Here is a 56929-nt window from a genome sequence, read left to right as displayed (position 1 = left end):
ACACAAAGTCGTACGGCTGCAGGGGCAGGTTCAGCCGCACCGGCAGGTAGTTCTGCTCGTCGAGGCTGATCAGGTTCTGGGCCTGGTAGGCGGCCACGGTCAGGTCCAGGGCACGGGCGACGATGGGCTGCAACCCTTCGGCGTCCGTCACGTTGTACTGCCGGGCCAGTTGCGCGTAGTGCTCGGGGTCCGAAGGATCGAGGTGGATATAGCTCTGGAACTTCTCGTAGAGGTTGCGGGCGCGTTTCAGGTCGTCCTGACTCAGCCGGGTCCCCAGCACGTCCTGGGCCGCCCGGTTGAGCATGCCCGCCGCCTTGTGCTGATCCACCCTGATCCCGCGTTTGCGCCGGTTGAGCACCCGCATCCCGAACCCGTTCAGGGTCGCCGTCTCCACGTCGTCGATCCCCGCCCCGGTGAGCTTTACCTCCAGCTCGTGCCGGATGCTGCGGTTGAAGGCGAGCATCGCGATTCGCGCCCGGGGGCTACCGCGCTTGATGACCCTGACACTCTCCAGCAGGGTGGTGCTCTTGCCACTTCCGGCGACGGCGATGACCAGACCATGCCCCTCCCCGGACTCCAGGAAGTCGAAGATGCGCTGCTGATACTCGGAAGGGACGAACACCCGCCGCGGTTTCGGGGCAGGCTTCTCGTCCACCCGTTTGACGTGAGCGGTGAGGTGAAGCCGGGTGTCCTCGGCGGCCAGCACGTTGGCCTCCTCACGCGTCCAGAGGAGGTGTGACGAGACCGGCAGGACGGCGGCCAGGGAGAGCGTGCCCTGCCCGGTCAGGCGCTCGACCACCTCCGCGACGACCCGGGCGCAGCCGTCCGGGTTCTCCACCGCCTGCTGCTCGGAGAAGCGGATCACCGGCCAGCCGGCCGCGAGAAAGGCCTCATCCCGGGCCTCGTCCCCGCTGCGGTAGGTCTGCGCCCCCTCGTCGAACTCCACGAAGTGGATCGGCAGCTTGTGCCCCAGGCCGTACGGCTCGTCGAGTTCGATGTCGAGCCGCAGGCGGTGGGCGGGATCGAAGTACAGGAAGTCGGGGTGGTAGGTCTTCTGACCGCTCGCCAGCAGGCGGCGGCGCAGGATGCGGCCCTGGAAGTGCCGCTGGAGGTGCTCGAACAGGTGCATCTCCGCGAGACCGGCCAGGGCGAAGCTCTCCCCGACCCCCTCCACGGCCGAGCTTTCCAGCAGGGCGGCCACCTTCCGCCGCCGGTGGGCGTGCAGGACTTCGGGGGTGAGCTTGGCGCGCTCGGCCGCCTCGAACTCGGCCCGGGCCGATCGGTGCTGACGCACGGCGGCCTCGTACCGGGCCCTGGCGGCCTGACGTTCCGGGGCGGTGAGGGTGTCCGCCTGCCCCCTGAGCCTGAGCAGGCCGTAGAAGGTGGACAGGAGACTCTTGCCGGGGGAGAGGTCCGGGGGGAAGGCGTCCTCGGTCGGCGGGGGGACATCGAACGCGGGGAGGTCCGGACTGGAGGCGAGCGCCTGCTGGAGACGTGGTGGAAGCAGGACGACGGGGTAGGTGGGGCGGGGAGTCACCGGACACCGCTGGGCTGGAACATGCGCCCAGTATTGCGGTGAAGGCCCCCCACCGGGACCACTTTTCAGGAGGCTTGCGCCGAATGTCCCGTGGATGGAGCCGCCACGACCGGGGCGTAAACGGCGGGAGGCAAAGTCGCCCGGTCAGACGGTTCCGGCAAAGCAGAAGACGGTTGAAGCCGAACCTGTCCCGCTTCAGTTTCCGGTGACGGCCCGGATGCGCTGCCCGACCGTGGGCGTCACCGTGCCGAGCCCCTGGATGTACTCGAGCACGACCTGCGCGTCGGGCTCCCGGGTGGTGCCCTGCCCGTCGGCGAACATGGTGTACTCGTCCCCGCCGCTGTTGGTGAAGTCGCTCAGGGCCAGGGTGTGGGTCGTGGCGTCCTTTTGAATCGGCGTGCCGCCGTCCAGGGTGACGCGGACGACGCGCGACCCCACCGGCCGGCTCACGTCGTACGTGAACGAGAAGCCCGACACCTGCAGGAAGCGCCCGCTGGCGGCGGGGAGGGCCGAGACGCTGTTCTCCAGCGCGGCGTAGAGCTGCGTGCCCGTGACGGTGCGGGTCACGACGGTGTTCCCGAAGGGCAGCACCGAGTACACGTCCCCCGCCACCAGGTCGTAGGGCGGCCCCGGCTGGTACCCGGGCGCGGGGCGGCGCAGGCTCTTGTCCTGCGGCGCGTAGCTGGAGGGCAGCGGGCTGCGGATGCTGCCGCCGTTCTGGATGGCGAGCTGGGTGCCGTAGCGGGCCCGGAAGGCGTCCGCGATCAGGTCGCCCAGCGCGACCTCCTGCAACCGCTCGACGTTGCCCCCACGCGGGAACACGTCGGTGGCCACCCCGACTCGGCGGTCGAGCTGCTGGGCGAGCTGGGCGCGGTAGGGGACGAGCACCTGCTCGACGGCGGGGTCGGGCGTGACGGCGTCCACGCGCGGCTCGACGAAGGTGTTCACCCGGTCCGTCACCCGGCGGCTCGCGAGGTCGTAGGTGAGGTTCACCTTCGCGTAGCTCGCGCCCTTGCTGAGGTTCTCCACGACCAGGGCGTCCCCCACGAAGCCGCTGAACTTCTCGTTGGTGTGGTCCCCGAAGATCACGTCGAAGCCGCGCACGCTCTTGGCAAAATCGATCAGGGGCCCGGTCGCCGCCCGCGAGGCGTCCTGACCAGTTACCCCCAGGTGCGCGATCGCCACGAAGACCTGGGCGCCCTGGGTGAGCGCGGCCGCCCGCGCCCGGGTCGCCGCGGCCACGGGGTCCGTGACCACCAGGGTGCCCAGCGCACCCGGCGCGACCAGGGTGGGCGCCTCCGGGTTGGTCAGCCCGACCACGGCGACCTTTACCCCGCCGACGGTGAAGATCTTGTACGGGGCCACGTTCCTTAGGTTCGCGTCCAGATTCTCCAGGTTCGCGGAGAGGTACGAGAACTTGGCCCGGTCGATGAGCCCCTGGAGGAAGGCCGTGCCCCGGTCGAAGTTGTGGTTGCCGAAGGTGTCCGCGTCGAAGCCCATCGCGTTCATGGCCTCCACGGCGGGCACCTCACCGAAGAAGCCCGACAGGGGCGGGGACGCCCCGTAGGCATCGCCGCCGGTGAGGGTGAGGGTGTTGGGGTTGCTCGCGCGATCCTGCTTGAAGTACGCGCTGAGCACGGCCGCGCCGCCCACCTGGTAGGCACCTGTGCCGCTGCCCACGCTCAGGGGGTCGAGTTGCGCGTGCCAGTCCGACACGTCGAGGAACTGGAGGGTGACGGGCGGCCCCGGGGGCACGGGGTCGGGGGAGCAGGCCACGAGCGCGAGGGTCAGGGCGGCGAGCGGCAGGGTCCTGATCAGCATCGGTTCTCCTTCTCCCGGGGTGAGGGGGCCGCACCCGTCGTGAACGTGACCTCACCCCCTGGTAGCGGCGGGACGAGGACCTGGGCCGCCGGGCGTGCCTTGAGTGTAGGCACCGGGGGTCAGCGGATGGTGAAGCGGGGCCGCCGGGAGGAGTCCCTGGGCCGGGGTGGGCCGCACGCGCACGCGGCGAGGCGGCGGGGGCTCCGGACGAGTCAGGGGGTGTCCTTCGCCTGCCGGATCAGGGTTTGCAGCTGGGCGCTGCTGAGCGGGCCGAGGTGCCGGGCGACGATGCGGCCCCGCGCGTTCACGGCCAGGGTGGTGGGGAAACCGCTGACCCGCAGCGTCCCGGTGACCGCCTCCCCACCCAGCCAGGTGGCGCCCGCGGGTGCGTAGGCGCCCAGGAACGCCCCCACCCGCCCCGCGGGTTCACCGACGTTCAGCAGCACCACGGGTTCCCCCGCCCGGACCGCCCGCATCAGGAGCGGCATCTCCGCCCGGCAGGGCGGGCACCAGGTGGCCCACAGGTTCACCACGCCCGGGCGGGGCAGCGGGGCCGGGCGGGAGACCGTGCCCCCCGCGAGGCGCGGGAAGCGCGCCTCCGGGAACGTCTGCACGGCGGGGGTGGGTCGGAGCAGCAGGGGCAGCACGCCCGCCAGAACGGTGACGAGCAGCGGGAGGGCCAGCCGGTCGGGCAGCCGCCGGCGGGGCCACCAGAGGGCCAGCAGCCCCGCCGCGAGGCCCGGCCCCCACGCCCAGCCGCCCCGCCGGACGTCCAGCAGTTCGAGCACCCCCGCGCCCAGGGGCTGGCCCAGGTTCCCGAAGAGGCCGGGCAGGGTCGCCCAGAGGCGGGCGGTGACCAGGGCCACGGCCGCGGCCAGGCCCGCCCCCCGGAAGCGGGCCAGGGAGGACCACGCCAGCAGGCCGAGCACCAGCGTGAGCTGCGACCAGCCCAGCACCAGCGAACCGATCTTCAGGGCATCGGGCCCGATGTTCACGGGCGTTCCCGGAGGCGAAAGGGTGGACGGCCGGGGCCGACCCGACTGGGTGGCCGGTGATGGCGTGTCCCCGGCGGGCTGGCGGCGGCTCCGGGGACCCAGGTGATCAGGGGGACCGGGCGGCGCCTCGTCGGGTCGTCGCGGATCGTCAAGGTGTTCCTCCTGGGATGTGCGAAGGGCATCGGCCCGCCGATTGTCCTGCCGTCGTGTAAAGATCGTGTAATCCTCCCCGGGAGCGGCGCGGAGCTGGTGCCCTCCTTGTGCCGCAGCGACTCCAGCACGCCACCTGATGGCCGCATCTTCGGGCGTGAACTCGCGGTTCGGCCACGCCGTGCTGGCGCCGCCGTGGGCCCACGGCGGCGCGGGTCTGCTGGTTCTTCTCCTCAAGATGCCCAGCCTACTTTCTTACATTCGGATATACGAATTTACTGCCAGCATGACCCCATGCACCAGCATCCCGTTCCGTCTCCGCCCCACCCCGAAGACCTGGCGCGGGTCAGCGAGGTCTTCAAGGCCTTGTCCGAACCCACCCGGGCTCAGCTCGTGTTGCTGCTCCCGGGCGGCCAGCGCAGCGTCATGAGGCTGGTCAAGGCATTGGGCCAGCCACAGAGCACGGTCAGTCGCCACCTCGCCCTGCTCCGGGGGGCCGACCTGGTCAGGACCCGCCGAGAGGGTCCCAGCGTGCACCACCGCCTGGCTGACACCCACGTCGCACAGCTCGTGCGGGAGGCCTTCAGCCACGCCCAGCACGACCGCCTGGGTCTCCCGGATCATCCCGCCGCCGAGACGGTGAAGGAGCATGTCCGGTGAACGCCCTCGCCACCTTCGCGGCCCTGAGAAATCCCCTCTTCGCCCGCTTGTATTTCGCCCAGACTGTAAGTCAGATCGGGGACGCCCTGACCTGGGTGGGCCTGGCCCTCCTCGCCGCCCAGCTCGCGGGTCCCGCCCAGGCCCCCGCCGTGCTGGCGGTCGCCCTGACGCTGCGGGTCACGGCCTTCGTGCTGTTCAGTCCTCTCGCGGGCGTGATCGCGGACCGGGTGAACCGCCGCACCCTGCTTGCCATGTGCCACTTCGGGCGGTGGTCGTCATCGGCTTGATGTTCTTCGTGGGCACCGTGTGGCAGGTGTACATCCTGATGTTCCTGCTCAACGCCCTAACGGCCTTTTTTACTCCGACCAACCCGGCCACCGTCCCGCTGGTGATGGGCCGGGACGACGCCAGACCCGCTTTTGCCCTGTCCAGTGCCACCACCGAGTTGCTGGGCATCGTGGGTCCTGGGCTGGCCGGAGTGCTTGCCGCCGTGCTGGGCGCCCGCGCCCTCTTTGGGGTGACGCCAGCAGTGGCGCGGAAATGAACGCTCAGCCTCCAGCAACTCCCCCTCCTCCGGCCGGCCGGGGTCGGTGAAGGGCCGCAGGGCGCCGTGCGCGAGCGCGGGCGACAGCCCGAAGTGGAAGCGCCCCAACACATTGACGTGCTCAAACAGCCGTGGCGACAGCCGCGCCACATCCTCCGGGAACACCGTCACCCCTGACGCCCCGCAGGTGGTTCAGGTCGCAAGCGCCTGGGGCACCGGCCCATCCAGACGACCCTGCGCTCCGCCGAGGTCAGTGACCAGATCGCCGACGCGGAGGTGCCTGCTTGGCGCCGACGACGTTGAAGCCCTGCGCCGCCTCCGAGATGAGCCGTGCCGCCCGGTGACACCCTTACCGGCTGGCGTGGACCTCTTCACCCTGGCTCCGCCCGGCTTCCAAGGCGCGCTGGGGATGCAGCACCCGGGTCAGGGCGACCACCCAGGCCAGCGAGAACAGCGCCCCCGCCGTCACGTCGCTGGGGTAATGCACGCCGATGTACACCCGCGACCACATCATCCCCAGCACGTACAGCACCCCCAACACCAGGGCCAGCCAGTGCCAGCGGGTCCGCCACAGGACGACCACCACCGTGGCGGCCAGGGCGGCGGCAAACATCGCGTGCCCGCTGGGAAAGGAACTGTCGTTCTCGGGCAGGGCGGGTGTCCACAGGCTTGGGCGGGGCCGCTCGAAGAGCTGCTTCATCACGAAGTTCAGCCCGGCAACGCCCCCCAGCGAGAGCAGCGCGAACCACGCCAGGCGGTGCCGCAGCCGGTACAGCACCACGAACAACACCAGGGCAATGGGAATCATCCCCCGCGCGCTGCCCAGCAGCGAGAAGGTCACGGCCACCCCGTTCTGAAACGCGCTGGCGTGCCCGTGAATCCACAGCATCAGCGGCACCTCGAAGGGGATGGGTTCTTTCTGGAGGAGCTGCTCGGCGATCTCCCCGAAGCCCCACAAGGGCAGCAATACCAGCGCGAACAGCAGCAGCAGGGTGCGCCAGTGCGTCCTGAGCAGGTGATCCAGGCGGTCCAGGTGCCGGTGGTGGTGTCCGCGGGTCATGGTCGCGTCAGGGTAGAACAAGAATTGCAATAGGAGAAGAAACAGGTGTTACACTTCCCCGCATGGAAGGCTGGTTGCTGATCTACCGGGTGCCCAAGGAGCCCTCGACCGCGCGGGTGACGATCTGGCGGCGCACCAAACAACTGGGGGCGCTGTACCTCCAGCAGTCGGTGTGCTTCCTGCCCGACCGGGAGGGGAACCGGCAAGCCCTGGACGCCGTGGCGGGGGAAGTCCGCTCCTTTGGCGGCGAGGCGCATGTCCTGCACGTCGTGAGCGAGGGGGAGGAGGCGCGGCGGCTCACCCGCCGGGTGCAGGAGGAACGCGCCGCCGAGTACGCCGAGTTCCACGAGCAGGTGGGGGTGCTGCGCGCGGAACTCGACAAGGAAACGCGGGCGGGGAAGTTCACCTTCGCCGAGTTGGAGGACATGGAGAGCGCCCTGGAACGCCTGCGGGCCTGGCTGGGGCGGGTGGAGGCCCGGGACGTGGAGAACAGCGAGGGCTACCGGGACGCGGCCCGCGCCCTGGCGGGCGTGACCGAGGAGGTCGGCGCGTTCGCCGGGCAGGTATACCAGCGCGAGGCGGGCGCCCTGCGCGGGCAGGGCGGGGAGGACGAGGCGTGACGGCCGAGCCCAAGGCGGCGTTGCCCCACGCCCAGGACCCCGGGCTCACCCTCCGGGACCTGGCCGCCTCGCCCGAGCGCGGACTGAGCGAGGCCGCCGCGCGGGAACGCCTCGCTCAGTTCGGCCCCAACGTCCGTGTGCGCCCCCGACAGGTCACCTTCCTCAGGGTCGCCCTGGAAGAGATCACCGAGCCGATGATCCTGCTGCTGCTCGCCGTCGGCATGGTGTACGCCCTGTGGGGCGACCCCCGGGACGCCCTCGCCATCCTGGGCATCATCGCGGCGATCCTCGCCATCGAGCTGACCATCGAGTTCCGCGCGAAAAAGGCCGTTGCCGCCCTGGGAACGCTGGTGCCCACCCGGACGACCGTGCTGCGGGGTGGGCAGGAGACCAGCATCGACACCGCCGACCTCGTGCCGGGGGACGTGGTGCTGCTGCGCTCCGGGGAACGGGTCCCGGCGGACCTGCGGCTGCTGGAAGGCTCCTCGCTCGCCCTCGACGAGTCCGCCCTGACCGGGGAGTCCGTTCCGGTGGAAAAGGACGCCCACGCCGTTCTGCCCGCGGACGCCCCGCTCGCCGAGCGTTCCAACATGCTTTACGCCGGGACCGTGATCACCCGGGGAAGTGGCCGGGCCGTGGTGGTCGCCACCGGCACACAGACGGAAATCGGGCGCATCACCGGGCTGGTGGACGCGGCCCGCGAGCCCAAGACGCCCCTCCAGAAGGCGATGAAGGCCCTCAGCGGCACCCTGGTCAAGGTGGCCCTCGCGTTCAGCATCGGGATTCCCCTGCTGGGCGTCCTGCTGGGGCAGCCGGTCAAACCCATGCTGCTGACCGGGATGACCCTGGCGTTCGCCACCATCCCCGAGGAGATGCCCATCATCATCACCCTGGTGCTGGGCTTCGGGGCGCTCACCCTGGCCCGCCAGCGCGCCCTGGTCAAACGCCTTCAGGCCGCCGAGGCGCTGGGGGCCGTCACCGTGCTGGCGACCGACAAGACGGGCACCCTCACCCAGAACGTCATGACTGTCCGGCAGCTCGCGCCCGCCTCCAGGGTCAGCGAGTGGGAACTGCGCCTGGCCGCCGGGCTCGCCACCGAGCGAGGGTCTGACGATCCCACGGATCAGGCGGTGCTTCGGGAAGTGGAGGCCCAGCCGGGCACCTGGACTCCCCTGCGGGCCTTTCCATTCACCGCCGAGACGCGGGCGGTGACGGTCGTGCAACGGCAGGGCGAGGTCGCGGTGGCCTACACCAAGGGTGCCCTGGAAAGCCTGCTGAATTGGGCGGCACCGGGAACCGACCGGGCGCACTGGCAACAGACCGCCGGGGACATGGGCGCCCAGGGGCTGCGCGTGCTCGCCGTCGGCCGCAAGCCGGTGGACACGCAGCCCCTCGACCACACGGGCGCCACGCGGGGCCTCACCCTGCTCGGGCTGATCGGCCTGAGTGATCCGCCTCGCCCGGAGGCGGGGACCGCTGTTCAGGAAGCGCGCGAGGCCGGAATCCGGGTCATCATGATCACCGGCGATCACCCCGTCACGGCGGCGGCCATCGCCCGCGAGGTGGGCCTGCCGGAGTCGCGGGTCGTCACGGGGGCGGAACTCGACACGCTGACCCCGCAGGGCTGGGAGGACGCCGCCCGCATCGCCACGGTGTTCGCCCGAGTGACGCCGGAACACAAGCTGCGTCTGGTCGAGCGGCTGCAAGGCCAGGGGGAGATCGTCGCCATGACCGGGGACGGGGTGAACGACGCCCCCGCCCTCAAGCAGGCCAACGTCGGCGTGGCGATGGGTGGGCGGGGCTCGGATGTGGCCCGCGAGGCGGCGGCCGTCGTCCTGACCGACAACAACTTCGCCACCCTGGTCTCCGCGGTGCGGGAAGGGCGGCGGCTGTACGACAACCTCCGCAAGGGGACCCGCTACTACCTCGCCATCAAGGTCGCCTTGATCCTCGCGGCGCTGGTGACGGTGCTGCTGGGCCTGCCGGTGATCTTCGCGCCCATCCAGATCATCGTGCTGGAACTGTTCATGGACGTGAACGCCGCCCTGGGCTTTGCCACCGAAAAGGCCGAGCCGGACGTGATGAAGCGCCCGCCCCGTGATCCGCAAGAGCCCTTCCTCGACGCGCCCCTGGTGCGGGGCCTCTTGCTGGGCGGGCTGTGCCTGTTCGCGGTGGTGCTGGCGAACTACCTGCGGGTGACGTTCCTGGTGCCGGGCGCGACGGCCGCCCTCGCGCAGACCGAGGCGTTCCTGACCTGGCTGCTCGGCCACGCGACCCTCGCCTTCGTGATGCGGGGTGAGCGGGGGCGGGTTCCCCTGAAGAACTTCTTTGCGAACCGGGTCATCACGCTCTGGACTCTGGCGGTGGTCGTCACCTGTGCCCTCGCGGTCAGCGTGCCCGGGGTACAGCGGGTGCTCAAGACCGTGCCCATTCCCTCTTCCGACTGGGCCTGGGTGATCGGTCTGGCGCTGCTTGGCGCGCTGGCCTTCTCCCTGCTCGGCATCCTGATCCGGCCCGGACGCACCGCTCACGCGCGGGCACTGGGCACCCCATGAAGCACGCGGACCTCCAGCTTGAGCAGGACCTCGCCTTTCAGTACCGCTCCTGGACCTGGCAACGGCTGGGGTGGGTCGTGATGGCGCTCCTGGTCGTGGCGGCGTTCCTCGGGCTGTTCGGGGACGGGCCACTGAGCGAAGGCCAGCGTACGGCCGGTGGGGAGGTGACGCTGGCTTACCAGCGGTTTGCCCGGGTGGAGAACCAGTCACCCCTGCGCCTGGTCGTTCAGGTGCCGGGCCGGGAGGTGAAGATCACCCTCTCACGGGATTACGCGGACGACGTGCAGGTGCAGACCGTGACGCCGCAGCCCGACGCGATGACCTCCAGCCCGGACGGGCTGAGCCTGACCTTCCAACCGGAGCGCCCGGGACCGCTGCCGATCACGCTGTTCGTGGAGCCCGAGCGGCCCGGCGTGGGCCGCGGCAAGCTGAGCGTGGACGGGGCGCAGGTCGTCTTCCGCCAGTGGATCTGGCCGTAAGGAGTGGTATGAATCCTGCCCTGAATGCCCTCGCCATCTACGGATTCCTGCTGCTCGTCTTCCGCGTCGCGGGTAGGCGCACCCTGGGACAGATCACCACCTTCGACCTGGTGCTGCTCCTCGTGATCAGCGAGTCGGTGCAAAACGCCCTCGTCCGCAACGACTACTCGCTGACCAACGCCTTCGTTCTCATCCTGACCCTGGTCACGCTGGACGTCGGATTGTCGCTGTTTACCCGCCGCTTCAAGAGCGCGGACCGGGTGCTGGAAGGGATGCCGCTCGTCATCGTGGAACGGGGCGAGTGCCTGACCGACCTGATGCGCCGCGCCCGGGTGGACCGGGAGGACGTGCTGGCCGCCGCACGCAAGCTGCATGGCCTCAGCCGCCTGGACCAGATCGAGTTCGCGGTGCTGGAGCGCAGCGGCGAGCTGTCCATCATCCCCACGAAAGGCAACGCATGACCGGGTGGATCACGGCCCTGGTGGACGCACTGGGGTATCCCGGCATCGTCCTGGTGATGTTCCTGGAGAACATCTTTCCCCCCCTGCCCTCCGAGCTGATCATGCCGCTCGCGGGCTTCAGCGCGTCCCGGGGAACGCTCCGCCTGCCCGGCGTGATCCTCGCCGGGACGCTGGGCTCGGTGCTGGGCGCGCTGCCCCTGTACTGGATCGGGTTCGCCCTGGGCAAACCCCGGCTGGTCCGTCTTGCACAGAGGTACGAACGGCTGCTTATGGTGCGCCCTGCGGACGTGGAGCGGGCGGACACCTGGTTCGCGCGGCGCGGCCCCCTGACGGTGCTGCTGCTGCGCCTCGTGCCGGGGGTGCGCTCGCTGATCTCCATCCCGGCGGGCCTCGCCCGGATGCCGCTGCCGCTCTTCCTGCTGCTCACCACCCTGGGCACGGCCGTCTGGACGGCGCTGCTGACGCTGGCCGGATACCTGCTGGGCGAGAACTACGCGGCGGTGGAGCGGGTCGTCGGCCCGCTGGGACCCGTCGTGCTGGGCACGCTGGTGCTGGCGGTCCTGGTGTTCATCGTCGTGCGCTGGCGGGCCGAGCGGCGGGCGGCGCGGTGAACGGGGCGCGGCCAGCCACCCGGCTGGGGCGGCCATGACGGCGGGGGACGGGGTGACGCTGATCGTGAATGTCCGCTCGCGGCGCGGACGCGAGGCGTTCACGGGGGTGGTGGCGCGGCTGGGGGACGCGGGAGTGGCCGTGACCCCCTGGGCCGTCGAGAGCCCGGAGGAGGCCGAGGCGGTGCTGCGCGCCGAGGTCGCCCGGGGGGCGCCGCTGGTGATCGTCGGCGGGGGCGACGGCACCCTCTCGCACGCCGCCGGAATCCTGACCCGGACGGGGACGGCCCTGGGCGTCCTCCCGCTGGGGAGCGGCAACACCTTCGCGCGCAGCGTCGGCGTGCCGCTCGACCTGGCGGGGGCGGTGCAGGTCATCGCCGCCGGGCACCGCGCCGAGGTGGACGTGGGCCTGGTGAACGGTCGGGTCTTTCTCAACAGCGTGGCCCTGGGCCTGTCGGCGGGAATCGCCCGCACCCTGACGCCCGACCTCAAGCGCCGCCTGGGGCTCCTCGCCTGGCCGGTGGTGGGCGCGAAGGTGTTGTGGCGTCACCGGCCGCTCCTCCTCGACGTGACGGGCGAGACAGAGCACCTGCGGCTGAGGACCCACCAACTGCTGGTGGCGAACGGGCGGTACGTCGCGGGGCCGCTGCGGGCCGCGCCGGGGGCGTCGGTGGCCGACCGGCGGCTCGACGTGCTGGCCTTCGGGGACGGGCGGCTCGTGAGCCTGCTGCGGGTGGGCCTGGGCTGGGCGGCGGGCGGACGGGCGCAGCAGTTCACGGCGCGGCAGGTGACGGTCAGGAGTCGCGGGGGACCCACCTGGGTCAGCGTGGACGGCGAGGTGCGGCGGGCGGGCAAGTTGACCCTGGCGGTCAGGCCACGCGCCCTGACCGTGCTCGTTCCGGGCGACTTCGACGCGCGCCGGGTCTGAGCGGGGGCGAACATGGAGGGTCCGGTTGTGGTGAAGTGCGGCGGCACAAAGTTCCGGGGGGAGTACTGCCGGGCGGGTCCCGGGACGGCGGTGGTCTCCCTGGTGTTCGACGACTGGTATCCCGCGATGGGCGACGTGGTGCGGCTGCTGGACGGGACGGTGGAGCGGCGGGCCACCGTCTACAGCGTGCGGGTGGTGCCCCGGGAGCAGCGGGTGGAGGTGCATCTGGACTTCACCCGCTAGCGGCCCCCATGCCCAGGTTCGACGCGGGTGAGCATTTGGGGTGTGCTTGAGCGGGGGCCCCGGTGCCGGTCAGGGGTCTTGGGTTCGGAAGGGGTCAGCCTGGGCGAAGGCACGGCTCTGGGCTTAGCGTTCATTTTCGCGCCACTGCTGGCGTCACCCCTCTTTGCCCTGGACGCCCCGTCCCTTCTGCTGGCGGGGGGCTGATCCTGATGCTGCCCGCTCTGCGCGCGGAGCAGGGGACGGTGGAACGCAGCAAGCTTGCGGACATGCGAGACGACACACAACGTCTCTGGCGCGACCCGCCCGTGCGCTTCGCCCTGCTGATGGAACTGGTGGCCGCCATCGCCGGGGCCCTGATCCTGACGGTGACCATCACTCGTGTCGAAGGCGGCCTGAACCTGGGCGAGGCGCAGTACGGCTGGGTGATGGCGGCCTACGGGCTGGGCGCGACGCTCGCCTCCCTGGCAGTAGGGGCGGTGGGGCGACGCGTCCCCCTGCCCCGCTTCATCACCCTGGGAGCCCTGGTGACCTCCCTCGCCATGCTGCCCGGCGACTTGCTGCCCCTTGGCGGCCTGGTGCTCTTCTGGCTGCTGGCGGGGGTGGGGCAGAACTGGGTGAACCTGCCCACCGAGACCCTGCTGGCCGAGCGGACCGAGGCCGCGGCGCAGGGCCGGGTGTACGGAGCGCACTTCGCGTGGAGCCACCTGTGGTGGGCCTTCGCCTATCCGGTGGCGGGCTTCCTGGGCACCCACTTGGCCGGCCGGGCCTTCCTGCTGGGCGGACTGCTCGCGCTGCTGGTGCTGGTGAGCGTCTGGCTCCTGCACCGGGGACAGCGGGGAGGAGCCCGGCTGGGCCAAGCCGAGGTCTAGGGAGAGGTGACCTCATGGAAGGGCTCGTGCGTCACCCGCTCGGGAAAGCGGCGCAGGGTGTTCGCCAGGGTGAGCCCCTGCGAGCGGTGGCAGCCCATGGCCCGCAGTTTCTGGGTGAGGAACGCCGACACATCGTGAACGCGGTTCGGCGGCAGGTACAGGGGAGAAGGGGGGTCCAACCACTCCCGGTTCAGGGCGTAGTACCAGAGCGTGGGCCGGGTTCCGGCTGGCCGCTCGTCCCAGACGGTCTTCACCGCCTGATGCGTCGCCACATGGTCCGCGTGACCGTTGAGGCCATCGGGTGGAAAGGTCAGGACGATCTCCGGCTGATGTCGGCCGAGGGCGCCACGCACCACGTCCGTCACTTCAGGCAGGTGGGCCGTTACCTCTCCATCCGGGTAGTGGTGCTGCTCGTGGACGCTGCCCGGATGCGTCAGCAGTCCCAGGGCATGCAGACAGGCCCCCAGCTCCGCGCGCCTGAGTTCCGCGAGTTCCTGCCGGGTCCCGCACAAGCCCAGGGTTTTTCCCGCCTCGCCCAGCGTAAGGGTGACCACGCCGCACGCTTCGTCCCGGGCCAGGAACGACAGGAGGGTGCCGCCGGAGCCGAAGGTCTCGTCGTCCGGGTGGGGCACGACCACCAGCAACTTCAGGTGGGCCATGCGGGGAAGGATAGCTGCCCTGGTCCGCCTGCGACCCGAACACCCTTAAGCGGCGGGGTGCCCTGCGACCGATAGCGCTTTCACCGCGATGAGCGTGTCCAATCAAGGCTTCAGGCGGACCGAAACCAGTCTGACGACGCACACGGCGCCGCTGTGCCGCCGGGCCCTACAGGCTCTTCTTGAAGAACTCCACCGACCGCCTGAGGGCCACCTGCAAGTTCCGGCTGAGGTTGTGATCGTCCCCGGGATAGGTGAAGAACGTGTACGGCTGCCCCGCGGCCTTCAGGCCCGCCGCCAGCGCCTGGGAGAGGCTGAGGGGGACGTGGGTGTCCCCGGTGCCGTGGTGAAGCTGGAGGGGCCGGCCCTTGAGGTCGGCGAGAAAGGCGTTCGGGGAGATCGCCCGGTAGAGGGCCGGGTTGCGCTGGGGTGTCCCGTAGCTCGTGAGCAGGCGGGCCCGGGGATCATTGGCCCCCGAACCGCTTCCCCAGCGGGGCAGGTCCCGGAAGATCACGTCGTACGGCCCGACGACGCCCGCCCAGATGTTGCCCGCCTTGATCTGGGGGTTGATGGTCATGGCGCGCAGGGTGATGTGCCCGCCCATCGAGTGCCCCCACATGCCGATCCGCTTTGGGTTCACGCCCTCCAACTTCTGGAGGGAGGAAAAGGCGTTGAGCACGTCGACGGTGTACTCCGGCGACCAGTAGGCCGCCGCCGCGGGCTCACCCTGGGAGCTGCCGTGGCCCCGGTAGTCGGGCTTCAGGACGACGAACCCGGCGCGGGCAAAGGCGTCGACGTAGGCGACGTACCGCTCGGTGGTCCGGTACTGCCGGGGAGGGATGTACCCGTGGTTGAACACGATGGCGGGCCACCCCCCCTTGGGCGGCGTGCCGTTCGGAACAGTGAGCAGGGCGCCCAAGCGCAGCCCGTCCGAGAGGTAGGACACCACGCGCCGTTCATACCCCGCGCCCGGGCGGAGCGTCTGGCGGGTGGTGAGGGCGCTGCCGGGGTAGGCGCGCGCCCGCATCCGCTCGATGGAAAGGGGAGCGTTCTCCGTCTGGGTGAGCCGGGCCTGGGCGGCCGGGGCCGCACTCAGGCCGGCGAGCAGCAGGGCGAGGCGCAAGGGGTGGGGCATGGTCAGTCACCTTTCGCGGGGGCGAGGGGGGGCGGCGAGGAGGGGCCGGACAGGCTCTCCCGGTGGCGCGGCGGGTCGCCGTACCCTACCCGGCCCTTGTTCAGGTCGTGTAAAGCCAGTCCTGGACACGGGCCTTCCGGGCGGCGCTCCTGGGGCTCGCCCCGGCCCCGGCGGGTCAACGGCCAAAGACCCACCGCGCCACCCGCGTCCCGGCCAGGAGGCGGGCCACGGCGAGCGGCACGGCCAGGGCCACGGCCCCGTACGCCGCGAGCACGAGCACGAACCGGGCCGGGTCTCCCGGAAACCCCCGGCGTTCCAGGAACAGCAGGACGGCCGGGTGCAGCAGGTACACCTGCAGGCTCACCGTGCCCAGGGAGGTGAGCACCCTCACCAGCCGGGCCGGGGCCCGGGTGAGGACCTGGGCGAGCCCCAGGAGGGCCAGCGAGGCGGCCGTCGTGTAGGACCAGTTGGCGAGGCTGTACGCCGCGGAACTCACCGGGACCCTCTGGAGCAGGGCCACGGACAGGGGCACGTACCAGGCGAAGGTGAGGAGCGTGGCCGCGACGATCCAGAGGCGCCAGCGGTGCCAGAAGCGCCCGAAGGGGACGTCACTCGACCCGAAGGCCATGCCCAGCCCGAGCACCGGCAGGTACCACAGGACCATCGTGGCCGGGAAGCGGAAGTGGAGCACGCCCGAACGGTTGAGCAGGTACACGAGCAGTTGCAGCGCGACGGCACCGACCAGCACCCACCGGAAGCGCGGCCTCCGGCGGAAGAGGGGCAGCAGGAGGGGCAGGATCAGGGAGAACTGCAGGGCGATCAGGAGGAAGTACAGGTGAAAGTACCCTTTCCCGTACTGGAGCCAGACCCGCCAGCGGTCCGGGTCCCCGAGGACCGCCGGCGGGTCCTGGGCCGTGAACACCCGGAAGCCGACGTAGGCAGCGGTCCAGAAGAGGTACGGCACCAGCACCTTCTGGACGCGCGACCGGACATAGGCGCCGAGGTGGAAGCGGCGCAGGGCGGACCGGGTGAGGACCAGGGCCGTGAGGAACAGGAACGCCGGCACCACGAAGTGCGTGCCGCGGTTGAGGACCATCAGGCCCCCGCCGAGCAGCGAGCCCGCCGCCGCGTGACGGATCGCCAGACCCGTCAGGTGGTGCAGCACCACCGCGAGGATGGTCACGCCGCGGTACACGTCGAGTTCGACCATCCGGGCGGGGCGCGTGTCCGGCGCGGTCGTCGCCCCGGTCGACGTCTCGCCCGGGCTTGCCTGCCCGGGCACCTGCGGCGGATCGCCAGGCTCGCCGGTCGCGGGGGTGGTCAAGGGGTCCACGTCACCTCACTCGCCGCGCGGCCGGATGCTGGCTCCGCGGCGTTCTGAGGCCGGGCCGGGGTTCCAGGGAACGGGGGGTTCATTCCTCCTCCTGTCCCCCGGGTGGGGGACTACAGCAAGGCCTGGAGGTCGCGCACCAGCTCGCCCTCGTCGAGGCGGCCGTGCACGACCCGCCGGATGCGGCCGCGCCGGTCGATGAAGACCGTGGTGGGCAGCGTGGCCCGGTACGCGTGCGTGGCGACGTCGCCGGGGTCACGCCCCGTGAGCACGCCGAAGAGGAACTGCGCGTCGTACCGGGCCAGTTCGTCGGGAGTCACGTGGGCGTGCAGGCTCAGCACCGCCAGGTCACGGTCCACGTACTGGTACTGGTACAGGCGCAACAACCGGTCGTTTGCCCGGCAGACCGTGCAGTGGACGTCCCCGAACAGCACGATGACCACCTTGCCCCGCAGGTCGGAGAGGCGGACGGTCTCCCCGTCCACCGTGTGCAGGACGAAGTTGGGGGCTGGCTGGCCGATGCCGGCCACCGGCCCGCCGCCACCCGCGAGGGCGGCGCCGAGGAGGGTCAGGACGGTGAGGCAGATGGCGGTACGGCTTCTCATGTCTCCTCCGGAACAGCAGGTGAACGGTCCAGCCTGGTTGTACCGCCCGGACATGAGGGCGGGGCGGCCACCCGTTCCCCCGGAGCGGCCAGCGTCCCACCGGAGAGGGCACGCGGCGGGAGCGAGCCGGGGCCGTTGCGGCGTCCCGCCGGGGCCGTCCTCGTCCCCTGCCCTGGACCTTCGCCCACCTCGCCGTGACGCGCTCCTACGCCCCGAGCGCGCGGCTGGCGAGTTGCTCGAAATGCAGCAGTTCCTTGCTTCTCGGGTAGGCCCTCAGGGCCCGCCGGGCCAGGTTCAGCGTCTTGCGGTGCTCACCCGCCCGGGTCCACGCCTCGAGGGCCTCCTGCCGGTACAGGAGGTACAGGGTCGGCACGCCGAGCGCCACCGCCCGGTCGAAGTTCCCGGAGGCCGCCGCGACATTCCCCAGCCGGAGGTTCGCCTTGGCCAGCCCCCACCAGGCATAGGGATCGTTCGGGCGCGCCCTGACATCCTGCTCCCCGTGGAGTCTGGCGTGCCGCCAGTTGGCCGCCACGCCGAAGTCCTCGCCCAGGGCCGCCCGCACCTGCGCCTCCTTTCCGGGCGGATACGCGACCAGGTACTCGCCGTTGTAGTACCGCCACAGGTCCTGCATCTCTGCCGTGGTGAGGCTCAGCGAGGGGCCCCGGATGGGGTCGCTCACCAGGAAGCGTCCCCGGCTGTAGCCGTACACGGTGCGGAAGTGCGCCACGTTGCTGCCCGCGCGCAGGCGCTGCTGCACCACCACCGGAAAGCCGCGGGAGACCAGTTCGCGCAGCACCTCGGCGTCCCCCGCGTAGCGGATCACGCTGCGCAGCCCGGAGCGGCCCAGGTAGGCGGCGAGTTCCAGGCTGGTGACCTGCGGGTCGCCGGGGTAGTCCTTCATGGCATTCGCGGCCCCCGCCTGGCTGACCCGGGTGCCGTAGTACCCCAGGACCGTCAGCGCCGTCACCGGGGCACAGTTGTCCGGGCCCTGGTACTCATGGCGGATGTTCTTCAGGGTGACGCTCGCGGGCAGGGCGGACGCCGACCCGGCAAGCGCGCACAGAGCCAGCGAAAACAGAGGAAGCGGTCGCATCGGCATGGCCTATCTTGCCGGGGGCCTGTAAAAAACCTGTAAAGAACGCGTTGGGCGAGCAGGGCCCGCGCTTGAGCCTGGCCTGAGTTGAGACAACTGCGGGCCGGGCTTCCCGCGCCGCTCCCACAGGTGAGCATCGTCTTGCGCCGCTTTCTTTCCGAAGCGAGGTGGAGGGCGGAGATCAAGGTCGCGGACCCGACCTCAGCCTGTTCATAGGTATCCCTCAAGACGAACGTTGTGGAAGCGGTGCCTGGAGTGGCCCTCCACACCACCCAGCGGGACGGTGACCTGGGGCGTTCCGGGTGAGCTGGCGACGGCCGGAATCCTCCACCGGGGGGTTATTCGACAGCTATCGTGGAGGACGTGACCCTGCCCGCCGCGCCCCAAGCCCTCGCACCCCTGCCCACCCGGCTCTCTCAGCCGGTCGGGCGGGTCCCCAATCCCCCCGTCCATACGCGCCTGCAGGAGCTGCCGTACCGCGAGTTGAGTTGGCAGGACTTTGAACGGCTCTGTCTACGCCTCGCCCAGCGGGACGCTTCGGTGGAGGGCTGCCGCCTGTACGGCGAGCAGGGCGACGCGCAGGCGGGCATTGACCTGTACGCCCGTGAGCTCGACGGCGAAACGTACGTGGTGTACCAGTGCAAACGCGTCGAGGACTTCGGCCCCGCAAGGATCAAGGCGGCCGTCGAGAAGTTCCTGGAGGAGGACGGGTTCGTGGGGCGCGACCGCACCTCCGCCTTCGTGCTGTGCACGATGGAAAGCCTGCGGGGGAAGCAGCGGGACGACATGTTCCGCGAACAGCAGGGGGTGCTGGAGGCCCACCACATCCAGCTCCTCCGCTGGGACGCGGACGAACTCAACCGCCTGCTCAAGCAGATGCCCGAAGTCGTGGATGACTTCTTCGGTCGCCCCTGGGTCGAAGCCTTTTGCGGCGCGGACGCGGCGCGGGCCCTGGAGGATCGTCTCGACGCGCCCAACTTCTTCCAGCTACGCCAGGGGCTCCGGTCGTTCTACGCGTCCGTGTTCGAGCAACATGACTCCGGCGTAGCCCTGACCGACGCTACCCGTGTCCGCGCGCCCTCGCTCCGCGAACGGTTCATCCTGCCGGACATTCTCGACGCGCCGCCGGAAAGTCTTCCGGTCGGACAGCCGACCAGCCCTGAAGAAGACCCCGAGGCCGACCACGAACACGAAACGCGGCGTCGACGCCGTCGGGAGGTCCGCACCGCTCGTCCCTCTTCCGACACCCGACGGCGGGGACTGGAGGGCTGGCTGACCGAGCACGACGCCCAGGTGATCCTCGGCGGTCCCGGCTCCGGGAAAAGCACGTTGCTGCGTTTTTTGACCCTCGATCTGCTCGATGACGCGCCGGAATTGGCACAGGTGGCGAGCAAGTGGGGTCAGCACCTCCCCGTATGGGTGCCTTTCGCCTTCTGGACACGCGTGATCTCGTTCGAAGGCGAGAACACCGTGTCCCTGCACGAGGTGATGCGGCAGTGGTTGCGCGCCTTCAATGCCCAGGACCTCGCGCCACTCATCGACCGGGCCCTGGACGACGGGCGCCTGCTCCTCGTCGTCGACGGCCTGGACGAGTACGTGCGTTCGGACTACGGCGAGCTCGCGCTCGACCGACTGCGCGTGTTCGTGCAGCAACGCGGGGTGCCGGTGCTGCTCGCCAGCCGCCCGGACGGGTACAAACTGTTCAAGGCCAAGCTGAGTGGCTGGGTGGACGGTCACGTCGCTGACCTCTCGGAGGCGCAGCAGCGCCGCCTGGCCGGGACCTGGTTCGCCCACCAGCTGCGAAACTCGGACGAGGCCCTGGGTGATGACGCGGTCGCGCGGCGCGCGGCGGCGGAAGTGGAGGGCTTTTTCGAGGAGCTGCGCGACTCGCCGGACCTCGCGCACCTGGCGGCCGTGCCGCTCCTGCTGTGCCTGCTGGTCGCGCTGCGCCGCGCGGAGGTCGCCTTGCCGCGCAGCCGCTTTCGGGTGTACGAGGAAGTCGTCAAGCACCTCCTGGAGGCGCACCCCCGGCGGCGGCGGCGAGCCGCGGCGATGGGCGACGACGACAGCCACCTCTCCCCGGCGGAAACGCGGCAGGCGTTCGAGCGCCTCGCGTATGAGATGCACTGTGCCTACCCCGAGGGCGTGATTCCCATCGACGCCGCCAGCGAGGTGGTCGCCGCGTACCTGCAAGACGATGAGGTGGGCTTGGGCCTCGGGCGGCGTGAGGCCAGCACGTCCGCCGCGCGCCTGGTCGCCGTCGGTGAGACCAACTCGGGGCTGCTGGTGGGGCGGTCCCCGCACGAGGCGGGCTTCTTCCACCGTTCGCTGCAGGAGTTTCTGGCCGCCGGGTACCTCTCACGGCTGGACGACCAGCTGGAGGTCGTCCGGGCGCGCCGCTTCGAAGCCCAGTGGCGTGAAGTCTTGCTGGGCACGCTGCACTTCACGCGACCGCCGCAGCAGGTGCGGCAACTGATGGACGTGCTGCGTGCCCCGGGCGGCGCCGTCGCGCAGCGGCAGCACCTGGCCCAGCTCCTGGCGGAGGCCGCATTCGGGGAATTCCCGGTTCCACCGGCGCTCGCGCAGGAGGTCGCGCGCGACACGCTCGCGGCCATCGAGCGCGAGACGTGGGCACCGCAGCGTGAACGGCTCCTGGGCCACGCGCTCGACGGTCTGCACTCCGCCAAGGTGCGCGAGCTGGTGCACGAGCGGCTTCGCCGTTGGTTCCCGGAGCGCCTGCGGTACCGCTCGGGCGCCATCGAGGTCATGGGGACCTGGCCCCCGGAGGAGGACACCATTGCCCTGCTCTTCCGGGGCCTATACGAAGAGGAGGCCCCGGAGCGTGCCGCCGCCGCCAGGGCCCTGGCCGCCCTGGGCAGTCAGCAGCCTGAACTCTTCGAGCGTCTCGAGCGGGTCGTGCAGCAGGCACACTCGGTCGAAGCCCAAGGAGGTGCCCTTCACGCGCTCGTGCTCGCGTCGCCCGCGGACTCGGAGCTTTCGGAACTGCTTGACCACCACGCCGCCTCGCCCCATCCCGAACACCGTCTCCTCGCCTATCTCGGCCTGGCCAAACAAGGTCGACTCACCGACCCGTACCTGGACGACGCGTTGTCCTTTTTGAACCACACGAGCGGCGTGCCCTACGAACTCCGTGATCTGGTGGTTGACGTTCTGGTGCAGGGGTGGCCGGGTCACCCGCGGGTCCGTGACGTCTGTATGCCCGCCAGGCCCCGGGCCGGGGTGGACAACGACTCGGCGTGGAAGGTGCTGCTGCGCGGCTTCTCTGCTGATCCTCAAGTGGTTGATGCCGTCGCCGGGGAGATTCGCGGCGAGCAACATCCGTTCCTGGGCACGCACGACGCGTGGCCACTGCTGCTCCACCACTTCCGCGATGTCCCCGCGATTGTGCAGGCCATCGACGCTCGCCTGGAAAGCGGCGATCTGGAAGATCGCGACTTGTTTTTCGCGTCCCTGATTGGCCGAACCGCCCCTGCCCAGGCGAAGTTGCTCGCCGGTCTCGACAGCGGGTTCCCGCATTGGTCGGCCCAGGCCTTGCTGGAGGGTTGGGGCATGGACGACCCGGAGGTGGCCTCCCGACTCCTGCCGCTGGTTCATGGTCCTGACGATGTGGCGGCCAGTATTGGCTTCCTCATTCCCGGCATCCTGCGCGACGCCGGCGCCTCACGTCGGCGGCTCCTGGCCCTGCTGCGCGACCCGGCGTGCGCCCGACCTGATTTCGTGTTGAACGGACTGGCCAAGGTGGGCGTGGGCGAAGACGGTCAGGCCATTCTGGATGCCGCCCTCACGCACTTGAATCAGCAGCAGAGCCTCGCCCACAACGGTTTCCATCACGCGTTACGGCTCTTCTCCCAAGAACCGCGCATGCTGGAGTACGCCCGGCAAGTTCTGGACAGAGGTGCGGAGGGGGCAGGTGACGTCGCCTATCACCTGCGGCACGACGCTTCCATTCGGCAGGTCGTGCGGGACAGGTCCATGCCACTTGATCCCGCCTCACGGCTGGTGATCGCCTCCAAGCTCCAGCAACGCTGGGGGGACGCACAAGAGGTGCTGAACCTGCTGGAGGCGCACCACGAAGAAGGCGATCCAGAAACGCGCGTGCAGTGCGCCATCAGCCTGGCGCTTCGCGCCCGGGCGGAAGGGCGCGACCTGGAGCCCGTCATCGAGCAACTCACCAGGCACGCGAGCACCCCGGGCATCTCGTTTCGAACTCACGCGCAGGCGGGCATTGCCGGGTTGCTTACCCTTGGCGCACTCGACGCGGTGACCGTCAAGGTTCATGGGCGAAAACTCCCGGAGTGGATCCGTCCGGTGTTAGAAGCGGCGTTTGATGTCTCTGGACGTTTCGTGGCCGTGGTCGTGCAGCATTGGGAGGATGTCGAAAGGGCAACCGGACAAGACCTCCTTGGAGTTCAGGAAAAACACGACGGCCGTCTCCTGCGAGTGCTCGCGGCATACGCGGACGAGTCTCCCGTGGCCAGGCGGAAGGTGCTGGAGGTCGTCGAACAACACCGTGCGGTGGGAAACTCCTCAGCAGTATTGCGGTTCCTCGGGCGTGTGGTGCCGGGCAGCGGACTCCTCTTGGAGGCCTGTCTGGATGCTCTTGAGGACGCAGATGCCCACCGCGACACCACGCTTGCCGCGGCCCAGCTGCTGGGCCAGCACTTCAGAGGCAACGCCTCTGTGTTGGACCGGCTCACCACGGCGTTCGGCGATGACCCCCCTCGGGAAAGCGTCCTGATGGCCCTGACGGAGGGTTGGCCGGACAGCCCTGTCGTTCACCGCGCCTACGACTGGTACGCGTCCAGCAAGGCGGAAGCGTCCTACCGGCTCACTTTCCGTTTGATGGGCCTGCACGCCACACCCGAGAACTTGATCGAGGCGCTCAAAGGCACGTTCGAGCACTGCACGGCCGTTCCCACGATCGCCTCTGAAAGTATGACACCGCCGCTGATCCGGCGCTTGCGAAACGACCCAGCGTTCGCCGTGGCTTTGGCCGCCTGGTTGACGACGGACCGTGATCCGTCGGCCGTCGCCACGGTACCGCGACTCTTGGCCCGTGCTGGCAGGTTATCGGAGGAGCTGCGGGAGTGGTGCGCCGCAGAGATCGAACGTCTTTGCAGAGAGGACACCATCGCGCCGTTGGGCATCGACCTGCTTGCCGGGCGCGTGCGACCCGTCCTGCACAGCCTCCTGGACGCGACTTGAGACCTTCACCTACGCTCGCACAGGTTCGCGCGAGCGGCCGGACGTGAACTTGGGGTGATCCCACCGGGGAGATGGTGAAGCTGGCTTCTCCACGCCCGAAGCGAAAGGGGAAGGGCCGCCGCGCAGGACTCCGGGAGGGTCGCAGCGGTGGCAGACGCGAAGTGACCGGGGGTCAGCGCAGGGCCGAGGGGCCCGGCGGCAGGGCCAGCGGGTCGACGGCCACGCCCGCGACGTATACCCGGTAGTCCACGTGCGGCCCGGTACTGCGGCCAGTGCTGCCGACCCTGGCGATGAGTTGCCCGCCCCGGACCTGTTCCCCGACCTGCGCCACGTTCGCGCTGTTGTGGCTGTAGCGCGTCCGCCAGCCTCCCTCGTGTTCGAGCAGCACGGTCCAGCCCCACCCCGAGCGGGCGTCGAAGCGCGACTCCACCACCACACCCGCGGCGACTGCGTGGATCGCCGTCCCCTGCGGCGCGGCCAGGTCGACCCCCGGGTGCGCCGGGGAAAAGGAACTCGTCAGCCGGGCACCGCTCACCGGCAGTCCCTGGGGAGGTGCGGGGAAGGCGGGCGGGGGGGCCGGCCATACTGGCTCCTCGGGAGAAGGGGAAACCACCGGGACGTCCTGCGCGGGTGAGTCAGTCGAGGTCACCCTGAGCACCCCGCTGGTAGGTGGAGTCGCGGGTGAGGCGGCCAGGGGCAAAGGCAGGCGGGACGCGGCCACCGACGCCCCATCAGCCGGGGTTGAGCCCACCGGCACCACCAGGACGCGCCCGACCATCAGCGGACGCTCCGGCTCCACCCCCGGGTTGAGGGCGAGCAGGCCCGAGAGGCTTAGCCCGTGGCGGCGGGCGATGGCCGAGAGGGTGTCCCCGCGCCGCACCGTCCAGGTGCTGGTGGCGACATCCGGCGATGAGGGGGTCACCGGGGGAACGGCTGGGCTGGGAGGGGCTGGCGCGGGCGAGGGGACCACCGGGAGCGGCCCCGGGGCACCGGGCGGAAGCGCCACGGTGAGGCCCGGGCGCAGGTCCGCTGGCCCCAGGCCCGGGTTGGCGAGCAGCAGGTCCAGGGGCGTGACGCCGTGACGGGCGGCCAGGACGGGCAGGGTGTCGCCCGGCAGGACGGTCACGTTCACGGCGGCGGCGGAGACGGCGCAGGCCAGCAGCAGGGTTAGGAGGGGACGGCGCATCGGTACGGCGCAGCTTGCCAGACCGGGTGTCGGACTGTCCACGGCCCGGCCCAGAGGTGGCCCGCGTCTCCCCGTCCTCAGGGCCCGGGATCCGGCCGAACGGCGTGCAGGGACAGCAGGGCCGACGTGACGTCCCGGAAGATCGGCGCCGCCAGTTGCGACCCCTGGTACTCGCGCTTCGCCCCGCGCACCATCACCGCGACCGTGAAGCGCGGCTGACCAGCCGGTACAAAGCCGCCAAAGGTGCTGGAGAACACCTCACCGCTGTAGCGCCCATCCACGGCCACCTGCGCCGTCCCGGTTTTCCCGCCGACATGGTACCCGGGCAGCTCGGCCTTCGCCCTGATGCCCTCGTCGATCACCCCGTGCAGCATCTCCCGCATGCTCGCGGCGGTCGCCCGGCTCAGGACGGCCCGGCTTCCGGTGGGGGCGCCGACGACCAGGCGGGGCGCCACGTACCGCCCGCCGTTCGCCAGCACGTTGAAGGCCGCCGCGAGCTGCAGGGTGGTCACCGTCAGGCCCTGCCCAAAGGCCATGGTGGCCTGCGACAGCGCGCCCCAGTCCTCCGGGTCCCGCAGCAGGCCGTCCCCGGTGGGGAGCCCCAGCCGCACCGGCCGCCCGAAGCCGTACGCGCTGAAGTAGCGGTGCAGCACCTCGGGCGGGACATCCTCCACCAGACGCGTCATGCCGACGTTGCTGGAATAGCGCAGGATCTGCCGGGTCCTGAGCTGACCCGGGTGGGGAACGATGTCGTTGATGGTCGCGCCCGCGTACCGGCGCCACATCGGCGTGTCGTAGACCGTGTCGGGCGTGGTGCGGCCCTCGTTCAGCAGCGCGGCGACGGTGAGGGCCTTGACGACGCTGCCCGGCTCGTACTCGTCCAGCGCCGCGCGGTTGCGCCAGCGGTCGGGGGGAACCTGCGGCCACCGGTTGAGGTCGAAGCCGGGCACGGACGCCATCGCCGTCAGGTTCCCTGTCCGGGTCTCCATCACGACCGCCGACGCGAACTGGGCGTCGGTGCGCCTCACGGCGTCCTCCAGGACCCGTTCCACCGCCGCCTGCACGCGCGTGTCCAGCGTGAGGGTCAGCGCCTCACCGCGCCCCAGCCGGCCATCGTAGGCGCGCTCGGCACCCTCCAGACCGCCAGACGCCCCCACGAAGCCCACGATGGGCGCGGCGAGGGACCCGTGGGGGTACCGGCGGGCTTGCAGGGGCCCGCCCGCCAGGATCCGGCCGTCGGCGCTCAGGAGGGGCCCGCGGGCCGTCACCACCGGACGGGCTGGCGCAGCGTTGGGCGGTGCGGCCAGTTTGGCGAGCGCGACGGCCAGGATCATGAAGGACACCAGGGCGAGGAACGCGATGACGCTCGCCCGGCGGGAGAGCTGGTAATCGCTCGCGCGAAAAAAGGAGTGGGGCACGGCAGGAACGTCTTTCTTCGGGGATGAACGGGGCCCCAGGAGAGGCCCGCGGCCAGGGTCAGGGGGCGGAGGGGGCCGCGCCCCCCATGCCGGGCATGCTCTGCTGATCCATCCCCGGCATGGAGGGCATCCCGGGGTTCATGGCCGGATTGCCGGTGAGGCCCCGGTCCGACATGGAGCCCGCCAGCCAGGCCGCCCCCAGAACTGCGGCCAGCACGAGGAGGGCGCCCAACCAGAAGCTGGACCTCCCGCGGCGGGGCGGCGGGGGCGTCACCGGGACCCCCGGCGGGAAGAAGGGCGAGCGGGAGAGCCAGTGGATGTGGGCATGGGGGAAAGCCTCCGCCGGCAGCTTAGGCAGGGTGTGTTAGGTCCGTGTAAAGGTCCTTTACCGCACCTGAACACGGCTCCCGTAGCCTGCGGCGCGTGAACGACCACCTGGCCTTCCGCGCCTGGCGGGCCCGCCTGAATGCCCCGCCGCTGCCCGCCTGGCTGGGCGACGCGCTCGCCGGGGCCGTGCTGGGCCTGCTGGGGTTGCCGTCGCCCCTGGCCGTGCTGGCGCCGCTGCCGCTGGCCTTCCTGCACCGCCGGCTGGCCCGCAGCCCCGACGGGCGGGCGGCCTTCCGGACCGCCCTCGTATTCGCCCTGGCCTTCTTCACGCTGCACCTCGCCTGGCTGCCCGCCAGCCTGGGGGAGGTGCTGGGTCCCCTGGGGGGACTGCTCACCGTCCTGGTCCTGCCCGCCGCGGCCCTGACCTGGGCGGTGCCCCTGGCGCTCACCCGAGGCGTGTTCGGGGCCCGCACCCTGGCCGCCCTGCCGTTCGCGTGGGTGCTCCTCGAGCTGCTCCGGACCCGGGGACCGCTGGCGTTTCCCTGGGGCAACCCCGGGTACGCCCTGACGGGCACGCCCCTGGCCCAGCTCGCGAGCGTGGGCGGCGTGGCGCTGCTGACGCTGCTCGTCACCCTCACGGCGAGCGTCCTCGCGGGCTTGGGGAGCAGTCGGCGTCCGGCGCTGCTGGCGCTGTTCGCCCTCTGGAGCGCCGCGTGGCTGTGGGGGCGGTGGGTGACGCCCGCTCCCGCGCCCACCCCCCGCACGGCCGTGCTCGTGCAGGGGGCCATCGACCCGCGGCTCAAGGCCCGGGGGCGTACCCTGGACGAGCTGGGGGTCTACCTCGACCTGACGCGGGGCGCCCTGCGCTCGGGAGCGGCGGACCTGGTGGTGTGGCCCGAGACGGCCAGCCCGCTGCCCGCCTCCGACCCGGGGGTGCTGCCCGCCCTGCGGGGGCTGGGGGTGCCCCTGCTGGTGGGCGCTCCGGGCGACGTGCCGGGCCAGGCGCGCAACAGCGCCTACGGGGTGGACGGGGGGGTCACGGGCCGACAGGACAAACGCGTTCTGGTGCCGTTCGGGGAGAGCCTGCCCTTCTCAAGGGTGCTGGGCTTCCTCTACACGCCGGTGCTCCGGAGTCTGGGAATGGCCGGGTTGACCAGCCTGACGCCCGGGAGGCTGCTGAACGTGCTGCCCCTGCGGGACCTGCGGGCGGGCGTCAGCATCTGTTACGAGTCGGTGTTCGGGCCGCTGAGCCGGCAGGCCGTGCGGGCGGGGGCGAACCTGCTCGTCGTGCTCTCCAACGACGCGTGGTTCGGCCGGGGAGCGGGGGCGGAGCAGCACTTCCAGATGGGCCGCCTGCGCGCCATCGAGACGCGGCGGTTCCTGCTGCGGGCCGGAAACGACGGGGTGAGCGCCGTCGTGGACCCCTGGGGCCGGGTCCCGTTCCGCGCACCCCGGGGACAGCGGGGCGCCTACCGGGTCGCCTTCGGCGTCTCTTCGGTCCGCACGCCCTCCGTCCGGTACGGCGACTGGGTGAGTTGGGGGAGCGGGGTGGCGCTGCTGGCATTGCTCCCCCTACCGACCCGGAGACGTGGGGGGCGTCCGGGCGGGCCGGAGGCAGGGGCACCCTAAGGCGCCAACGGGGTGGAGGCCCGCCGCCAGAGCCGGAACCCACCGACCGGCACGCCGGCCCCCGCCGCCATCAGCGGATCCCGGCCCGCCCGGAATCAGCCTGCCCCAGGCCGGGTGGACTCACGCGCGCCGGGGGAACACCAGTTCCGCGCGCAGGCCGCCTTCAGCACGGTTCGCCAACTCCAGGCCGCCTCCATGGGCCTCCACAATGACCTGGACCAGGGCCAGCCCCAACCCTGCGCCGCCGAGGTTCTGCGTCCCCTGCCCCCGCTGGAAGGGCTGCGTCAGACGCGGCATTTCTTCCTGCGGAATCCCTGGACCCACGTCCTGCACGGTCAGGCGGGCGACCTCGTCGTCGGCCCCGCAGGAGACGTGGACCGCCGAACCCGGCGGGCCGTACTGGATGGCGTTCTGGATCAGGTTCCCTGCCGCCAGCACCAGCGCGCCCAGGTCCCCCGTGGTGGAGGCGTCGTTCAGCGTCACCTCCAGGGACATGTGTTTCTTCTGGGCGTCCGTGGCGTGGAGTTCGGTCGCCATCAGCGTGACGTCCGCCAGGTTCACCACGTGGCCCCCGGGAGGTCGGGTGGCCCGGGCCAGCTCCATCAGCCGGTGGGTGAGGGCGCTCATGTCCTCGCTGACGTCCCGCACCTGGGCGAGGGCCTCGCGGTACGCCTCGGGGGAGCGCTCCCGCTCCAGGGCCAGCGAGGCCGTGGCGCGGATGACGCTGATGGGGGTGCGCAGCTCGTGGGCGCTGGCATGCGCGAAGAGCCGCTCGCGGGTCAGGAGCGCGTCCAGTTTGCCCAGCATGTCGTTGATGGTGCGGGTCAGCCGGGCCAGTTCGTCCGAGCCGGGGGCGACGGGCACCCGCTCGCCCGGCTGGCCGCTGCGGGCAATCCGGGCGGCGAGGTCCGAGACCTGATCGACCGGCCGCAGCGCGCGGTCAGCGAGGAGGTAGCCGACCAGGAGCGCCAGCAGCAGCAGCAGGGGCACGCCCAGCAACTCCAGGCGCAGAATCTGCCCCAGGGCCGCCCGCACCCCCGCGTCCGACTGCGAGGTCTGAATCCAGCCCCCGGCCGTCTTCAACACGAAGACGCGCTCCGCACCGACCTGAAACGTTCCCGCCCCGGGAATGAAGCCCACCCGGGACGGCCCCCAGTCCACTTCCTGGCCCCCGGCGCCATACACCGTCATGCGGACGGGTTGCTGGCGATTAATGGCGTCCAGGGCGGGATTTTCCTTATGCGGCGACTTCCGGTCGGCGCTCAGGCTCATCTCGGCCTGCTTCTGCGCGTACACCCGCAGGGCGTCGTCCAGCCCGGCGTAGAGTGTGTGGCGGAACGCGGCGTAGCTCAGGGCGCCCGCGATCATGAGCAGGAGGCCCAGCAGGGCGGCGTAGGTCAGCGTGAGCCGCCAGCGGAAGGTCAAGGCCCCACCTCGCCGAGGCGGTCGCCGTGCCCGCGCACGGTGAGGATCATGCCCTCCCCCAGCTTGCGGCGCAGGTTCCCCACATCCACGTCCACCACCCGGCTCTCCACCTCCGGCTGGGCCGGGTGGAGGGCGAAGCCTTCGAGCAGCTCGAACCCTCTGGGCGTGAGGGGGACCGTTCGGACCTGTCACTCGGCGCCTCAGCACATGCACCTGGCAGCCGCCCGGCGGCGGGGCAGCGTTGCCGGGCGGCCCCGCCGAGCAGAGGACCAGGGCCGAGAGGCGCGCGCGCAACTCGCGGAAATCGAAGGGCAGGCTCAGGTGGTCGTCCCCGCCGATGTCCGATGCCGTCAGCCGGGAATTCACATCGGTCCGTGTGGTCGGGACGAGGATCGGGGTGGCGTCCCCCTCCTCCCGCAGTGGCCGGACGACCCCGAAGCCCGCGTCCTGTTCTCCCCCCCGGCATCACGTTCAGGATGAGGGCGTCGAACTCGCCCGCGGCAGCCGAGGTGTGGCCCTCACCCGCCGACGTGACCTCCTGCACGCCGTGCCCGGGTTCCTGCAAGCCCGCCGCCACCGGTGCCCGCAGCCGCTGGTCGTCTTCGGGGAGCAGCAGGCGCATGGCGGCAGTGTAGGGGGCGAGTGTAAGGAAACGGCAAAAGCGCGGGGGAGCAGCCGTCCTCGACACCCCGGCGGTGATGCCTCCCACGCGGCCCCCGGGGGCCGCTACAGTCACGCAAGATGACCCTTTGTCCAGAATGGAGCGCCCCATGACCCTCCCGGATTCGCTGCGGGCCCAGACCGTGCTGGCCGACCTGCAGACCATCGTCGCGCTGGCGGAGAATGACACCGGGCTGCGGGTGGTCAGCGTCACGGTGGACCTGTTGGCGGTGACGTCACGCTCCGGGGGTGCGGGCGTGCCGGAGCCGGTCACGAAACTGGTGCCCAAGGACTTTCTCACCGGGGACATGACCCGCGCCGACACGCAGCGCCTGACCTTCGTCCTCAAACGCCGGGGGGCCGCGCCTCACTTCGACGCGCTGCCCGCCCATCTCAAAGAGGCCACCCGCATCGTCCGGACGGGCCTGCAAGCCCTGGCCGGGCTGGAGGCGTCCTTCGAGGCCAGCGCGAAGATCGAATTCAGGTTCGAGCTGACGAGCGAGGGCAAGTTCAACTTCATCCTCAAGGTGGGGGCCAAGAGCGTCGACACCCATACCGTGACGCTGGAGGTCACGCCCACGGCATGACGTCCGCACCCATCGTGACCCTCTTCCCACTGCTCGTGCCTCCCCGGCACCCGCGTCTGGAGGCGCTGGGGGAGGCGCACCGGGTGCTCGCGCGCGTGCCCGACCCCGTGCCCGCGGTGCCCGCCATCGGGGTGCGCACCGAGCCGCTGAGCGACGAGAACGGCGTGTTCGAGGCCGGGGCCGCGCACCTCGGCGCCCGGGTGGCGGACGCCAAACTCTTTCCCGGGCTGACCCTGCTGCACGAGGTGGGCCACGCCCTCGACTACTGCGTCCTCGGGGCCGAGCAGGGCTGGGCGAGCGAGGGCGCGAACCGGACCCCGGCCCAGGCCGGGGCGTGGACCGCCTTCGACACCGCCGTCCAGCAGTCCACCACGTGGCAGCTCCTGCAGGCCGCACGTCGCGAGGACCTCGACACCGAACTCCTGGCGGCGTACCTGCTCAAACCCAAGGAGATCTTCGCCCGCGCCTTCGCCCAGTACGCCGTGAGCGGCGCGCCGGAGTCCCCGCTGAACATGGACATCACCCGGCTGGCCGGGCGGCGGCCCCCACAGCAATGGCCTGAGGACGACTTTGCTATGCTGAACCACGCTCTCCAGAGGGTGCTGCGGGCGTATGGAGGTGTCACGTGACCGAAACCTTGACCCTTGACCAGGCCTTCCACACGCTGGAGGAGAAGCTGGAGACCTCCGGCGTTCAGGAGACCACCGCCCGCCGGTACGCCCAGGAGTTCGTGGAGGAGTTGCAGGCGGGGCGGTCCCTGAGCTTCGCGGACGTCGGTGAGCTGCGGTGGCAGGGCGACCACGTCGTCCTCGTGAAGGACTTAGAAAGCCACCAGGCGGTCGCCGAACGGCAGCCTTTCCGAGACGTGAGCGCCAGCGAGTCCTCGGTGCCCTCCCAGGCACTCACGGTTCGGCGGGAGGCCAGCGTGCGCCGCCTGATGGAGGGCGGATACTCACGGGACGAGGCGCTGACGGCGCTGAGGACGGCCGAGAAGTACCTCGACCGCTGAGGGTGGGGGCCACGGTCAGGCCCGACGCACCGCCCAGGTGAAGGTGCTGCCCTGTCCGGGCGCCGAGCGCACGCTCAGGTCCCCCCCCATCGCCCGGGCGAGTCCACGGGCGATGGTCAGGCCTACCCCGCTTCCCTCTCCCGGGGTCCGGGCCGGGTCCGCCCGGAAGAAGCGCTCGAACACCCGGTCGAGGTGCTCGGGCGCGATGCCGCTGCCCGTGTCCGTGACCGAGACATAGACGTGGGCTCCCTCCGTCTGGGCGGACACCCGGACCGTTCCGCCCGGCGGGGTGTGCCGCAGGGCGTTGCGCAGCAGGTTGGCGAGGATCTGCTGCGCCCGCTCGGGGTCTGCCCGGATCGTCAGGGGACCCGGGGGCAGGTCCACCTGAAACGCGATCCCGCGGTCCTCGAAGGCCAGCGCGAAGCGGTCCTGGGCCTGTGACAAGAGTTCGGCCAGGGGGATGTCCCCCACCTTCAGCTCCACCCGACCGGCCTCCACCCGGCTCACGAGGCTGAGGTCCTGCACCAGCCGCTCCATGCCCGCCACCTCCCGCGCGATGGCCTCCAGGGCCTGTCCGGCGGGCAGGACGCCGTCCTGGGCCGCCTCGGCGTAGCCGCGCACGGCGCTGACCGGGGTGCGCAGCTCGTGGGCGACGTTGCCGATCAGCTCGACCCGCGTCTGCTCGACCCGTTCCAGGGTCCCCGCCATGCGGTTGAAGCTGCGCGCGAGGTCGGCGAGTTCGTCCTGCCCGGCCTCCGGCAGCCGCCGCGCGTACTCCCCGCTGGCGATGGCGCCGCTGCCCGACTGCAGGGCGCGCACCGACGCGGTGACCCGCCGGGCGGAGGCCCAGGCGATCCCGGTGGCGACCAGCAGGGCCAGCGGCAGGGCCGCGAGCAGGGCGCGCGTCAGGGTGCCGCGCATCCCCCCGGTGAGGTCCCCGCGCAGCCGCCCCCCCTCCGGGCCGATCAGCCGGATCATCTCGTCCACGTGGTGCCCGATAAAGGGCTGGGCGGCCACCTCGGCCGCCAGGAGCAGCACGGCGGCCGTCACCGCGACACACATCAGGTGGTTGAGCAGCAGGCGGGGAAACAGGCGCATGTCAGTCCTCCCGGAACCGGTAGCCCAGCCCGCGCACCGTCTCGATGAAGGTGGGCGCGTCCGCGTCGTCCCCCAGCTTGCGGCGCACGGCGGTGATGTGCACGTCCACCACCCGGGTCACGCCCGGGAAGTCCGGACCCCACACCCGCTCCATCAGCCGCTCGCGCGACCAGACCAGGCCGGGGTGCTGCGCCAGGGTGGCGAGCAGGTCGAACTCGGTGCGCGAGAGGGCCAGCGGCTGGCCGTGCAGCGTGGCGGCGCGGCTCCTGAGGTTCATCGTCAGCGGACCAGCCTGGATGTGGTCCTGCACCCCGACGCGGCGCAGCAGGGCGCGGACGCGCGCCACCACCTCGCGGGGGCTGAAGGGCTTGACGACGTAGTCGTCCGCCCCGGCGTTCAGGCCCCTGAGGCGGTCCTCCTCCTCGCCCCGGGCGGTCAGGAGCAGGACCGGCAACTGGGGATGCTCCCGCCGGGCGTGGGCGGTGAGTTCCACGCCGGTCATGCCGGGCAGCATCCAGTCCAGGATGGCGACGTCGGCGCGGGCGAGCCGGGGCAGCGCCGCCAGCCCGTCGTCCTCGGTCTCCACGCTGTGGCCCTCCGCCACCAGGTAGGCCGTGAGCACCTCCAGGATCGCCGGATCGTCGTCCACGATCAGCACCGTGGCCATAGGTTCCCCTGGTTCCCGGGCGCCTTCACCGGGTGCCCGAGTAGCCGCCGGTGCAGGCGGCCCCGCGCTCGGGTGTGGTCGGACCCTGCTCGTAGCGGTCGAGGAAGGCCCGGATGCGGGCGTCGCCGACCCCGTCCACCGGGAGCTGCGCGCCCCACGCGGTCAAGACCACCGGCGCGGTCTGCTGCCCGTTCGGGGAGACGAGGACGTGCGTGCGGCCCTGGGCCAGACCCGCCAGGGTTCGGACGTCCTCCGGGGAAAGGGTCGGCCCGTACGTGATCCACACCGCGCCGTGTTCCAGGCTGTGCACGACGTACTCGTTGTACAGCGCCGACGTGTACACGCCGCAGTTCTGCCAGGACGGGTTGTGGGGCCCCCCGGCGGGCGGCGTCTGCGCGTACACCAGCCGGCCCTCGCGGTGATCCCCCGCCTGGAAGGTGAACTTCTGCACCCCGGCGAGGTCCCGTGAGGAGCAGGCCGCGAGCAGGGCGGGCAGGACCAGCCCCAGGACCCGGCGCGAACGATCACGGGCGGGCGGGGAAGAGGTGGTCCGGTTCATGGGCGCTCCACTGGGGTGGGCTCGGCTGCGGGGGAAGAGGGGCCGACCAAGCGGCCAGCCGGTCGCGTGTCCGGTCGGTTGCGAAGCCGCAGCAGCATCACGATGCTGACCAGGATGAGCGGAATGCTGATCAGGTGGGTGTCGGTCCACAGGCCGATGCCGGGTGCGTTGGGCCCCTGGTTGAGGTACGACTTGAGGGTCAGCGGATTGAGGCGGAAGGTCTCCTCCAGCCCGGCGCGCAGGATCGAGTACCACAGCCAGAACTGCCAGAAGGCCCACCCCGCCTTGCGTGAGCGCAGCCAGAAGTAGGCGGCGACTGAGAGGATGATCCCGATGAAGACCCCGTAGAGCTGGGTGAAGTGGACGGGGGCCGTCATCACCAGTTGCCCGCCGATCTCCTGGCAGTAGCGCGAGAGGTCCAAGTCGGGGTTGGGGTTGCGCACGCACATGCCGTCGTGAAAGGCGCGCGCCCCGTTGGGCCAGCGGTAGCCGATGGGCCAGCCCGTGACCCGTCCCACCGTGTCGGTGCCGTTCATGATGTTGCCAATGCGCCCGCCGATGATGCCGAAGGCCACACCGGGTACGAACAGGTCCGCGTACTCGTAGAAGTTGAGCTTGTAGCGCCGGGTGTAGTAGATCAGCACCAGAATCCCGCCGATCAGCCCGCCGTGGATGGAGATGCCTCCGGCCCTCAGGTTGACGATGTCCAGCAGTACGCGCGGGAAGGGGATGCCCGCGAACTGGTCCCAGGAGGTTGCCACGAACACGATCCGGGCGCCTACCAGCCCCCAGATGATCATCCACAGGATCATGTCGTTGAAGAGGTTCACGTTCAGGCCACGGTCTCGGGCCATGCGGGTGCCCACCCACACGCCCGCCACGATGCCGAGCGTGATCAGCACGCCGTACCAGGCAATCTTGAAACTGCCGATTTGAAGGAATACCGGGTCCACGCCACCTCCACGGCCGGGACAACCCACCCCAGCCTGTTCTGAAGCTACGCAGAACCTGTAAAGCTCGTGTAAAGCTGGGGGCAGGAGGCGCACCCTGGCCGCCGGGTGCTGGCCGGACCCCTCCTGAACGGGGAGGCGGCCACGCCCGAACAGGGGTTCAGCCCCACCTTCAGGTTTCACTCACCTGGACGCGTTTTACACGAACTTTACACACCCACTCTAGCCTGTGGCCATGAAGCGCAACCCTCTTCTGATCGCCGGCACGGCCGCCCTGCTCACTGGACTCGCCCTCGCCCAGGGCAGCATGGGCGGGATGGACCACAGCCAGATGTCCGGCAACACCATGTCCGGGATGACCATGCAGATGGACATGAGCGGCCTGGAGAAGCTCCAGGGCAAGGCGTTTGACCGCGCGTTCCTCAGCATGATGATTCCGCACCATCAGATGGCCGTGGACATGTCGCGGGCGGTGCTGCCGCTGAGCAAGGACACGACGGTGAAGACCTGGGCGAACACCATCATCAAGGACCAGAACCGTGAGATCGCCCAGATGAACACGTGGCTCAAGACTTACGGGGGCAGCGACGCCCGCATGGCCAACATGATGAAGAGCAGCATGAGCGGCATGGCCGACGCGGTGAAAAAGGCCAGGAATCCCGACGTGGCGTTCGTGCAGGGCATGCTGCCCCACCACTCCTCGGCCATCGACATGGCGCAGATGGCGCTGGAGAAGAGCAGCGACGCCCGGGTCCTCAAGCTGGCCCGCGACATCGTCACCGCGCAGGCCGGGGAGATGTACAGCTTCCGCCAGTGGCTGATCAAGCGCGGCGCTTAACGTCCCTCACCCCAGACCTGGCCCCGAGCGGGGCCAGGTTCTTTTCCGCCAACCGGTCGGCGCGCCCCCGGCCCGTCTTTACGCCATCTTTACAATTATGGGGCAAGCTGCCGGGCGTTCATGACTGCCAAGTTTCTTCTGACCCTCACCCTGACGTGGCTCGGCCTCGCCGCGGCCGCCACGGTCACCGTGCAACCCGGCGACACCCTCACCCGGCTGGCGGTGCGGCACGGCACCACCGTCCAGGCGCTGGTCCAGGCCAACCCCGGGCTGCGGCAGGGGACCCTGCGGGCCGGGGCGCGCCTGACCCTGCCCGCCGTTTCCCCGGCCCGCGGGTGGACGGTGCGGCGCGGGGACACGCTCTCCCTGATCGCGAAGCGCCAGGGCACGACCCTGGCGGCGCTGCTCGCGGCCAACCCCGGCCTCGATCCCCAGCGGCCGCTGCGCGTGGGTCAGCGCCTCCTCCTGCCGGCCAAGCCGGCCGTCACGCGCGCGCCCGGCACCCCCACGGTGCGCGCGGCGTCCATCCGGGTGACGGCCGTCATGCCCGTGCAGGGCCGCCTGACCACCCCCTTTCTGGAGCGTCACCCCAGCGTGGACCTGGCGGCCCCGACCGGCACGCCCATCCGGGCCGCGCGGCCGGGCGTGGTGACCGAGTCGCGCTTCGACGCCCAGAGCGGCTGGGGCTGGACGCTGCTCGTCGACCACGGGGACGGCATGACGACCCGCTACAGCCACAACAGCGCCAACCTCGCCCGGGTGGGGACGCGGGTGGACGCCGGTCAGGTGATCGCGCGGGTGGGGAGCACCGGGAACAGCACCGGCCCGCACCTGGACTACCGCGTGACGGTTCAGGGAACGCCGGTGAATCCGCTGAGTCTGTACTGAGCCGGGCCCAGTTCGACCCCGCCGTCCGGAGCGGCCCGGCGACCGAGCCGCCCGCCCAATGTGCAGGCCAGCAGCGCGAAGGGTGGAAGGGCCAGACGTTCCAAGTTCCCTCTCCCTGGGCCGCTTGGCCGGATCAGGGCGTGCCCCCGGTTCCGGGCAACGCTGCCCCCCTCACCACACCATGTTCCATTCGCCGGACGAACTGCTCGAACGACAGCACGGGCAGAGCCGCGCTCGAAAGGGAGTAGGCGACGGAATCGTGGTTGAAGACGATGAAGCCCTCGACCTCCCAGTCCCCCGGCGGGAGGCCGAAGTGTTCCAGGATGGCCGGTAGATGCTGCCGCACGTGGTGGACGCGCCGCTCGTGGCGCTCCACGATGGAGCGTTCCGTCGCGGTTCCGCGCTCCAGCCGCTCGAAGAGGGCGTGGGTCTCGGCGGCGGTGCGCGCCACCGCGAAGTTCTTGCACTCCACGCAGTACACCCTGCGCCGCACGTCGTCCACGACGAAGACGTCGATGTCGCCGAGGTCGAGGCCGTGCTCGTCCCGCAGGCGCACCCTTCCGAACACCTTCGCCTGCTCCTGGACATGCCAGAAGCCCAGGGCCCTCAGGAAGGCGGCCACCTGCTGGTTGAAGGCCCGCCCCCGGCTGCGGTTGACCTCCCCGAGGAGTTGCCGCAACTCCACACTGTCCGCTTTGAAGCGCCCGCTGTGCAGCAGGTCCAGCAGGTAGTGTGAGGCGGACGCGGCGGCCCGGGGTCCCCACACCACCTGGGGGGTGGCCTCGCCCTCCAGCAGGAGGACCGGGCGGCGCAGGGAGGACAGCCGGCGGTTGAAGCGCCACGGCTGGACGTCCTCGGGACGCCAGGGCCTGGGCGGACGCAGGAAGTGGGGGCGCGGCGTCAGGCTCAGCGTGTCCAGCAACGCGCGCACCTTGCCCTCGTCCCAGCCCAGGGCCCGGGCGAGGGTGCGGAGAAAGTCGGGGAGGGGCATCTGCCGCGGGAGCACCCCGCTCCCGGGAAGAGCGCTGACGGTGTCGAGGAATGCCAGCGTGTCCCCCAGCGTCCAGCCGGTCTCGCGCTCAAAAGCCGCGTCCAACAGAGCGCGGTCCGGCAGCTCGTCCCCTGGGGCGAGGTCACCGAGGTACGAGCGGGCCAGGCTCAGGGACTCGCGCGTGACGTCGTCGAACATGTTGGCCTCGAAGGCCGTCCTCGCAGGTTCGTACGCGCCCCGGTCGGAGGCGAGGCGACCGGACGGCAGGATCTCGGCGGTGACGTGCGCCAGCCGGTGGAAGGCGAGGTCGCTGTTCGTGCCGAAGGCGTGGATGAGGGCGGCGAGCGCGATCAGGCGGTCATACAGTTCCAGGGTCGGCGCGTCTTCCCCCTGCGGTGGCTGCGCCGCCAGGTACTCGATCACGAACCGCGACGCGATGGCCGTGCGGTTGTTGCGGCCGTACTCCTCACGCAGGCGTTGCTGCGTGATGGGGTGACCAGCGTAGCAGCGGCGGGTGAAGTCGAACGTGAACTGGCGGCTGGCCGTCTGCTGAACCGTCGCCTCGTGCTGCCGCACGAAGTACGGCAGGGCTCGGCCGGCGTCGAGCGTCCCCGCGAGGCGAACGAACTCCCCGTACAACTTCCCCACGGCGGCGTTGAGGAGCGCGGGGGCATCGGCTCCCTCCCGGAGGGTGCCCACCGGAAAGTCTGCCCCCAGGGCGTTGGCAAGGAAGTCGAGCGAGCGGCTCTCCTGGTGTTCCTGCAAGACCCGCGCGCGCGGCAGCTCGTCGCCCCCGAGCAGGACCGGCACGTCGCGCAGCACGCTGATCTTCTTCTTCGCCGGGTCGCCCATCACGCGGGCGATGGCGGCCTCCAGGTCGGGTGAGGCGCTGAGGAGCCCGTGGGCCACCATGACCTCCCCGAGGGCGCCCAGCACCCTGCGCATCAGGGTGCGCTCTGGAAGGTTGTCCGGTGTGGTGAAGTTGGCCGTGAACGTCTCGTCCACCTGCAACAGCACCGAGCGGCCACGAGGGTCGGGCAGGACGCGCAGGCCAGCCAGCGGCGCCTCCGGGTCGGGGGGGAGTGTGGAGACCGGCAGGATCACGACCCGCAACAGGTGCGGTCCAGCCTCCGCCAGATCCTCTTCGAGGTGGGGGGCGAGCTGCCACAGCCAGAACGCGAGCGTCTCGGCGATCAGCGGCAGGTTCACGTCCAGGGCCTCCTCGTGCTGGGCCACCACCCAGATCCGCAGCGCGTCTCCCTCGGCCAGCAGGTTGATCAGGCCGCCGCGCAACATCTCCAGCGACTGGAAGAGGGCGACGCCCGGATCACGGTGGTAGTTCGTGACCCGGGTCCAGACCGGACCGTACGGCACGCCGTGGGCGGCGAGCTCGGCGCGCCGCTCACGGCGGACGTTGCCCGCGCCGCCCGGCATCAGGAACAACCCGGTGGGCGGCGCGTGATCGGACAGGTAGAAGCTGTGCCCGTGGCGCCGGTACGCGTCGAACAGGTCGAGCGTGCCGACCAGGCCCAGTCGGTGGCGGCGATACAGGTCACCCACCGCCTGCGCGAAATACAGCAGGCCGAGCGGGTCACGCTCGAAGTCGTACGACATCATCTCCAGGTCCGAGGCTCCCACGCTCAGGGCATAGGCGGTCTCGGCGCCGAGCGCGGGCAGCAGCGCCACGTTCCCGATGCCCTCGAAGACGACCAGCGAGAAGACCTGTGAACGCGACCCTTCGGGGAAGGCGCTGAGCAACGCCTGCAACGCCGCGTAACTTCCGTCGAGCTGCGGTTGCAGCGCACTCAGGTCGGAGGGCTCGAACAGCTCGTGCGGGCGATAGTTGCGGAAGGGATCACCGACGAGCGCGAGATGCAGCACCTTGTCGCCGTCAATCTCGAAGGCCCGGGTGCGGACGAGCGGAGTATGGACGCCCGCGAACGCCACCAGCGGCTGAACGATGCCCATGCGCCGCAACGAGACCTGCACGCCCCGCCAGGCGAGGTCGTAATACACGGCCTCAAGGGCCGCCGTGAAGGTGTTGGGGGTCAGCAGGAGGTGACGCGCCGCGCGCAACACCTGCCCGACCGGAAAGAAGACGTACGCGTCCCCACTGGCGACCAGGGGCTGGTGGGCGAGGAGACCCCCGTCCAGCCCGGGTTCCCCGACCGGGCCGCTGCCCTGGGCCACGATGAACGGCGCGAGGTCACCCACGTCGAGGCCGCGGTCGGTGAGCACCCCGGTGAGGTCGAGCTCCGTATAGGTCACGGCGTCCTTGAGGCGCTGAAAGCCCTCGTCGTCGGGCAGATACACCCCGTGTTCATGGGCGCCCGCCGTCAGGTGCTCGGCGCCGCGGCGGTACACCTCGTCACTCAGGGTGAGGAGGGCCAGGCAGGAACGGACCGCGCGGTGAAGTTCCGGCGTTCCGCCTCCCCGCCGGAGCAGTTCCAAGGCGCCCGTGAGCAGCAACTCCAGGCTGTGCACGGCCTCCTCCTCGATGCCGGGAAACACCACGAAGTCCCCGGCCGGCACGACGAGGTGCTCGGTGGGGGCGTTATCGGAGGGGTCTTCCATGAGGGAGAACCCCGAAACGGCGCCCGCCGTCTGGATCAGCCCGAGGAACTCCTCCCGGGAAGGGACGCGCCCATCCTCCGATGACGGCAAGGACAGGGCGGCTTGCGTGAAGGCGCTCAGGCGCAGGAGCCGGCCAGCGTTCCGGGGGTGGAGCTGCGCGGCGGCGCCTCCCCGCAACAACTCCAGCGGCGAGAACCGCGCCAGCTCTGTTTTGTAGGTGTTCCAGTTCGTCATGGTGTTGGGTTCAGCAGAGGAGAACAGAAGGCCTCCCCCTGAAAGGTGAGCGTGCCGGGCCGGACGCCGATAAGCGTTCCGGTTAATCCGTTACCGAACCGGGAGAGCACCGGTTCGTCCACTCCACCACCGGAACGCTTTCTTTCCTTCTCCCTTCGGTCGGGCAAATCTGTTGCGCCGCAACAGATTTGCCGGAATTGAGACATGCGGCCCCTCCCTGAAGTGGCGACGCGGGGGCCGGAAGGCCAGCCTCCCGGCGGAGGGCCGCCTCACGGGCTCCCGGCCACCCCTCCGACCGTCCGCGCCTCTCCTCGCGTCCCACACGGCGCGGAGGGGACGGCTGCCGGGAACCGGGGGACTGGATGACGAGCAGCGGGCGCCCGGGGCACGTGCCGGGCCCCACCAACACCTCGTCACGCCACAGCGCCCAGCCCGGGGGGTGCCCGCCCCTCACTTCCCGGCGCCGCCCACCGCTCCGCCCGCGGTGATTCCGGTCACGAGGGCCTCCCGGATGCCCCGCGCGATGCCCACCGCCATGCGGTCGAGGTAGTGGCCGTCCCGGAGGTTCAGGCCGTCGACCGGGTGACTCGTGTACCCGATCTCGATCAGCGCCGCAGGAATGCGGCTCCCCCGCAGCACCGCCAGCGAACGGTCATTCTTCAGGCCCCGCGAGAACGCGCCGGTCACCCCGGTGACGTTCTGCTGGATCAGGGCCGCGAGGCGCCCCGACAGCGGGTGGTTGCGGTTCCACCAGGTCTCCACCCCGTAGCCCCGCAGCGCGCTCGCCGTGGGCAGGGCGTTCACGTGGATGCTTAGGAAGAGCTGGGTGCCGGGCGTGCCCAGCGCCGCGCGCCTGTTCAGGTCGGCGGCCTTGTCGGGCGCGAGTTCGCGGTCCGTCTCGCGGGTCAGCACCACCTCCACCCCGGCCGCGCGCAGCAGGTCACGCACCCGCCGGGCCACGTCCAGGGCCACCTCCTTCTCGACGACCGCGCCGACGCCCCCGGGGTCGCGGCCGCCGTGCCCGGGATCGATCACGACGCGCGGCTTGGCCAGGCTCGTGCTCAGGGCCAGGATCGCCGTCCCCGGGGACACGGGCGTGGCGGGGACGGCGGCCAGCACCCGCTCCCGGGCGGGCAGCGGCGTGAGGTCCGCCAGAGCCGGGGAGAGGTCGATGGCGAGCCGGGAGTGGTCCGAGCCGTCCAGTGGCGGCACGAGCTGGGCCCGCCAGCCGCCGCGCTCGGTCAGGGGCGCGGCGGTGGCCAGCGTCACGCTCACGCCCTCCCCGGCCGGCTCGTAGCGCCAGGCCCGCACCTCGGGCGTCACGTTCTGCGCGGAGAGGGCGGGCGCGCTCACCCCGGTCAACTCCACGCGCAGGCCCACCCTGCCGGGCACCAGGCGGTAGCGGGTGCCCGGCGGCAGGTCCAGCACCACGCGGGTGAGGCCGGGGTTTTGGCCCAGCCGGGGCGGGGCGAGCGCGGCGCCCACCCGGCGCGCTCCCCGGGCCTGACCCGTGAGGGCGCTCGGCTGGCCGCCCTCCTGCCCGGGCAGGGGGGGAGGCGGGGCGGGCGGAGTGACCTGCGAGGTGGCGGACACCACGTCGCTGGGCGGCAGGCCCGCCGGAAGGGGTATTGGGGCCGTCGCCGGGCTGGACGGACGGGAGGAGGCGGCTAACGTGACCCGGTCGTTCTGGGGAGTGCCCGGCGGGAGACCCCCAGATGGAGGGGCGGGGCGGACCCGCGCCCGGAGCCCCGCCCCCGCGCCCCCCACCAGGGTCGGCCCGAAGTCCAGGAGCAGGACACGCCCCCCACCCGCCAGCGTCGCCTCGCTGGCCCGCCACCCGTCGGAAAGCGAGAGCGGGAACGGCGTGACCAGCAGCACCTGTTGCCCGGACGCCCGGTACCCCGTGACGCCGGGGCCCAGACCCACGCGTGTCTGGGGCAGCACCCGCGCCCCGACCACGTCGACGCGCAGTCCCCCGGCGGTGGGGGTGAGGCCGTACGTCACGCCCCGGCCGAGGTCGAACACCACGCGGGTCTTGCCGCTGTCGCTGCTGGCGCGGGGCTGGCCGAACGTCACGCCGGCGCCCCTGGCCGTGCCGGGCGTCACGTCCTGCGGGGTGGGGGCCGCCCGGGCCACAGGGACGGGCGGCGAGGAACTGGACGGCGCTGCCCAGGCCCCGGGCAGCCCACAGGAGAGCAGGGAGAAGAGGGCGGCCCGGGTTGTCCAGGCGGCAGGTCTCGGCGTGACATCCTTGGGGCGCACAGTTCACCTCTGGCAGCTTCGGTGTTCGGCGAATTCAGGCGGGCTGACGGGGCACCGGGGCCGGGGCGCGGAGCAGGTCGGGCAGCGCGCGGGCCCCCGTCCCGGGACCCTGCTCCAGCACCCAGCCCGGCCAGAGGCCGCGGGACGGCCGCCCTGACTCCGGGGGAAAGATCGGGTGTTTCCGCCCCCGGGCAGGCCAGGATGACCTCCAGGGGTCAGCCCGTGCCCCCAGCCGCCAGACAGGGCGCGGGCCTCCCCGGGCCGGTGCGGAACAGGAGCAGCCATCATGGACTCGCAGCAGCATACCGGTGCGGGCTGACAAAAACCTTGCCGCCCGCTAGCCCAACGGCGGGCACCGGGCGGACCCTCGGCCCCAACGGCGCTGAGGAACTGTCCGGTTGGAAAGCCAGCGGGCCGTTTCCGCGACGGGAATGGCCCGCCCGGGACCCGCACGGCCGCCACCTCCTGGTCGTTCTCGCGGAGCTTCAAGGGCCGGTACACGCCGTCCTCGGGAGAGCACCCGAGCTCGGCGGCGATGTCCTCCAGGCGCCGGGCAGCGTCACCCGTCCGGATCAGCACGGAGGGGACGAAGCAGGGTTTCCCGCCACGGTCCCCTAGGCCGACCTGCCGGAATCCGGTGACGGGCTGCGGGTCCCGCAGCCCCAGGGAACGGCCCAGGAAGGCGAGGCGGTCACGAGATTCCGTGAGGCGAGTCCAGGGCCGACGGTGAGTTCGGTCATGGGGTCTGCGCGAACGGAAGGAAGGCGAGGCCGAGCAGCCATCCGGTGAGGGCCGCGAGCGTGACGGCACCCGCCACCAGCGTCACGCTCCAGTCTAGGACGCCGGTAAGGGCGAGGGTGGTCAGCACGAGCACGAACAGGGTGGCCGGAACCAGGGCGGCGAAGGCCTGAACGGCGTGCGCCCGCCCCGCCGAGGGGCGCAGCCAGGCGTACCCCCCGTCCGTGAGCAGGCCGGTCACGATCAGCGCGGGGAGCAGGGTGTAGTTGGCGTGGACGAGCAGCATCAGCGCCGAGCGACGAACAGCACCACGCCGGCCAGCAGGGCGGCCTGCACCAGCACGCCCGCCACACCAAGGGCCGTCCCGAGGTCACCCATCAGCTCCCCCGCCTCGGTGAGCGGGTTGGCGAAGGTGGTGAACAGGGTCAGGAGGGACAGCCGCAGCCCCAGGGACGCGGGGGCAGGCCACGGGGCCCGCGTCTCGCCGCGGGCGAGGGCCGCTCCACCGAGGAATGAAGTGACGCCTTTTTCAAGGCGCTGGCGGTGAGGACCACCAACACCGCGGGTTGTTTCGGGTGCTCGCGCACCTTCACTCGAGTTCGCGCGGCGCGTGCTCGCGCTGCTGACAGCCCGTGCTCCACACCGGCCGGCCGGCAACTTGAGGTCGCCGCCGTGTGCGTCGAGGTCACGCACGCTCTCTTTCACCTGGCCTCGACGAGCGAGGCCACCGCGGGCGACGTGACGTTCAAGGCGCGCCGGGTGCTGCGCGCGTACCTGTCCGTGGGGTGAGCACCGAGCCCGACCTCCACGGCCAAACAGGCGGCCCTTCGGGGGAAAGGGCCGCCCGTAAGTGGAAGTCCGCGCCTCAGGCCACCACGCTTTGGGGCGCGAGCACTTCGGCGAGGCGCACGAGCAGTTCCTCGGCCCGCTCGTAGCCGGGCCGCAGGTACACGGTGCCGAAGGTGCTCCAGTCCTGCACCGCCGCGACCTCCTGCCCGCCGTCTTCGAGCTTGAGGTGCGGGTACACGCCGTACTCCACGAAGCAGCCGAACTCGCGCGCCACCTCCTCGAGCGCGAGGGTGTTCTCCTCGTCCCAGGTCACCCGGTACGGCAGGGCGAAGGCGGGCTTGCCGCAGGAACCGCCGGTGCCCAGCAGGGGGAACCCGGCGACGCTCGGCGACTCGGCGCGCACCTTCACGCGCTCAAGGAAGGCGGCGCGGTCGCGGGCGAGCCCCGGGCTGGGAAGTTTCTGGGCGGCGATCCAGGGGCCGATGGAGAGTTTGGTCATGGGGTGGTCCTTTCCTGCCCGCTGGGGGCGTCTTGAGGGTTGAGGGTGTCGACGAGGTCGCGCAGCAGCTCGGCGGCATGATCGTACTCGGCGCGCAGGTACACCACCCCGAAGGGGGTCCAGTCCTGGATGGCCGCGAGTTCCTTCCCGGTGGCGGTGTGCCGCAGGTGGGCGAGGTGGCCGTACGTAACGTGGCTGCGGTAGCGCCGGGCGAGGGCTTCGAGGGCCCGGGTGTTCTCGTCCGTCCAGGTCAGCAGGTAGGGCAGGGCGAAGGCGGGCTTGCCACAGGAACTGCCGACGCCCAGGAGCGGGAGGCCCTGCTCGCCCGGGTAGGCGGCGCGCCTCCGCGAGCGTTCGAGGAACCCCGCGCGGCAGAGGTCCGGTCCGGCGTTCGTCCGGAGGTCGCGGATCAGGTCAGCCACGTTCAGCTTCGCCATGGAACGGCACTCCTTTCAAGGCGGAGGGGGCCGCACCCGCGGGTGCGGCTCCGGGAGGTCAGGCGCGCGCCGGGGTGGCGGTACCTGCACGGGTGGGAACGGGATCGGGACGGACGGGAGGCCGGAAGCTGCGCAGGCGCAGGGCGTTGCTGAGCACGAAGACGCTGGAAAAGCCCATCGCCGCCGCCGCCAACACCGGGCTGAGGAGCCAGCCGAAGGCCGGGTACAGGACGCCCGCCGCGACCGGGATCAGCACGATGTTGTACGCGAAAGCCCAGAACAGGTTGAGCTTGATGTTCCGTAGGGTGGCGCGGCTGAGGGCGTAGGCGTTCGGGACCCCGCGCAGGTCCCCACTCATCAGGATCACGTCGGCGGTCTCGACGGCCACGTCGGTGCCCGTGCCGATGGCGAGCCCCACGTCCGCTTGGGCGAGCGCGGGTGCGTCATTGATGCCGTCCCCGACAAAGGCCACCTTCTGGCCCTTCCCTTGCAGTTCCTTCACAGCGTCGCTCTTCCCGCCCGGCAGCACTTCGGCCAGGACCTCGTCGATGCCGAGCTGACGGGCGATGGCGTTCGCGGTGCGGGCGTTGTCGCCGGTAATCATGGCGACCCTCAGGCCCTGGCGGTGAAGGGCCTTCACGGCCTCCGGGCTGCCCTCCTTGATGGGGTCGGCCACCGCGATGACCGCCGCGAGCTGACCATCGATGGCCGCGTACAAGGGGCTCTTACCCTCGTCCCCGAGTCGCTCGGCCTGAGCTGCAAAGTTGTCCACGCTCAGGCCCAGCCGCTGCATGTAACGGTCGGCACCCACCTGCACCAGGCGGCCTTCCACGCGCGCTTCCAACCCATACCCGGGCACCGCCTCGAAGCCCTCCAGGGGAAGGATGGCCATGCCCTCTCTTTTCGCCGCATCCACGATGGCGCGGGCGATGGGGTGTTCGCTCTGCTCCTCGGCCGCCGCGACCAGCTTCAGCACTTCCGTCCGGTCGAATCCAGGGGCCGTCACCAGGTCCGTCAGGTCCGGCTTGCCCTTGGTCAGGGTGCCGGTCTTGTCCACCGCCACCACGTTCGCGCCCTGCAAGCCTTCGAGTGCCGCGCCGTTGCGGAAGAGGACGCCCAGCTCAGCCGCCTTGCCCGTGCCGACCATGATGCTCGTCGGCGTCGCCAGGCCCATCGCGCAGGGGCAGGCGATGATCAGCACCGCGACCGTCGTGACCAGGGCGAACGAGAGGGCGGTGCTCCCGCCCACCACCATCCAGATCAGGAAGGTCAGGGCGGCGATGCCGATGACGATCGGGACGAACACCGAGACGACCCGGTCCGCGAGGCCCTGGATCGGGGGCTTGCTGCCCTGGGCGCTCTCCACCAGCTTGATGATCTGCGCGAGCGCCGTGTCCGCCCCGATTTTGGTCGCCCTGAACTGAAAGGCGCCGTTCTGGTTGATGGTGCCGCCGACGACCGCCGCGCCCGCCTGCTTGGCGACGGGAATCGGTTCGCCGGTGATCATGCTCTCGTCCACGAAGGAGTTGCCCAGGGTGACCTCACCGTCCACCGGCACCTTCTCGCCGGGGCGAACGGAGATCAGGTCGCCGATCAGCACCTCGTCCGTGGGCAGTTCGAGTTCCTGGCCGCCCCGAACCACCCGCGCCGTCTTCGCCTGAAGACTCAGCAGCTTCTTCATCGCCTCACTGCTTCTCCCCTTGGCGATGGCCTCGAAATACTTGCCCAGCAGGATCAGGGTGATCACGACGGCGGCGGCCTCGTAGTACACGTGCGCGGTGCCTTCGGGAAAGACCTGCGGCGCGAGCGTGACGACCAGCGAGTAGAAGAACGCGGCCGAGGTGCCGATCATGACCAGGGAATTCATGTCCGGCGACCTGTTCCGCAGAGCTTTCCAGCCCAGGCGGTAGAAGCGCATCCCGGGGCCGAACTGCACAGGCACGGCGAGGGCCAGCATGACCCAGTTCAGGGTGGTCATGACCCCGTGCCCGAAGGTGCTCATCAGCCAGTCGTTCACGGCGGGCACGAGCATCGGGACCATCGCCAGGAGGGCGAGGGGAAGGGCGAAGACGGCGCTGAACGTCACCGCGCGGCGCAACCCATGAATCTCTTGCTCGCGCGCTTCACGTTCAAGGTCGGTCCGGTCCCGACCGGCCTGAGCCTCCAGCACCTCGTACCCGGCGCCCTTCACCGCCGCCTTGAGTTGCCCCGCGCTCACGCTCGACGGCAGATACCGCACGGTGGCCCGCTCGGTGGCGAGGTTGACGCTGGCGTCCAGCACCCCGTCCACCTTCTTCAGGGCCCGCTCCACCCGGCTCACGCAACTCGCGCAGGTCATCCCCTGCACGCCCAGCTCGATTTCGCCCACGACCGGCTCGTAGCCCACGTCCTTGACCCGGGCGATCAAGGCCTGCGGCCCCGTCTGCTCCGGGTCGTAGGTGACGGTGGCCCGCTCGGTGGCGAGGTTCACGCTGGCACGCTGCACCCCCTCGACCTTGCCCAGCCCCCGCTCGACCCGCCCCACGCAACTGGCGCAGGTCATCCCCTGCACACCCAGCTCGATGGTTTTGCTCATGCCTTCCTCCTATCCCCCCTAGGGGGGTACACGAAGAGCATACGACGACAGGGAGGATTCGACAAGGGCTGTGAGAGGTACAGTCCGCCGCCTGCGTCACCCAGTCCGGCGCTCCTCCTTGACACCCCCCCCGGTAGGGTATAGGATGCGGGCATGACGACCCAACTGACCGTGACCGGTATGAGCTGCGGGCACTGCGAGAAGGCCGTGACGAACGCCCTTAAGGGCGTCCCCGGCGTGCAGGACGTCCGCGTCGATCTCCAGGGCGGGACGGCCACCGTGCAGGGCGAGGCCGACCCCCAGGCCCTGATCGCGGCGGTGGCCGAAGAGGGCTACGGCGCCCAGGTGCGCGGCTAACGTGACCACCGCGAGCACCGACCCCGCCACCTGCCACCCGGGCAGTCCGTCCCCGGGCCACCTGTGCATGCCTGAGGACGCGCGCAAACGCGCCGCCCGGCGGCTCAAGATTGCCCGGGGCCACCTCGACAGCATCGTCGCCATGCTGGAAAAGGAGGATGCGTACTGCGTGGACGTGCTGCGGCAGATCAAGGCCGTGCAGGGCGCCCTGTCCGGGGCGGGCGAGGTCGTGCTGCGCGGCCACCTCGAAGCGCACGTCGCCACCGCCTCCACGCGGGGTGACAGTGTCGAAATCGTCGAAGAACTGATGGAAGCCCTCAAGTACACCTGAGACTTCACCCAAGCGGCGGGCCACCTCCAAGTGGCCCGCCGCTCGTGTGCCGGGTTCTGGGCGAGCTTCCCTTGCGCCGCAGAGGCGCGCTCAGGCTCCCCGCCCCGCCGGCGCCCATGTCCGGCCCCCGTCCAGCGAGCGGTACACCGCGCCGCCCGCCCCGACCGCGTACAGCCTCGCCTCGTCCCGCGGGTCGGCGGCCACCAGCCGCGCCGCCTCCCGGAAGCCCAAGCGTGTCCAGGTCGCCCCCTGGTCCCCGGAGCGCCAGAGGCCAGCGGTCCCCGCCAGGTACACGTGCCCGCTGACCGGGTGAACAGTCAGGCCGGATGGGGCGGCGGGGGGCGCGTTCCCAATCCGTTGCCAGGTGGCCCCATCGTCCGAGGCGATCAGGCCCTCGCCCGGGACGAGGGCGTACAGCCGCGGCGGCGAGCCGGGTCCCGCGGCCAGCGCCGTGGCATACGCGGTGTCCGGCGACATCACCTCCCAGTTGCGGCCTTCGCGGGTCCGGTACAGGCCGAGCCCGGCGATATTCGCGTACCACACGTTGGGCGCGTCGGGCGCGACGGCGAAGCCCTGAAGGTCCCGGCTCGCCAGGTTCCCGAAGGTCGCCGGTTGCCAGGTGGCCCCGCCGTCCCGGCTGGTCTTCAGCACGCCATGCCCGGCCAGGATCAGGACTGGGGACCGGGGAGAGGAGGCGAGCGACAGAGCGTCCCCGGCACCGTCGGGACGGCCCCAGGTGCGGCCGCCGTCGGTGCTGACCGAGACCCCGGCGTGCTGGCCGTACAGCAGCCGTCCGCCCGGAAGGACCTGCAGGGCGTGAAAATCACCGCCCAGGCGGCCTGCCTCGTCCGTTCCCTGTCGCCACGCCCGCCAGCCCACGGCCCCCGTCACCAGGGTCACGCCCAGGAGGGTACCGGCCAGCAGGCGGCGCAGGGACGGTCGTGTCCTTTGTGTCGTCATGCCCGCTTCTCTCCCGTGGACGTCCACCGCAGGCGGCACGTCACTCCCACTGTACGACGCGCCGCCCGTCACCGGGGTTCCCTTCAGGGCTGGGGAGCCATCACGTACGCCATGCCGCCCGCGTGGCTAAGCCACAACCGCTCGAAGACGGCGCGCGGGTAGGTGCGCTTCACCCCCGCGTCGCTCCTCGCCGCCGGGTCGTTCACCACCGGGTTGCCCCGCGCGTCGAAGCCGGTCAGCACCATCAGGTGCCCGTTCGACCAGGACAGCGGCGCTCCCGGCAGCTCGCCCGATTTGAAGCGCACACTCACCGCGAGCGGCAGCCCCTGCCCCAGGTACGCCTCGGCGTCACGCAGGCTGCCCAGGCGCGTTACAAAGGCCTGCAGGCCCTGGGTTGCGGCATACGCGGTGTTGAAGGGCCAGTTCCCGAAGCCGTCGTAGCGGGTGTCGAAGGTGGCCTTAGCGGCGTCCGGCACCCGCACGGGGCGGTTCCAGAAGCCCAGGATCATGGAGACGCTGGTGGGGCTGCACCAGACCTCCCCCCCGCCCGGGTAGATCATCTGGGAGAGCCCGGGGACCGCCAGAACCCTGTTCCAGGCGTTCGCCTGCCCGCCCCGGCCCTGGTCCCGCAGGCGCAGGGCGTTGTCGGACGTGTTGAACGACAGCAGGCGCACCTGAAGCCCCGCCCCTGGCGTCACGCGATACTGAAAGGCCGTGGCCCGGTAGGGGAGGGTCAGGGTGTCGGTGTTCACCGTGCCGTCCGCCGTGCGGGTCACGGGCAGGCTGGCCCGGGGTCCCGCCGCGCGCCAGGTCCCGAACCCGAAGTACGGCGTCCAGCGGCCGTCGCGCCGCCGCACGCGCACCTCCAGCGTCAGCGGACTCTCTCCCGGCCCCGTCACGTTCCAACTGGGGACGAGTTCGTTGAATGGCGCCACCTCCACCACGCCGCCCTCGAGCTGGCCGCCGCGGGGCTGGGGCAGCGCCTCCCAGGTGGCCTTCACGCTGGTCCGGGCCTGCGCGGCCTGGATCAGCGGGGACGGGGTGCCGAAGCTGGTCTGCTGCGCGTAGGGGGCGGCGCCCGCCACCGGGGCGAGCAGCAGGGCGGGCCAGAGGAGGCGTGCAAAGGTCACCCGGATACGGTACGGACCTTGTGTTGCCTTTGTGTTAAGGCGGATTCGGGGCTGCTGGAAGGGCCGCTCCTCCACCACGGCCGGGCGGCGCCCAGCTTCGGCGAACTCGGCCTCCCGCACGCCCGGCCCCTTCTCACGCCGGGGCCGGGCGTCCTCCAGGGGGAGCGTCGGGCGGACCTCCTGACGGCAGCGCGGCAGCGCGTCACACGAAGGGGCACCGGCCCACGAGCGGCCGGTGCCCCCTGGGACCTCTTCTTACTGGTGGGTGCGCAGCCAGTCCTTGAAGTCGTGCATCTCGTCGGCCTGCGCCATCATGATGCGCTGGGCGATGCTCAGCACGTGGTCGGTCTGACCGTTTTGCAGGGCGATATTGGCCATCTCGTTGGCTGAGCCGTGGTGGGGCGTCATCATCTCCAGGAACGCATGGTCGGGGCTTTGCGACCGGGACATCATCTGGGTCATCATCTGCCCCATGGCGGACATGGCCTGACGCATCCGGTTCTGCCGGGCGGTGTCCACGCCCCCCAGGCGCTGCAACTCGGCCTGCATCTCGGCGATCTCCTTCTGCTGATCGTCGATGATGCTCTGCGCCCAGGCGCGCACCAGGGGATCACGCAACCTCGGCAGCGCGGCGCGGCTCATCTCGATGGCGCTCTGGTGGTGCGGAATCATCATGGAGAAAAAGGCCCGGTCGAAGGCCGTGCCGGATAAGCGGCGCAGGTCGTCCATCATGGGCTGCATCCGGGCGCGCATGTCCGACTGCATCTGGATGATCATGGTGGTGGACATGCTGGCCGCCGTACCCCCCTGGCTGCCGCCCGCCTGGGCGGCGCTCACGGGCAGGGCCATCAGGGCCAGGGTCAGGATCAGCCCCTTCATGCGCTCATGCTCCCCAGGAGCTGCTGGCAGGCCTGCTCACAGCGGCGGCACGACTCGGCACACACCGCGCAGTGCTGCATGTTCATGTCGCGGGCGTGCATCTCGCACTCCTGCCCGCACGCCTGGCAGGCCGCGAGGCAGGCCTGAAGTTGGGCCCGCAGGACGTTCTGGTCGGGCTGGGTGAGCCGCGAGAGCACCCGCCCGGTGGCGCCGCACACGTCCGCGCAGTCGAGGTTCAGGCGGATGCAGTGGACGAGGTGCATCAGGTGGCCCTGCTCGCCCAGGCAGGCATCGGCACAGGAGGTACAGATGTTCTCGCACTCGAAACAGGCGTCGATGCACGCGGCCAGCGCTCCCTGGTCGAACACGCTGGCGGGGTTGGGGTGCGTTTGCAGCATCCGGGCAGTGTTCTGCGGCATGGGGACTCTCCTTGTCCTGAACATGAGGGCGGACCGACATGGGTGGCGCGGCGGTGTGAAGAACTCGTCGCCCTGCCAGCGTAGGCAGCGTTGTGTTCAATTTGTGTAAAGGTCATTCGAGCCTCAAGACCATGTGAAAGAAGGGCCAGCCGAGGGTGAAGCGGACAGCCGCCCCGTCCTGGCCGAGCACGCCTTCACACCTCCCCCCGTTCGGGGAACCGGCCCATCTCCCCGCAAACCAGACCCTCTCTCTCATGTCCGCCCGGCCAGCGGAAACCCGTGTGCTACACCATCCCCATGCAGACGCTCGACACGCTGATCCGGCATTGGCGCGACGATCCCGGGGCCACCTACCGCACCTGGTTCCTGTGGGAGGAACGCCTCAAGAACTTCCGCTCCATCCGCCGGGGTCTACAAACGGTGGTGAAGGAGATCGAGGCGGGGAGCTTCGGCACCCAGTACCGGGGCTCTTCGCTGGAGACGGTGGTACATTCCATCGCCGAGCAGCGCCAGATCTTCAAGGGTGCCGACCATGCCTTCCTGTGGAAGCCCAAGCTGCGCATCCCCGACATCTACGAGAGCCCCGACAACCAGAAGGCCTTCGGGCGCTTCCTCGACACCTGCGCCTGCTGCACCGGCAGTGACGACCTGATCCGCGCCATCCGCGATCTCGACCGCCGGGCCATCAAGGGCCTGGGCCCGGCGGCCGCCAATCTGCTGTACTTCCTGCACCCCACCTATATGCCGCCCTTCAACACCGCCATCGTGAACGGCTACAACGCCCTGACCGGGGCGAAGGTGAAGCTCGGAAAGTGGGAGGAGTACCTGGCGCTGCGGGAGGGGATGCTGCGGCTGAACGGGACGCACCGGGGCCTGCTGTCCAACGACCTGGGCGCCGTGGCGGGGCTGCTCTTCGACCTGGGCAGCGGGCGATACACGCCCCCGCCCCGTGAGGATGACGGGGCGGCGCTGAGTGCCTGGCAGGCGGACCTGGCGAAGGTGCGGGAAGAGTCGGCGAGCGCCAGCAAGGCGCTGGCCGCGGCCCGGGAGGGGGACCGGACCCACACCGAGGTGCAGGGCTGGCTGCGCGACCTGGGCCGGGCGCTGGGCTTCGACGTGTGGATCGCCGCGAACGACCGCTCCCGCCCTTACGCGGGGGGCAAGCTGGGCGACGGGTGCCTCGACACCCTTCCGCCCGGGATCGCGGGCACACCCGGGGCGGACGCGGTGCGGTTGATCGACGTGGTGTGGTTCGAGCGGGGGACGCTGGCCCCGGCGGCGGCCTTTGAGGTGGAGCACACGACCTCGATCTACTCGGGGATCGTGCGAATGCTCGACCTGGCCCTGGGCGCCCCCGAGCGGGCGGTCCAGGGCCTCTACCTGGTGGCCCCCGACGGCCGGGAGGCGGACGTGCGCGACCAGTTGCGCCGCCCCGCCTTCCAAGCGGTGTCCCACCTGAACATGCGCTACCTGCCCTACAGCGAGCTGGAGCGGCACCGCGAGGCGATGGCCCGCTTCGGACAGGGGTTGCGTGCTGTGGAGGCCATCGCCCGGGCGCTGTAAGCACAGACCGAGAACCCGTGGGTTCAGTCGGCACCCTTGAGGGTGCGGTGGGCGGGCTTCGAAACCGTCGAGAACCCACACTGGTGCCCCACGCACCGAAGGCTCAATCACTCGTGATCACGCTGAACGTGATGCCGTAGGTTTCCTGCAAGTACAGCTCGGTGACAGCGAGCAGATTCAACTGAGCATCGGAGATCCTGCGCTTGGAAACACCAGGTTGCACGACCGAAACGTGGAACTCGGGCCTGAGGTACCGTGCCCTGCGTCCCAGCGCACGCAGGGTCGCCGCATCCCCGAGATCGAACCGCGTCGTGCCGTGACGCGCCTGCCGTTCCCCCTCCCTCTTGACCAGGTGCTGGAAAAGTCCCTCGACGTCCGCGCGCCAGTGCACGCTTTTCTGTGCCTGGCCGCACACCTCATACAGGTCGCCGACCCGGGCACCGGGCTGGTCCTCGCCCGAGTACTTGCAGTGGTAGAGCCGGACGACCAGCCGGTCGTCGTACAGCTTGATCGCCACGATATCCGCCGCCTCCCAGGTGTCGTCATCATCGAACACGATGTCGAAGTCCTGCCCGAGCAGCCACTGGATGACCCGGTACTGCACGGTCGCCGGGTCGCGGTGGGGGCCCTGCGACTCCGCGCGGATGTTCGTGCCCGTCCAGTCCCAGGCCTCCACCCGCTCCGTCGAAAAGGGCGCCGTCACGGGGGCCGGGTGGGCGATCAGGCGGCCCCACATCACGGTCCGGTCATGAAAGTACGTGGTCGGCGGATACCGGACGAGCCACTCGGACAGCGGAACACGGGTGTTCTTCTCCGCCTTGCCGGTGGTGACCAGCACCTCCACGCCGTTCACCGGCCGGTAGCCCACGTCGTCGCCGAATACGACCTCGTACTCCACGGAGTGCTCCTCGGTGAAGACCCTGAAGCGGAGCGGCCCATCCTCCTGGAAGGTCGTCACGGCCAGGCCCGTCTCGTACAGGTGTGAAACCGTTCCTTCCAGCTCGAACATGATCGCCTGCTCCGGCCTCGCCAGGATGTCCTCGGACCACTCCACCGCGAGCGGCACCGCCCGGGGACGCCCCTCGACCGTCCGCCACTTGATGGCGCGCTCCAGGAGACCGCTCACGTCGATGGAATCGTCGATCAACTTCGCGCCCAGCGAGTGGCACCAGCGCATCCAGTCGTACACGGTCGGGGCAATCTGGTAGGACCAGAGCCGCCCCCTGGCAGAGCAGCCAGCGCTCGACCGTTCGGCCCGCTCATACCCGAACCCGAAGATGTTGGACTTCGTGCGGTCCTGGGTGGAGGCCTCGGCGAGGCCGGAAACGATGTCCGAGCCCATGAACATGGTGAAGCGCACCGCCCCGCGGATCGTGCTGCTCAGGCCGAGGTTCGTGAGCGTCAGGCGCTGGATGCCGTGCAGGCAGCGGAAGGTCGTCTCACCCTCTACCCGTTCCGCCGTGCCGCCGGTGACCGCCCTGGCAAGCTTGTCGGGCATCTCGTCGAGGTCCGAACTGTGGACGTACAGCAGGTGCCGCCCGGCGTCCCAGTGCAGGATGGACACGTCCCAGGTCACGTTCTGCAGGGTATGAAAGTCACCCCACCCCACCGGAGTCTGGTCCCGGGTGACGAACACGGCGACGTGCTCCCGGTGGCTGACAGTGGGCGGGGCGTAGAGCAGGTCCTCGGAGACCACGTCCGTGATGTGGTCGGGGTCCCACATCGGGCAGGTGGTCCGGTAGACCACGGCACTCATCTTGGGCGAGATGTTCTGGATGGGAAGGGCCCGTTCGGTCTTCTGGAACGTGTCCAGGAAGTCCATCAACTGTTCCTGGCGTCCGGACGCCTCGGCACTCAGGACCCGCAACAGGACGTTCCAGTCGGGGTCCTCGGCGTACAGGTCACGGAGTTCCGCCTGCACCTCGGCCAGACTCACGTTGGCGATCAGCGTCGCGTTCCCCAGCGTCCGGCTCGCGCGGGTGAACCGCCCGGTGAACTGCAGGGTGATCGTCAGGCTCTTGTGGATGTCGTGCATCGCCGCGATCTTCAGGTTCGGCAGGTCGAAGCCCTCCCCGAACATATTCACGCAGACGACCACCCGCGCCTCGCGCCGGGCGAGGGCCTCCAGGGCCGCGCGCTTTTCCGGCGCGGGCATGGCGTGGTACACGAGGACCGCCCCGTACGGCTTCCCGCGGCAGGCCTCCGCATACCGGGCATGGAGGTCCTCGGCCCGCCGCACGTTGTCGGCGCGGGCCATCACCAGGTGGTCGAAACCAGCGGGCCGATCCTCGCCGGGGGCCAGATCGGCGTCGAGGGTGTCCAGCGCCCTCGTGATGATCAGCCCGTCCGCCTGATCCCGGTCCAGAGCCGAGACCGGCCGAAAGAGGATGGGTTTGAAGTACTCCTCCTCCTGCGCCTTGAGGAGCGGGTAATTGAAGATCACCCTGCCTGGAATGGGCTCACGGCCGCTGCGGAACGGCGTGGCGGTGAACTGGAGGATCTTCCTGTCCAGAAACAGCTCCCGCGTCTGCTTCCAGGTTTTCGCCCCGATGTGGTGGGCCTCGTCGATGAACAGATGCGAGCACAAGGCGACGATGCGGGCCTTGGCGTCATCACCGCACAGGCGCAGCACGTCCATCGTGGTCACCACGACGTTGCAGGGCCCGAAGACATCGTCGGCCTGCTGGGCGTTTTGAAGGGCGTGGTCGAGTCGGCACACGACGGGAAGCTGGCATGTGGGGTCCAGCGCACCGACTTTCTTGAGCAGCCCGAGGGTCAGGAACTTCTCGCTGATCTGTGTTCGGAGCGCGTCGTTCGGAACGACGACCAGCAGCCGCTCAAGGCGCTGCTGCACCAGCAGGGCCAGCATCGTCTCCGTCTTGCCGGTCCCTGTCGGCATGACGACCGTCGCCGGCTCGTTCGTCATCTTCCAGTGCGCGAGCGCCGCGTGGAGTGCGCCGATCTGTGGCGAGCGCAGCCCCTCCTGAAGGCGCCCGTCCTCCAGGACCGTCTCCTCCGCGAAGCGGAAACGGTCACGCCAGGAGGCCAGCGCACGTTCGCGTGCGTCCTCGGGAAGCGGCATGTGGCGGGAGAACTTCGGCTGTACCCAGCGCGCCCTGAGGTGCTCGATGTCCGCCCGAGAAGTGGGAAGGGCACCTCCCTCCGTCCAGAGGACGGCGTCCACGTCGTCCGGGGGCTTCACGGGCCCGGGCACGACCAGGATGGAGGGCGCTCCGGGAGCCTCGACGAGCGTTCCCGTCGTTCGGCCGCGCCGGTACGGCCGGGACGTGCCGTCGAGCAGGACCATCTCCGGCGAGGCGAGCTGCTCAAGGACGTTCTTGTGAAGGGTGACACGACCGGCGTGCTGTCTTGGTA

The 56929-nt window shown here is 70.7% G+C and carries 50 protein-coding genes (2 of these 50 only partly in view); 21 read left to right on the top strand and 29 right to left on the bottom strand.

Annotated elements, in window-relative coordinates; all coding sequences use genetic code 11:
• The 3 genes from E5F05_RS05195 to E5F05_RS05185 all read right to left on the bottom strand — a co-directional run.
• Nucleotides 1-1537 carry the 5' portion of a UvrD-helicase domain-containing protein gene (locus tag E5F05_RS05195; RefSeq protein ID WP_103128033.1) on the bottom strand. It extends 878 nt beyond the left edge of the window, so the window shows 1537 of its 2415 coding nt (coding positions 1-1537); it begins with the start codon at nt 1535-1537; its stop codon lies beyond the left edge, outside the window.
• 195 nt (nt 1538-1732) lie between these two features.
• A complete protein-coding gene (locus E5F05_RS21865) occupies nt 1733-3358 on the bottom strand; it encodes a bifunctional metallophosphatase/5'-nucleotidase (protein ID WP_103128032.1) in 1626 nt (541 codons plus the stop codon).
• A 212-nt stretch (nt 3359-3570) separates the two neighbouring features.
• Nucleotides 3571-4353, bottom strand: coding sequence for a TlpA family protein disulfide reductase (locus E5F05_RS05185; protein WP_103128031.1), 783 nt, complete (start codon nt 4351-4353; stop codon nt 3571-3573).
• Between the two features lie 444 nt (nt 4354-4797).
• Here E5F05_RS05185 and E5F05_RS05180 point away from each other — a divergent pair, with 444 nt between their 5' ends.
• The 3 genes from E5F05_RS05180 to E5F05_RS21855 are packed head-to-tail and all read left to right on the top strand — an operon-like array spanning nt 4798 to nt 5707.
• Entirely contained in the window at nt 4798-5163 is a 366-nt protein-coding gene (locus tag E5F05_RS05180) for an ArsR/SmtB family transcription factor (RefSeq protein WP_103128030.1), read from the top strand.
• The gene (locus E5F05_RS21860; protein ID WP_201262711.1) at nt 5160-5450 is read left to right on the top strand and encodes an MFS transporter; all 291 of its coding nucleotides are present in this window, start codon (nt 5160-5162) and stop codon (nt 5448-5450) included. Before E5F05_RS05180 ends, E5F05_RS21860 begins: the two co-directional genes overlap by 4 nt.
• Nucleotides 5417-5707: an MFS transporter gene (locus E5F05_RS21855; protein ID WP_201262710.1), complete on the top strand. Its 291-nt coding sequence runs from the start codon at nt 5417-5419 to the stop codon at nt 5705-5707. The genes E5F05_RS21860 and E5F05_RS21855 overlap by 34 nt, the downstream gene beginning before the upstream one ends.
• A 349-nt stretch (nt 5708-6056) precedes the next feature.
• Here E5F05_RS21855 and E5F05_RS05165 read toward each other — a convergent pair whose 3' ends face one another.
• Entirely contained in the window at nt 6057-6767 is a 711-nt protein-coding gene (locus E5F05_RS05165) for a phosphatase PAP2 family protein (RefSeq protein ID WP_103128292.1), read from the bottom strand.
• A 62-nt stretch (nt 6768-6829) separates the two neighbouring features.
• On the opposite strand from E5F05_RS05165, the gene E5F05_RS05160 reads away from it, so the two are divergent.
• From E5F05_RS05160 to E5F05_RS05125, 8 genes are all read left to right on the top strand, one after another.
• Nucleotides 6830-7387 (top strand): Chromate resistance protein ChrB, encoded by a 558-nt coding sequence (locus E5F05_RS05160; RefSeq protein ID WP_129117602.1) that lies wholly within the window; start codon nt 6830-6832, stop codon nt 7385-7387.
• Entirely contained in the window at nt 7384-9942 is a 2559-nt protein-coding gene (locus E5F05_RS05155; RefSeq protein ID WP_129117601.1) for a cation-translocating P-type ATPase, read from the top strand. The genes E5F05_RS05160 and E5F05_RS05155 overlap by 4 nt, the downstream gene beginning before the upstream one ends.
• A complete protein-coding gene (locus E5F05_RS05150) occupies nt 9939-10421 on the top strand; it encodes a hypothetical protein (protein ID WP_103128028.1) in 483 nt (160 codons plus the stop codon). Before E5F05_RS05155 ends, E5F05_RS05150 begins: the two co-directional genes overlap by 4 nt.
• Before the next feature lie 8 nt (nt 10422-10429).
• Nucleotides 10430-10882 carry a DUF421 domain-containing protein gene (locus tag E5F05_RS05145; protein WP_103128027.1) on the top strand — a complete coding sequence of 151 codons (453 nt, stop codon included), beginning with the start codon at nt 10430-10432 and terminating at the stop codon, nt 10880-10882.
• Complete coding sequence (locus tag E5F05_RS05140; protein ID WP_103128026.1) at nt 10879-11493, top strand: DedA family protein; 615 nt, start codon at nt 10879-10881, stop codon at nt 11491-11493. Before E5F05_RS05145 ends, E5F05_RS05140 begins: the two co-directional genes overlap by 4 nt.
• Nucleotides 11494-11527: 34 nt before the next feature.
• Entirely contained in the window at nt 11528-12418 is an 891-nt protein-coding gene (locus E5F05_RS05135) for a diacylglycerol/lipid kinase family protein (RefSeq protein WP_103128025.1), read from the top strand.
• Nucleotides 12419-12430: 12 nt separating this feature from the next.
• Nucleotides 12431-12661 (top strand): hypothetical protein, encoded by a 231-nt coding sequence (locus tag E5F05_RS05130; RefSeq protein WP_129117600.1) that lies wholly within the window; start codon nt 12431-12433, stop codon nt 12659-12661.
• Between the two features lie 209 nt (nt 12662-12870).
• Nucleotides 12871-13530 carry an MFS transporter gene (locus tag E5F05_RS05125; RefSeq protein WP_103128023.1) on the top strand — a complete coding sequence of 220 codons (660 nt, stop codon included), beginning with the start codon at nt 12871-12873 and terminating at the stop codon, nt 13528-13530.
• Here the strand turns inward: E5F05_RS05125 and E5F05_RS05120 are convergent.
• From E5F05_RS05120 to E5F05_RS05100, 5 genes are all read right to left on the bottom strand, one after another.
• Entirely contained in the window at nt 13527-14189 is a 663-nt protein-coding gene (locus E5F05_RS05120; RefSeq protein ID WP_103128022.1) for a PIG-L deacetylase family protein, read from the bottom strand. The genes E5F05_RS05125 and E5F05_RS05120 overlap by 4 nt on opposite strands.
• 166 nt (nt 14190-14355) lie before the next feature.
• Complete coding sequence (locus tag E5F05_RS05115) at nt 14356-15321, bottom strand: alpha/beta hydrolase family protein (RefSeq protein WP_103128021.1); 966 nt, start codon at nt 15319-15321, stop codon at nt 14356-14358.
• Between the two features lie 175 nt (nt 15322-15496).
• Complete coding sequence (locus E5F05_RS05110; RefSeq protein WP_244944482.1) at nt 15497-16645, bottom strand: acyltransferase; 1149 nt, start codon at nt 16643-16645, stop codon at nt 15497-15499.
• A 119-nt stretch (nt 16646-16764) separates the two neighbouring features.
• Complete coding sequence (locus tag E5F05_RS05105) at nt 16765-17256, bottom strand: TlpA family protein disulfide reductase (RefSeq protein ID WP_164973355.1); 492 nt, start codon at nt 17254-17256, stop codon at nt 16765-16767.
• 205 nt (nt 17257-17461) lie between these two features.
• Complete coding sequence (locus E5F05_RS05100) at nt 17462-18349, bottom strand: C39 family peptidase (RefSeq protein WP_129117599.1); 888 nt, start codon at nt 18347-18349, stop codon at nt 17462-17464.
• 363 nt (nt 18350-18712) lie between these two features.
• Here E5F05_RS05100 and E5F05_RS05095 point away from each other — a divergent pair, with 363 nt between their 5' ends.
• Complete coding sequence (locus E5F05_RS05095) at nt 18713-23575, top strand: NACHT domain-containing protein (protein ID WP_129117598.1); 4863 nt, start codon at nt 18713-18715, stop codon at nt 23573-23575.
• 172 nt (nt 23576-23747) lie between these two features.
• Here the strand turns inward: E5F05_RS05095 and E5F05_RS05090 are convergent, their stop codons facing one another.
• From E5F05_RS05090 to E5F05_RS21230, 3 genes are all read right to left on the bottom strand, one after another.
• Nucleotides 23748-24761 carry a peptidoglycan DD-metalloendopeptidase family protein gene (locus E5F05_RS05090; RefSeq protein WP_103128018.1) on the bottom strand — a complete coding sequence of 338 codons (1014 nt, stop codon included), beginning with the start codon at nt 24759-24761 and terminating at the stop codon, nt 23748-23750.
• Between the two features lie 77 nt (nt 24762-24838).
• Nucleotides 24839-26179, bottom strand: coding sequence for a peptidoglycan D,D-transpeptidase FtsI family protein (locus E5F05_RS05085; RefSeq protein ID WP_241687052.1), 1341 nt, complete (start codon nt 26177-26179; stop codon nt 24839-24841).
• 58 nt (nt 26180-26237) lie between these two features.
• On the bottom strand, nt 26238-26411 hold the full coding sequence (locus E5F05_RS21230) for a hypothetical protein (RefSeq protein WP_164973354.1): 174 nt from the start codon (nt 26409-26411) through the stop codon (nt 26238-26240).
• 191 nt (nt 26412-26602) lie between these two features.
• On the opposite strand from E5F05_RS21230, the gene lnt reads away from it, so the two are divergent.
• A complete protein-coding gene (gene lnt, locus E5F05_RS05080) occupies nt 26603-28135 on the top strand; it encodes an apolipoprotein N-acyltransferase (protein WP_103128017.1) in 1533 nt (510 codons plus the stop codon).
• 120 nt (nt 28136-28255) lie between these two features.
• Here the strand turns inward: lnt and E5F05_RS05075 are convergent, their stop codons facing one another.
• Both E5F05_RS05075 and E5F05_RS05070 read right to left on the bottom strand, forming a co-directional pair.
• A complete protein-coding gene (locus tag E5F05_RS05075) occupies nt 28256-29560 on the bottom strand; it encodes a sensor histidine kinase (protein WP_103128016.1) in 1305 nt (434 codons plus the stop codon).
• The gene (locus E5F05_RS05070; protein ID WP_201262709.1) at nt 29557-29658 is read right to left on the bottom strand and encodes a hypothetical protein; all 102 of its coding nucleotides are present in this window, start codon (nt 29656-29658) and stop codon (nt 29557-29559) included. The genes E5F05_RS05075 and E5F05_RS05070 overlap by 4 nt, the downstream gene beginning before the upstream one ends.
• A gap of 672 nt (nt 29659-30330) precedes the next feature.
• On the opposite strand from E5F05_RS05070, the gene E5F05_RS05065 reads away from it, so the two are divergent.
• Genes E5F05_RS05065 through E5F05_RS05055 form a run of 3 tightly spaced genes read left to right on the top strand, consistent with a single transcriptional unit; the run spans nt 30331 to nt 31816 of the window.
• A complete protein-coding gene (locus E5F05_RS05065; RefSeq protein WP_103128014.1) occupies nt 30331-30807 on the top strand; it encodes a hypothetical protein in 477 nt (158 codons plus the stop codon).
• On the top strand, nt 30804-31436 hold the full coding sequence (locus E5F05_RS05060) for a hypothetical protein (RefSeq protein ID WP_103128013.1): 633 nt from the start codon (nt 30804-30806) through the stop codon (nt 31434-31436). Before E5F05_RS05065 ends, E5F05_RS05060 begins: the two co-directional genes overlap by 4 nt.
• Nucleotides 31433-31816, top strand: a complete 384-nt coding sequence (locus tag E5F05_RS05055) for a hypothetical protein (RefSeq protein ID WP_103128012.1) — start codon at nt 31433-31435, stop codon at nt 31814-31816. Before E5F05_RS05060 ends, E5F05_RS05055 begins: the two co-directional genes overlap by 4 nt.
• A gap of 15 nt (nt 31817-31831) precedes the next feature.
• Here the strand turns inward: E5F05_RS05055 and E5F05_RS05050 are convergent, their stop codons facing one another.
• From E5F05_RS05050 to E5F05_RS05035, 4 genes are read right to left on the bottom strand one after another with little or no spacing between them, the layout of a single operon-like run.
• Nucleotides 31832-32914 carry a sensor histidine kinase gene (locus E5F05_RS05050; RefSeq protein ID WP_103128011.1) on the bottom strand — a complete coding sequence of 361 codons (1083 nt, stop codon included), beginning with the start codon at nt 32912-32914 and terminating at the stop codon, nt 31832-31834.
• A 1-nt stretch (nt 32915) separates the two neighbouring features.
• Nucleotides 32916-33581 carry a response regulator transcription factor gene (locus tag E5F05_RS05045; RefSeq protein ID WP_103128010.1) on the bottom strand — a complete coding sequence of 222 codons (666 nt, stop codon included), beginning with the start codon at nt 33579-33581 and terminating at the stop codon, nt 32916-32918.
• A gap of 25 nt (nt 33582-33606) precedes the next feature.
• The gene (locus E5F05_RS05040) at nt 33607-34140 is read right to left on the bottom strand and encodes a thioredoxin-like domain-containing protein (RefSeq protein WP_103128009.1); all 534 of its coding nucleotides are present in this window, start codon (nt 34138-34140) and stop codon (nt 33607-33609) included.
• Entirely contained in the window at nt 34137-35093 is a 957-nt protein-coding gene (locus E5F05_RS05035; protein WP_164973353.1) for a prolipoprotein diacylglyceryl transferase, read from the bottom strand. Before E5F05_RS05035 ends, E5F05_RS05040 begins: the two co-directional genes overlap by 4 nt.
• Before the next feature lie 232 nt (nt 35094-35325).
• Between E5F05_RS05035 and E5F05_RS05030 the strand changes: the two genes are divergently transcribed.
• The gene (locus E5F05_RS05030; protein WP_103128007.1) at nt 35326-35928 is read left to right on the top strand and encodes a DUF305 domain-containing protein; all 603 of its coding nucleotides are present in this window, start codon (nt 35326-35328) and stop codon (nt 35926-35928) included.
• A 120-nt stretch (nt 35929-36048) separates the two neighbouring features.
• Nucleotides 36049-36816, top strand: a complete 768-nt coding sequence (locus E5F05_RS05025) for a LysM peptidoglycan-binding domain-containing M23 family metallopeptidase (protein ID WP_103128006.1) — start codon at nt 36049-36051, stop codon at nt 36814-36816.
• Between the two features lie 133 nt (nt 36817-36949).
• On the opposite strand, the gene E5F05_RS05020 is transcribed toward E5F05_RS05025, so the two are convergent.
• From E5F05_RS05020 to E5F05_RS04995, 6 genes are all read right to left on the bottom strand, one after another.
• Nucleotides 36950-40615 carry a hypothetical protein gene (locus E5F05_RS05020; RefSeq protein WP_103128005.1) on the bottom strand — a complete coding sequence of 1222 codons (3666 nt, stop codon included), beginning with the start codon at nt 40613-40615 and terminating at the stop codon, nt 36950-36952.
• A gap of 450 nt (nt 40616-41065) precedes the next feature.
• The gene (locus E5F05_RS05015; RefSeq protein WP_241687051.1) at nt 41066-42691 is read right to left on the bottom strand and encodes an N-acetylmuramoyl-L-alanine amidase; all 1626 of its coding nucleotides are present in this window, start codon (nt 42689-42691) and stop codon (nt 41066-41068) included.
• 922 nt (nt 42692-43613) lie between these two features.
• Nucleotides 43614-43901, bottom strand: coding sequence for a hypothetical protein (locus tag E5F05_RS05010; RefSeq protein ID WP_103128003.1), 288 nt, complete (start codon nt 43899-43901; stop codon nt 43614-43616).
• Between the two features lie 579 nt (nt 43902-44480).
• Nucleotides 44481-44903: a hypothetical protein gene (locus tag E5F05_RS05005; RefSeq protein ID WP_103128002.1), complete on the bottom strand. Its 423-nt coding sequence runs from the start codon at nt 44901-44903 to the stop codon at nt 44481-44483.
• Nucleotides 44900-45340, bottom strand: coding sequence for a hypothetical protein (locus E5F05_RS05000; RefSeq protein ID WP_103128001.1), 441 nt, complete (start codon nt 45338-45340; stop codon nt 44900-44902). Before E5F05_RS05000 ends, E5F05_RS05005 begins: the two co-directional genes overlap by 4 nt.
• A 58-nt stretch (nt 45341-45398) precedes the next feature.
• Nucleotides 45399-47915: a heavy metal translocating P-type ATPase gene (locus E5F05_RS04995; protein WP_103128000.1), complete on the bottom strand. Its 2517-nt coding sequence runs from the start codon at nt 47913-47915 to the stop codon at nt 45399-45401.
• 153 nt (nt 47916-48068) lie between these two features.
• Between E5F05_RS04995 and E5F05_RS04990 the strand changes: the two genes are divergently transcribed.
• Both E5F05_RS04990 and E5F05_RS04985 read left to right on the top strand, forming a co-directional pair.
• Nucleotides 48069-48272, top strand: a complete 204-nt coding sequence (locus E5F05_RS04990) for a CopZ family metallochaperone (protein WP_102124940.1) — start codon at nt 48069-48071, stop codon at nt 48270-48272.
• Nucleotides 48273-48339: 67 nt separating this feature from the next.
• Nucleotides 48340-48603, top strand: a complete 264-nt coding sequence (locus E5F05_RS04985; RefSeq protein WP_103128288.1) for a metal-sensitive transcriptional regulator — start codon at nt 48340-48342, stop codon at nt 48601-48603.
• 90 nt (nt 48604-48693) lie between these two features.
• Here the strand turns inward: E5F05_RS04985 and E5F05_RS04980 are convergent, their stop codons facing one another.
• From E5F05_RS04980 to E5F05_RS04965, 4 genes are all read right to left on the bottom strand, one after another.
• Entirely contained in the window at nt 48694-49563 is an 870-nt protein-coding gene (locus E5F05_RS04980) for a WD40/YVTN/BNR-like repeat-containing protein (protein ID WP_103127999.1), read from the bottom strand.
• Nucleotides 49564-49646: 83 nt separating this feature from the next.
• Nucleotides 49647-50693, bottom strand: a complete 1047-nt coding sequence (locus E5F05_RS04975) for a peptidase C39 family protein (RefSeq protein ID WP_103127998.1) — start codon at nt 50691-50693, stop codon at nt 49647-49649.
• Between the two features lie 255 nt (nt 50694-50948).
• Nucleotides 50949-51572: a DUF305 domain-containing protein gene (locus E5F05_RS04970; protein WP_103127997.1), complete on the bottom strand. Its 624-nt coding sequence runs from the start codon at nt 51570-51572 to the stop codon at nt 50949-50951.
• Nucleotides 51569-51991 (bottom strand): four-helix bundle copper-binding protein, encoded by a 423-nt coding sequence (locus E5F05_RS04965; RefSeq protein WP_103127996.1) that lies wholly within the window; start codon nt 51989-51991, stop codon nt 51569-51571. Before E5F05_RS04965 ends, E5F05_RS04970 begins: the two co-directional genes overlap by 4 nt.
• 297 nt (nt 51992-52288) lie before the next feature.
• On the opposite strand from E5F05_RS04965, the gene E5F05_RS04960 reads away from it, so the two are divergent.
• The gene (locus E5F05_RS04960) at nt 52289-53554 is read left to right on the top strand and encodes a type II restriction endonuclease (protein ID WP_103128287.1); all 1266 of its coding nucleotides are present in this window, start codon (nt 52289-52291) and stop codon (nt 53552-53554) included.
• Between the two features lie 103 nt (nt 53555-53657).
• Here the strand turns inward: E5F05_RS04960 and E5F05_RS04955 are convergent, their stop codons facing one another.
• On the bottom strand, nt 53658-56929 hold the 3' portion of the coding sequence (locus tag E5F05_RS04955; RefSeq protein WP_129117597.1) for a DEAD/DEAH box helicase. 25 nt of this gene lie beyond the right edge of the window; the window shows 3272 of its 3297 coding nt (coding positions 26-3297); the start codon falls outside the window, past its right edge; it ends in the stop codon at nt 53658-53660.

It is taken from the genome of Deinococcus metallilatus, from assembly GCF_004758605.1.
GTDB lineage: Bacteria > Deinococcota > Deinococci > Deinococcales > Deinococcaceae > Deinococcus > Deinococcus metallilatus.
The sequence above is the reverse complement of the archived record's forward strand: the minus strand, read 5'-3'. Positions and strand labels throughout refer to the sequence as shown.

Excerpts from the sequence above, each read along its gene's own strand:
- E5F05_RS21865 (WP_103128032.1), bottom strand. The coding sequence starts at position 3,358 with ATGCTGATCAGGACCCTGCCGCTCGCCGCCCTGACCCTCGCGCTCGTG.
- E5F05_RS05180 (WP_103128030.1), top strand. The coding sequence starts at position 4,798 with ATGCACCAGCATCCCGTTCCGTCTCCGCCCCACCCCGAAGACCTGGCG.
- E5F05_RS05165 (WP_103128292.1), bottom strand. The coding sequence starts at position 6,767 with ATGACCCGCGGACACCACCACCGGCACCTGGACCGCCTGGATCACCTG.
- E5F05_RS05160 (WP_129117602.1), top strand. The coding sequence starts at position 6,830 with ATGGAAGGCTGGTTGCTGATCTACCGGGTGCCCAAGGAGCCCTCGACC.
- E5F05_RS05150 (WP_103128028.1), top strand. The coding sequence starts at position 9,939 with ATGAAGCACGCGGACCTCCAGCTTGAGCAGGACCTCGCCTTTCAGTAC.
- E5F05_RS05145 (WP_103128027.1), top strand. The coding sequence starts at position 10,430 with ATGAATCCTGCCCTGAATGCCCTCGCCATCTACGGATTCCTGCTGCTC.
- E5F05_RS05140 (WP_103128026.1), top strand. The coding sequence starts at position 10,879 with ATGACCGGGTGGATCACGGCCCTGGTGGACGCACTGGGGTATCCCGGC.
- E5F05_RS05135 (WP_103128025.1), top strand. The coding sequence starts at position 11,528 with ATGACGGCGGGGGACGGGGTGACGCTGATCGTGAATGTCCGCTCGCGG.
- E5F05_RS05130 (WP_129117600.1), top strand. The coding sequence starts at position 12,431 with ATGGAGGGTCCGGTTGTGGTGAAGTGCGGCGGCACAAAGTTCCGGGGG.
- E5F05_RS05125 (WP_103128023.1), top strand. The coding sequence starts at position 12,871 with ATGCTGCCCGCTCTGCGCGCGGAGCAGGGGACGGTGGAACGCAGCAAG.
- E5F05_RS05120 (WP_103128022.1), bottom strand. The coding sequence starts at position 14,189 with ATGGCCCACCTGAAGTTGCTGGTGGTCGTGCCCCACCCGGACGACGAG.
- E5F05_RS05115 (WP_103128021.1), bottom strand. The coding sequence starts at position 15,321 with ATGCCCCACCCCTTGCGCCTCGCCCTGCTGCTCGCCGGCCTGAGTGCG.
- E5F05_RS05105 (WP_164973355.1), bottom strand. The coding sequence starts at position 17,256 with ATGAGAAGCCGTACCGCCATCTGCCTCACCGTCCTGACCCTCCTCGGC.
- E5F05_RS05100 (WP_129117599.1), bottom strand. The coding sequence starts at position 18,349 with ATGCGACCGCTTCCTCTGTTTTCGCTGGCTCTGTGCGCGCTTGCCGGG.
- E5F05_RS05090 (WP_103128018.1), bottom strand. The coding sequence starts at position 24,761 with ATGCGCCGTCCCCTCCTAACCCTGCTGCTGGCCTGCGCCGTCTCCGCC.
- E5F05_RS05065 (WP_103128014.1), top strand. The coding sequence starts at position 30,331 with ATGACCCTCCCGGATTCGCTGCGGGCCCAGACCGTGCTGGCCGACCTG.
- E5F05_RS05060 (WP_103128013.1), top strand. The coding sequence starts at position 30,804 with ATGACGTCCGCACCCATCGTGACCCTCTTCCCACTGCTCGTGCCTCCC.
- E5F05_RS05050 (WP_103128011.1), bottom strand. The coding sequence starts at position 32,914 with ATGCGCCTGTTTCCCCGCCTGCTGCTCAACCACCTGATGTGTGTCGCG.
- E5F05_RS05045 (WP_103128010.1), bottom strand. The coding sequence starts at position 33,581 with ATGGCCACGGTGCTGATCGTGGACGACGATCCGGCGATCCTGGAGGTG.
- E5F05_RS05040 (WP_103128009.1), bottom strand. The coding sequence starts at position 34,140 with ATGAACCGGACCACCTCTTCCCCGCCCGCCCGTGATCGTTCGCGCCGG.
- E5F05_RS05030 (WP_103128007.1), top strand. The coding sequence starts at position 35,326 with ATGAAGCGCAACCCTCTTCTGATCGCCGGCACGGCCGCCCTGCTCACT.
- E5F05_RS05025 (WP_103128006.1), top strand. The coding sequence starts at position 36,049 with ATGACTGCCAAGTTTCTTCTGACCCTCACCCTGACGTGGCTCGGCCTC.
- E5F05_RS05020 (WP_103128005.1), bottom strand. The coding sequence starts at position 40,615 with ATGACGAACTGGAACACCTACAAAACAGAGCTGGCGCGGTTCTCGCCG.
- E5F05_RS05010 (WP_103128003.1), bottom strand. The coding sequence starts at position 43,901 with ATGCTGCTCGTCCACGCCAACTACACCCTGCTCCCCGCGCTGATCGTG.
- E5F05_RS05005 (WP_103128002.1), bottom strand. The coding sequence starts at position 44,903 with ATGACCAAACTCTCCATCGGCCCCTGGATCGCCGCCCAGAAACTTCCC.
- E5F05_RS05000 (WP_103128001.1), bottom strand. The coding sequence starts at position 45,340 with ATGGCGAAGCTGAACGTGGCTGACCTGATCCGCGACCTCCGGACGAAC.
- E5F05_RS04995 (WP_103128000.1), bottom strand. The coding sequence starts at position 47,915 with ATGAGCAAAACCATCGAGCTGGGTGTGCAGGGGATGACCTGCGCCAGT.
- E5F05_RS04990 (WP_102124940.1), top strand. The coding sequence starts at position 48,069 with ATGACGACCCAACTGACCGTGACCGGTATGAGCTGCGGGCACTGCGAG.
- E5F05_RS04985 (WP_103128288.1), top strand. The coding sequence starts at position 48,340 with ATGCCTGAGGACGCGCGCAAACGCGCCGCCCGGCGGCTCAAGATTGCC.
- E5F05_RS04980 (WP_103127999.1), bottom strand. The coding sequence starts at position 49,563 with ATGACGACACAAAGGACACGACCGTCCCTGCGCCGCCTGCTGGCCGGT.
- E5F05_RS04970 (WP_103127997.1), bottom strand. The coding sequence starts at position 51,572 with ATGAAGGGGCTGATCCTGACCCTGGCCCTGATGGCCCTGCCCGTGAGC.
- E5F05_RS04965 (WP_103127996.1), bottom strand. The coding sequence starts at position 51,991 with ATGCCGCAGAACACTGCCCGGATGCTGCAAACGCACCCCAACCCCGCC.
- E5F05_RS04960 (WP_103128287.1), top strand. The coding sequence starts at position 52,289 with ATGCAGACGCTCGACACGCTGATCCGGCATTGGCGCGACGATCCCGGG.